This is a genomic window from Algoriphagus hitonicola, from assembly GCF_900113375.1.
Lineage (GTDB): Bacteria > Bacteroidota > Bacteroidia > Cytophagales > Cyclobacteriaceae > Algoriphagus > Algoriphagus hitonicola.
Genome location: NZ_FOPC01000007.1, coordinates 1 through 57,421, shown reverse-complemented (window position 1 = coordinate 57,421; position 57,421 = coordinate 1). Strand labels below are relative to the sequence as shown.

At 42.2% G+C, this 57,421-nt stretch carries 55 protein-coding genes and 1 pseudogene (1 of these 56 cut by a window edge); 35 read left to right on the top strand and 21 right to left on the bottom strand.

The genetic code is table 11. From position 1 onward, the window contains the following. The 3 genes from BM043_RS10750 to BM043_RS10740 form a co-directional block, all read left to right on the top strand. A protein-coding gene (locus BM043_RS10750) for a tetratricopeptide repeat-containing sensor histidine kinase (protein WP_092791525.1) crosses the window boundary here: on the top strand, positions 1-612 show its final stretch. It extends 1,380 nt beyond the left edge of the window; 612 of the gene's 1,992 nt are visible here — the last part of the coding sequence; its start codon lies beyond the left edge, outside the window; its stop codon occupies positions 610-612. Then, positions 605-1,243 (top strand): response regulator, encoded by a 639-nt coding sequence (locus BM043_RS10745; protein ID WP_092791524.1) that lies wholly within the window; start codon positions 605-607, stop codon positions 1,241-1,243. Before BM043_RS10750 ends, BM043_RS10745 begins: the two co-directional genes overlap by 8 nt. Positions 1,244-1,350: 107 nt before the next feature. After that, positions 1,351-1,626, top strand: coding sequence for a hypothetical protein (locus BM043_RS10740; protein WP_092791521.1), 276 nt, complete (start codon positions 1,351-1,353; stop codon positions 1,624-1,626). Positions 1,627-1,632: 6 nt separating this feature from the next. On the opposite strand, the gene BM043_RS10735 is transcribed toward BM043_RS10740, so the two are convergent. The 4 genes from BM043_RS10735 to BM043_RS10720 form a co-directional block, all read right to left on the bottom strand. Beyond that, positions 1,633-2,502: a nucleoside phosphorylase gene (locus BM043_RS10735; protein ID WP_092791519.1), complete on the bottom strand. Its 870-nt coding sequence runs from the start codon at positions 2,500-2,502 to the stop codon at positions 1,633-1,635. Continuing rightward, positions 2,474-3,478 (bottom strand): oxygen-dependent tRNA uridine(34) hydroxylase TrhO, encoded by a 1,005-nt coding sequence (trhO, locus tag BM043_RS10730; RefSeq protein WP_092791517.1) that lies wholly within the window; start codon positions 3,476-3,478, stop codon positions 2,474-2,476. The genes BM043_RS10735 and trhO overlap by 29 nt, the downstream gene beginning before the upstream one ends. 81 nt (positions 3,479-3,559) lie before the next feature. Beyond that, the gene (locus BM043_RS10725; protein WP_092791515.1) at positions 3,560-4,195 is read right to left on the bottom strand and encodes an acetyltransferase; all 636 of its coding nucleotides are present in this window, start codon (positions 4,193-4,195) and stop codon (positions 3,560-3,562) included. A 55-nt stretch (positions 4,196-4,250) separates the two neighbouring features. After that, a complete protein-coding gene (locus tag BM043_RS10720) occupies positions 4,251-5,546 on the bottom strand; it encodes a DUF2851 family protein (RefSeq protein WP_092791513.1) in 1,296 nt (431 codons plus the stop codon). 286 nt (positions 5,547-5,832) lie between these two features. Here BM043_RS10720 and BM043_RS10715 point away from each other — a divergent pair, with 286 nt between their 5' ends. Together BM043_RS10715 and BM043_RS10710 are read left to right on the top strand one after the other, a co-directional pair. Then, entirely contained in the window at positions 5,833-6,084 is a 252-nt protein-coding gene (locus tag BM043_RS10715) for a prevent-host-death protein (protein WP_092791511.1), read from the top strand. Then, positions 6,081-6,353, top strand: coding sequence for a Txe/YoeB family addiction module toxin (locus BM043_RS10710; RefSeq protein ID WP_092791509.1), 273 nt, complete (start codon positions 6,081-6,083; stop codon positions 6,351-6,353). The genes BM043_RS10715 and BM043_RS10710 overlap by 4 nt, the downstream gene beginning before the upstream one ends. A gap of 202 nt (positions 6,354-6,555) precedes the next feature. Here the strand turns inward: BM043_RS10710 and pyrF are convergent, their stop codons facing one another. Further along, positions 6,556-7,371 (bottom strand): orotidine-5'-phosphate decarboxylase, encoded by an 816-nt coding sequence (pyrF, locus tag BM043_RS10705; protein WP_092791507.1) that lies wholly within the window; start codon positions 7,369-7,371, stop codon positions 6,556-6,558. 221 nt (positions 7,372-7,592) lie between these two features. Between pyrF and BM043_RS10700 the strand changes: the two genes are divergently transcribed. Both BM043_RS10700 and BM043_RS10695 read left to right on the top strand, forming a co-directional pair. After that, complete coding sequence (locus BM043_RS10700; protein ID WP_092791505.1) at positions 7,593-7,823, top strand: hypothetical protein; 231 nt, start codon at positions 7,593-7,595, stop codon at positions 7,821-7,823. 52 nt (positions 7,824-7,875) lie between these two features. Then, the gene (locus BM043_RS10695; protein WP_092791504.1) at positions 7,876-9,042 is read left to right on the top strand and encodes a hypothetical protein; all 1,167 of its coding nucleotides are present in this window, start codon (positions 7,876-7,878) and stop codon (positions 9,040-9,042) included. Between the two features lie 177 nt (positions 9,043-9,219). Here the strand turns inward: BM043_RS10695 and BM043_RS10690 are convergent, their stop codons facing one another. Both BM043_RS10690 and BM043_RS10685 read right to left on the bottom strand, forming a co-directional pair. Continuing rightward, entirely contained in the window at positions 9,220-10,095 is an 876-nt protein-coding gene (locus BM043_RS10690; protein ID WP_092791503.1) for a lysylphosphatidylglycerol synthase transmembrane domain-containing protein, read from the bottom strand. Positions 10,096-10,294: 199 nt separating this feature from the next. Continuing rightward, complete coding sequence (locus tag BM043_RS10685; RefSeq protein ID WP_092791798.1) at positions 10,295-11,290, bottom strand: glycosyltransferase family 2 protein; 996 nt, start codon at positions 11,288-11,290, stop codon at positions 10,295-10,297. 119 nt (positions 11,291-11,409) lie between these two features. On the opposite strand from BM043_RS10685, the gene BM043_RS10680 reads away from it, so the two are divergent. Then, positions 11,410-13,092, top strand: a complete 1,683-nt coding sequence (locus BM043_RS10680; protein WP_092791501.1) for an ArnT family glycosyltransferase — start codon at positions 11,410-11,412, stop codon at positions 13,090-13,092. A 23-nt stretch (positions 13,093-13,115) separates the two neighbouring features. On the opposite strand, the gene hpf is transcribed toward BM043_RS10680, so the two are convergent. The 3 genes from hpf to rpsU form a co-directional block, all read right to left on the bottom strand. Then, on the bottom strand, positions 13,116-13,421 hold the full coding sequence (gene hpf, locus BM043_RS10675) for a ribosome hibernation-promoting factor, HPF/YfiA family (protein ID WP_092791796.1): 306 nt from the start codon (positions 13,419-13,421) through the stop codon (positions 13,116-13,118). Positions 13,422-13,456: 35 nt separating this feature from the next. Then, on the bottom strand, positions 13,457-14,341 hold the full coding sequence (locus BM043_RS10670; RefSeq protein ID WP_092791794.1) for a tyrosine-type recombinase/integrase: 885 nt from the start codon (positions 14,339-14,341) through the stop codon (positions 13,457-13,459). Positions 14,342-14,637: 296 nt separating this feature from the next. Next, positions 14,638-14,832: a 30S ribosomal protein S21 gene (gene rpsU / locus BM043_RS10665; protein WP_092791500.1), complete on the bottom strand. Its 195-nt coding sequence runs from the start codon at positions 14,830-14,832 to the stop codon at positions 14,638-14,640. Between the two features lie 267 nt (positions 14,833-15,099). On the opposite strand from rpsU, the gene BM043_RS10660 reads away from it, so the two are divergent. Both BM043_RS10660 and BM043_RS10655 read left to right on the top strand, forming a co-directional pair. Further along, positions 15,100-15,297: a hypothetical protein gene (locus BM043_RS10660; RefSeq protein WP_143189519.1), complete on the top strand. Its 198-nt coding sequence runs from the start codon at positions 15,100-15,102 to the stop codon at positions 15,295-15,297. A gap of 9 nt (positions 15,298-15,306) precedes the next feature. Continuing rightward, positions 15,307-16,437 carry a hypothetical protein gene (locus BM043_RS10655; protein ID WP_143189518.1) on the top strand — a complete coding sequence of 377 codons (1,131 nt, stop codon included), beginning with the start codon at positions 15,307-15,309 and terminating at the stop codon, positions 16,435-16,437. Between the two features lie 110 nt (positions 16,438-16,547). Here the strand turns inward: BM043_RS10655 and atpC are convergent, their stop codons facing one another. Both atpC and atpD read right to left on the bottom strand, forming a co-directional pair. Continuing rightward, a complete protein-coding gene (atpC, locus tag BM043_RS10650) occupies positions 16,548-16,793 on the bottom strand; it encodes an ATP synthase F1 subunit epsilon (protein WP_092791494.1) in 246 nt (81 codons plus the stop codon). Positions 16,794-16,858: 65 nt separating this feature from the next. Continuing rightward, complete coding sequence (gene atpD, locus BM043_RS10645; protein ID WP_092791492.1) at positions 16,859-18,361, bottom strand: F0F1 ATP synthase subunit beta; 1,503 nt, start codon at positions 18,359-18,361, stop codon at positions 16,859-16,861. Positions 18,362-18,673: 312 nt separating this feature from the next. On the opposite strand from atpD, the gene BM043_RS10640 reads away from it, so the two are divergent. From BM043_RS10640 to BM043_RS10615, 6 genes are read left to right on the top strand one after another with little or no spacing between them, the layout of a single operon-like run. Continuing rightward, the gene (locus BM043_RS10640) at positions 18,674-19,543 is read left to right on the top strand and encodes a heme/hemin ABC transporter substrate-binding protein (RefSeq protein ID WP_092791490.1); all 870 of its coding nucleotides are present in this window, start codon (positions 18,674-18,676) and stop codon (positions 19,541-19,543) included. Further along, positions 19,540-20,601 carry a FecCD family ABC transporter permease gene (locus BM043_RS10635; RefSeq protein WP_092791488.1) on the top strand — a complete coding sequence of 354 codons (1,062 nt, stop codon included), beginning with the start codon at positions 19,540-19,542 and terminating at the stop codon, positions 20,599-20,601. Before BM043_RS10640 ends, BM043_RS10635 begins: the two co-directional genes overlap by 4 nt. Beyond that, positions 20,601-21,404, top strand: a complete 804-nt coding sequence (locus BM043_RS10630; RefSeq protein ID WP_092791486.1) for a heme ABC transporter ATP-binding protein — start codon at positions 20,601-20,603, stop codon at positions 21,402-21,404. The genes BM043_RS10635 and BM043_RS10630 overlap by 1 nt, the downstream gene beginning before the upstream one ends. Position 21,405: 1 nt before the next feature. After that, positions 21,406-22,455 (top strand): hemin-degrading factor, encoded by a 1,050-nt coding sequence (locus BM043_RS10625; protein ID WP_092791484.1) that lies wholly within the window; start codon positions 21,406-21,408, stop codon positions 22,453-22,455. 43 nt (positions 22,456-22,498) lie between these two features. Next, positions 22,499-24,799 carry a TonB-dependent receptor gene (locus BM043_RS10620; protein ID WP_092791482.1) on the top strand — a complete coding sequence of 767 codons (2,301 nt, stop codon included), beginning with the start codon at positions 22,499-22,501 and terminating at the stop codon, positions 24,797-24,799. A 40-nt stretch (positions 24,800-24,839) separates the two neighbouring features. Further along, positions 24,840-25,448: an HmuY family protein gene (locus BM043_RS10615; RefSeq protein ID WP_092791480.1), complete on the top strand. Its 609-nt coding sequence runs from the start codon at positions 24,840-24,842 to the stop codon at positions 25,446-25,448. 55 nt (positions 25,449-25,503) lie between these two features. On the opposite strand, the gene BM043_RS10610 is transcribed toward BM043_RS10615, so the two are convergent. Continuing rightward, complete coding sequence (locus BM043_RS10610) at positions 25,504-26,007, bottom strand: C40 family peptidase (RefSeq protein WP_092791792.1); 504 nt, start codon at positions 26,005-26,007, stop codon at positions 25,504-25,506. A 180-nt stretch (positions 26,008-26,187) separates the two neighbouring features. Here BM043_RS10610 and BM043_RS10605 point away from each other — a divergent pair, with 180 nt between their 5' ends. Both BM043_RS10605 and BM043_RS10600 read left to right on the top strand, forming a co-directional pair. Beyond that, complete coding sequence (locus BM043_RS10605; protein WP_092791790.1) at positions 26,188-27,534, top strand: MBL fold metallo-hydrolase; 1,347 nt, start codon at positions 26,188-26,190, stop codon at positions 27,532-27,534. A 188-nt stretch (positions 27,535-27,722) separates the two neighbouring features. Further along, on the top strand, positions 27,723-27,965 hold the full coding sequence (locus tag BM043_RS10600) for a hypothetical protein (RefSeq protein WP_092791478.1): 243 nt from the start codon (positions 27,723-27,725) through the stop codon (positions 27,963-27,965). Positions 27,966-28,002: 37 nt separating this feature from the next. Here BM043_RS10600 and BM043_RS10595 read toward each other — a convergent pair whose 3' ends face one another. The 3 genes and pseudogenes from BM043_RS10595 to BM043_RS10585 all read right to left on the bottom strand — a co-directional run bounded on the left by BM043_RS10595 (position 28,003) and on the right by BM043_RS10585 (position 30,809). After that, complete coding sequence (locus BM043_RS10595) at positions 28,003-28,452, bottom strand: PIN domain-containing protein (protein ID WP_092791476.1); 450 nt, start codon at positions 28,450-28,452, stop codon at positions 28,003-28,005. Beyond that, on the bottom strand, positions 28,445-28,669 hold the full coding sequence (locus BM043_RS10590; RefSeq protein ID WP_092791474.1) for a UPF0175 family protein: 225 nt from the start codon (positions 28,667-28,669) through the stop codon (positions 28,445-28,447). Before BM043_RS10590 ends, BM043_RS10595 begins: the two co-directional genes overlap by 8 nt. A 107-nt stretch (positions 28,670-28,776) precedes the next feature. Beyond that, a pseudogene (locus BM043_RS10585) lies at positions 28,777-30,809 on the bottom strand (S9 family peptidase). Between the two features lie 1,359 nt (positions 30,810-32,168). Between BM043_RS10585 and BM043_RS10580 the strand changes: the two are divergent. The 8 genes from BM043_RS10580 to BM043_RS10545 all read left to right on the top strand — a co-directional run bounded on the left by BM043_RS10580 (position 32,169) and on the right by BM043_RS10545 (position 38,587). After that, positions 32,169-32,360 carry a hypothetical protein gene (locus BM043_RS10580; RefSeq protein ID WP_092791472.1) on the top strand — a complete coding sequence of 64 codons (192 nt, stop codon included), beginning with the start codon at positions 32,169-32,171 and terminating at the stop codon, positions 32,358-32,360. Positions 32,361-32,405: 45 nt separating this feature from the next. Continuing rightward, complete coding sequence (locus tag BM043_RS19370; RefSeq protein WP_143189517.1) at positions 32,406-32,600, top strand: hypothetical protein; 195 nt, start codon at positions 32,406-32,408, stop codon at positions 32,598-32,600. A 9-nt stretch (positions 32,601-32,609) separates the two neighbouring features. Further along, on the top strand, positions 32,610-33,581 hold the full coding sequence (locus tag BM043_RS10575; RefSeq protein ID WP_143189516.1) for a hypothetical protein: 972 nt from the start codon (positions 32,610-32,612) through the stop codon (positions 33,579-33,581). A gap of 108 nt (positions 33,582-33,689) precedes the next feature. Next, a complete protein-coding gene (locus BM043_RS10570; RefSeq protein WP_092791468.1) occupies positions 33,690-33,881 on the top strand; it encodes a hypothetical protein in 192 nt (63 codons plus the stop codon). A gap of 623 nt (positions 33,882-34,504) precedes the next feature. After that, on the top strand, positions 34,505-35,491 hold the full coding sequence (locus BM043_RS10560) for a D-alanine--D-alanine ligase (RefSeq protein WP_092791464.1): 987 nt from the start codon (positions 34,505-34,507) through the stop codon (positions 35,489-35,491). A gap of 169 nt (positions 35,492-35,660) precedes the next feature. Further along, a complete protein-coding gene (locus BM043_RS10555) occupies positions 35,661-36,824 on the top strand; it encodes an AIR synthase related protein (protein WP_092791463.1) in 1,164 nt (387 codons plus the stop codon). Positions 36,825-36,827: 3 nt separating this feature from the next. Further along, on the top strand, positions 36,828-38,177 hold the full coding sequence (locus tag BM043_RS10550) for a neutral/alkaline non-lysosomal ceramidase N-terminal domain-containing protein (protein WP_092791461.1): 1,350 nt from the start codon (positions 36,828-36,830) through the stop codon (positions 38,175-38,177). Positions 38,178-38,194: 17 nt separating this feature from the next. Further along, positions 38,195-38,587, top strand: a complete 393-nt coding sequence (locus BM043_RS10545; RefSeq protein WP_092791460.1) for a DUF983 domain-containing protein — start codon at positions 38,195-38,197, stop codon at positions 38,585-38,587. On the opposite strand, the gene BM043_RS10540 is transcribed toward BM043_RS10545, so the two are convergent. Beyond that, entirely contained in the window at positions 38,584-39,186 is a 603-nt protein-coding gene (locus tag BM043_RS10540) for a class I SAM-dependent methyltransferase (RefSeq protein ID WP_092791458.1), read from the bottom strand. The two genes, BM043_RS10545 and BM043_RS10540, sit on opposite strands and share 4 nt — an antisense overlap. A gap of 37 nt (positions 39,187-39,223) precedes the next feature. On the opposite strand from BM043_RS10540, the gene BM043_RS10535 reads away from it, so the two are divergent. Next, complete coding sequence (locus BM043_RS10535) at positions 39,224-40,582, top strand: acyl-CoA dehydrogenase family protein (protein WP_092791456.1); 1,359 nt, start codon at positions 39,224-39,226, stop codon at positions 40,580-40,582. A 143-nt stretch (positions 40,583-40,725) separates the two neighbouring features. Here the strand turns inward: BM043_RS10535 and BM043_RS10530 are convergent, their stop codons facing one another. Continuing rightward, on the bottom strand, positions 40,726-41,553 hold the full coding sequence (locus BM043_RS10530) for a UbiA prenyltransferase family protein (RefSeq protein WP_218144145.1): 828 nt from the start codon (positions 41,551-41,553) through the stop codon (positions 40,726-40,728). A 92-nt stretch (positions 41,554-41,645) separates the two neighbouring features. Here BM043_RS10530 and BM043_RS10525 point away from each other — a divergent pair, with 92 nt between their 5' ends. Continuing rightward, positions 41,646-42,281 carry a GDSL-type esterase/lipase family protein gene (locus tag BM043_RS10525; protein WP_092791789.1) on the top strand — a complete coding sequence of 212 codons (636 nt, stop codon included), beginning with the start codon at positions 41,646-41,648 and terminating at the stop codon, positions 42,279-42,281. A 168-nt stretch (positions 42,282-42,449) separates the two neighbouring features. Further along, the gene (locus BM043_RS10520) at positions 42,450-43,787 is read left to right on the top strand and encodes an ATP-binding protein (protein WP_092791452.1); all 1,338 of its coding nucleotides are present in this window, start codon (positions 42,450-42,452) and stop codon (positions 43,785-43,787) included. Between the two features lie 26 nt (positions 43,788-43,813). On the opposite strand, the gene BM043_RS10515 is transcribed toward BM043_RS10520, so the two are convergent. Then, positions 43,814-44,065, bottom strand: coding sequence for a hypothetical protein (locus BM043_RS10515; RefSeq protein ID WP_092791787.1), 252 nt, complete (start codon positions 44,063-44,065; stop codon positions 43,814-43,816). 104 nt (positions 44,066-44,169) lie between these two features. Here BM043_RS10515 and BM043_RS10510 point away from each other — a divergent pair, with 104 nt between their 5' ends. From BM043_RS10510 to BM043_RS10495, 4 genes are all read left to right on the top strand, one after another. Further along, entirely contained in the window at positions 44,170-44,766 is a 597-nt protein-coding gene (locus BM043_RS10510) for a Crp/Fnr family transcriptional regulator (RefSeq protein WP_092791450.1), read from the top strand. Between the two features lie 59 nt (positions 44,767-44,825). Next, the gene (locus BM043_RS10505; RefSeq protein ID WP_092791448.1) at positions 44,826-45,704 is read left to right on the top strand and encodes a pirin family protein; all 879 of its coding nucleotides are present in this window, start codon (positions 44,826-44,828) and stop codon (positions 45,702-45,704) included. A 273-nt stretch (positions 45,705-45,977) separates the two neighbouring features. Then, positions 45,978-46,274 carry a hypothetical protein gene (locus tag BM043_RS10500; RefSeq protein WP_143189514.1) on the top strand — a complete coding sequence of 99 codons (297 nt, stop codon included), beginning with the start codon at positions 45,978-45,980 and terminating at the stop codon, positions 46,272-46,274. Between the two features lie 83 nt (positions 46,275-46,357). Next, positions 46,358-48,028, top strand: coding sequence for a sodium-dependent transporter (locus BM043_RS10495; RefSeq protein ID WP_092791444.1), 1,671 nt, complete (start codon positions 46,358-46,360; stop codon positions 48,026-48,028). A gap of 252 nt (positions 48,029-48,280) precedes the next feature. Here the strand turns inward: BM043_RS10495 and BM043_RS10490 are convergent, their stop codons facing one another. Beyond that, positions 48,281-49,447, bottom strand: coding sequence for a PepSY-associated TM helix domain-containing protein (locus BM043_RS10490; protein WP_092791442.1), 1,167 nt, complete (start codon positions 49,445-49,447; stop codon positions 48,281-48,283). Then, positions 49,447-51,825 carry a TonB-dependent receptor gene (locus BM043_RS10485; RefSeq protein WP_092791439.1) on the bottom strand — a complete coding sequence of 793 codons (2,379 nt, stop codon included), beginning with the start codon at positions 51,823-51,825 and terminating at the stop codon, positions 49,447-49,449. The genes BM043_RS10490 and BM043_RS10485 overlap by 1 nt, the downstream gene beginning before the upstream one ends. Before the next feature lie 486 nt (positions 51,826-52,311). Between BM043_RS10485 and BM043_RS10480 the strand changes: the two genes are divergently transcribed. Beyond that, on the top strand, positions 52,312-54,756 hold the full coding sequence (locus BM043_RS10480; protein ID WP_092791437.1) for an FtsX-like permease family protein: 2,445 nt from the start codon (positions 52,312-52,314) through the stop codon (positions 54,754-54,756). Positions 54,757-54,991: 235 nt separating this feature from the next. Beyond that, positions 54,992-56,884, top strand: a complete 1,893-nt coding sequence (locus BM043_RS10475) for an outer membrane protein assembly factor BamB family protein (protein WP_092791435.1) — start codon at positions 54,992-54,994, stop codon at positions 56,882-56,884. The last annotated feature ends 537 nt before the right edge of the window (positions 56,885-57,421 follow it).

Below are 57,421 nucleotides of genomic sequence, written 5' to 3'. Positions count from 1 at the left end.
AAACTCCTCGAGCAGGAATATGCCCAGCAGCTGCTCAAAATCCAAGAAGAAGAACGGAAACGTATCTCCAAGGACCTCCACGATGGCTTGGGCCAAAGCCTACTTTTGATCAAAAACAAAGTTGCCCTGAATCAATCCCAAAATGCAGGTGAAATGCTCGATACTGCGATCAGTGAGCTTCGTGCCATCGCACGTTCCCTACATCCCATGCAGCTGGAGAAGTTGGGCCTAGCCAAAGCGCTGGAGCAAATGCTGGATCAGATCGACCGGGAAACCGATCTATTTGTGAGTTCGGAAATCGAAGATATTTCCAATGCCCTCAGCAAAGAAAAAGAGCTCCAACTCTATCGCATTGCACAGGAATCAATCAATAATATTCTAAAACATGCTCAAGCGGATGCCATCCGAATGATACTCCGAAAGGAAGGCAACCGTATCTTTATGAGTATTGAAGACAATGGGATTGGATTTGATTTTTCTGAGAAATACCAAGACTTCCAAAGTCTGGGACTGAAGACCTTAAAGGAACGAACAGCAGCTATTCAAGGCACAATGAAAGTAAGTAGTGAAAAAGGAAGTGGGGCAAAATTGAGCTTTATTGTAAATGTCTAAGCAAAAACCAACCGTAATTATTGCCGATGACCATCCCATTTTGCTGAAGGGTCTGGGAGACCTTTTGCGGGATATGGATCTAGATGTCATCGCAGAATGCCCCAACGGGGGAAAAGCCATCACGGCTATTCGAACTCATCTTCCCGAGTTGGCCATATTGGACCTGGAAATGCCAGAATTAACTGGGCTTGAAGTAGCCAAAATTTGCCAATCAGAAAATATTGCAACCAAGATTATCCTACTCACACTTCATAAGGAGCTCTACCTCTATCATCAAGCCAAAGAACTCAATCTATCCGGCTATATATTAAAGGAATTTGCCTTAAATGATCTCTCTATTGCTATCCATCAGGTACTCGGGGGGAAACAATTTTTTAGTGAAAAAATCTTTGATGAAGCTGGAGAAATATCTTCTCAACCATCCGATGAAAACTTGCTCACTCCCTCCGAAAAGAAGATTTTGAGACTGATAGCATCCGGCAAAGCCTCCAAAGATATCGCCAAAAAACTCTTCATATCCGAACGCACAGTAGAAAAACACCGCTCCAATATGATCGCAAAGCTGAAGCTCGAAAAGAAGCACAATGCGCTTTTGCTTTGGGCTCAAAAGAACCGAGACATTATCGATTGATTTCCATTTTTTTGAATTTGAAAGAGAAAAATACGTGTTTCTACGTATTGCCCAGTCTCCGATCTGTGGATACTTTTACCCTATAAATCATTCAAAAACTTTTTCTTATGAAAATATCAAGTGCAATAGGCGAATTTAAAATTATCCAAACGCTCAAAAACAGAGATGAACTGTTGATTTTGGGTAGCTGGAAAGACCTGGTCAAATTATTTGACAGCAGCAGGACTTTTTTGGTCAATAAAAGCGAAGGATTATTCGGAATCTACCTCTGCAAGCAAGAGTGCGCGGAGTTTTTGACCAATATCCTTAAAAACATTGACTACCACGAATGGGAGGACTTCCGAATGGAATCTGTCTTCAAAGAAAATCGATATTTAGCGTAAGGGTGATCAATTTTTAGCAACGAAACACTCCAAAGCTGCGCGGATCAGGCTATCCACGGTTTTTTCAGCTTTTTTATCAAACTTTTTCAAAGGTCGATTAGCCACAATCGCATTCAAGCTCAGCATTTGATGTCCGAGCAATTCCCCCAAAGCATAATATCCGGCCGTCTCCATTTCAAAATTGGTGAGCCTCCCCGATGGACTTTCAATGGCCGCCAAACGCTCGATCATTTGATCAAATTTTGGCTTTAGCCGTACTTCCCTACCCTGTGGTGCATAAAATCCCGGACAAGTCAGGGTATTTCCTTTCAAAAATCGCTCATCCAATTGACTCAATAATTCCCTAGAAGCGGCAGCCTGATACGGACCGAAAGTCAAACCCAGCTCTTTCTTCACCGCCTGGGCTAAATCGGACTCTCCCTCAAGCGAGGGATAAAACTCCATCAAGGTATCCAAACCGACCCCAACAGCCGATCCCAAAAATGATCCTACGGGAATATCTTCCTGCATACTACCAGAAGTTCCCAATCGGATAATTTTCAGACTGCTTTTATCTTTCTTGATTTGTCGAGTTTCCAGGTCCACATTGACCAAAGCATCGAGCTCGGTCATCAGGATTTCGATATTATCCGTGCCCATCCCTGTACTCATCACGGTGACTCGCTGTCCACGAAGCCATCCCGTGTGGGTGACAAACTCCCGCTTTTGCATCTTGATCTCTATCTCATCAAAATGGCGCGAAACCATGGCCACCCGATCTGGATCACCTACGGTAAAAACAAGTGAAGCCAGATGCTCTGGCTTCAGATGTAAATGATAAATACTACCATCGGAATTGATAATCAACTCAGACGCAGGAATGATTGGATTCTCCATGGAGTTTTTGGATCTGTTCTTTGTTTGGTTTTCGTTGCAAACCTTTGTAGGGATTGTATCCGTTGGTCTTCTTTTGGTAATACCCCGTGCCGTCGTAAGGTCTTTTTTCAGGGTTTTCCTTGCATTCTATGGAGCAGGCACCTTCCATTTCCCAACCGCATTTTTCGCAAATAGGGACATGAATGTTACACGTAGGATTGGCACAGTTGACCATTCGATCTGAAGGAGTGTCGCAAATATGACATCGAGAAACGATGGTCGGGTTTACTTTATTCACCTCGACCGCGATTCGATTGTCAAAGACGTAGCATTTACCTTCAAAATCTTCGCCTCCCGCTTCCATTCCGTATTTGATAATGCCGCCGTGAAGCTGATATACATCCTCAAAGCCTTGCTCCAATAAAAAAGCAGAGGCTTTTTCACATTTGATTCCGCCGGTGCAATAGGTGAGCACCTTCTTATTTTTCAAATGCTCCAGTTCTTTGACTTTCTCCGGAAAGTCTCTGAAATTATCAATATCCAGCGTCAATGCATTTTTGAACCGACCGAGTTCGTGCTCATAATTAGAGCGAACGTCAAGAATGACGACATCCTCTTGATCTTTTAGCTTTTTGAATTCCTCGGGTTCCAAATGCTTACCTGTTTTGACATTGGGGTCGAGATGTCTCAGTGAAGAATGCACGATCTCGGGCTTGTAACGCACATGAATTTTGGTGAAGGCATGAGCTTCATGCGAATCAATCTTAAACTCAGTCTTTGCAAATCGCGGATCGGCATGAATGTAGTCCATGTACTTTTGGCAGTCTTCCCTCAGACCGGAAACAGTTCCATTTAAGCCTTCGTCCGAAATGATGATTCTTCCCCGGATGTTGTTTTCCACACAGAAAAGATGGTGCTGCTCTCTGTACTCTTCGGGGTTATCGATTTTTGCGTAGCAATAGTACAGGAGGATTTGGTAATCTTTGTTTTGTTCCATAACTGAGGCCCTGTTTCGGCAGGGTGTTAGAGGATTTTCGATATTCGAATTTTGATTTACGCGTTTATTTTCAATACATCATTACTTTACTTTCGCAGCAGGATTTCCGAATACCGTTTCATTCGCTCCTACAGAGGAAATCACCACAGAACCGGCGCCGATTCGGGCATTCTTCCCAATGGTCAAGCCAGATACGATCGTAACTCCCGAACCGATAAAGGCTCCTTCCTCCACGGTCACTTCTGCATTGATTATCGTTCCTGCACCGACCTGTACAAAATCTCCCAACTTCGCTTTATGATCGACAATCGCTCCGGTATTTAGAATACAATGATGTCCGATCTCAGCAGCCGCTCCAATCGTGACTTGAGCATTGAGAAAATTACCATGTCCCAGGTGCGCATCGGTGGAGATGTATGCGGATTGATGAATCGCATTGATCGGCTGAACTTTTCTCCGTTCATTGAGCATCTCAACTAGAAACTTCCGGTATTTATTGTCATCAACGGCCACGAAGGCCTCGGTTTTTTTTCCGATCAACTTGAGAAATCCGTCGTCCTCGGGATGTCCCAACACTGAAATCGTATTGATTTCAGTTCCGTGAAGACTTTCATCCTCTTCCAAAAAGCCATAAACGATGACTTGGTTGCTATTGAAAATCTCCAAAGCGGGATGGGCAATTCCCTTTGCGCCCAAAATAATAACTGGTTTGTCCATAATGAATCTGAATTCAGTCCGCAAAATTACGGGAATTCACGGGCTTAGCCAAAAATCATTTGCTCTCGGACTTAATCAAACTTTGAGCGATTTTGCATTGCATGCATTTTTTGGGCTGGCAGTAGCTTTTAAACAAACCGATCATTCCCTGACTATCGAAACTGTTTTGCGCTTTCCAGCTGTGGTCAGAAAATTTCCGAATAATAAAATTATTCTCTGCATTGATCTCTTGAAGCAGGTCAAAACAGCGCTCCTGCCAATCTGGATTTTGGAAATAGCGTCCATAGGCAAACCAAATCGGGATGACAAAATTGATGATCAGTAACTGCAAAACTGTACTAGAAATGCCTTTAGAAGCCATTTTTGAGGAGTTTTGTCCAAAAGAATAATGGTACAGCCAGTAATCGGAAGGCTTGACTTGAAGAAGGTTTTTGAATCCCGAAAAATCACGATTATCCTCTAAAATTGCCTGCAATAAATTGGGTGCTTGAGCCAGAATAGCCGCAAGCTGTGCAATCCGAAGGGTGGGAAAATTACTCGGTCGCGCACCCATAAAATTCCAATGCTGTCGGGTCAAATCATTTTCCCAGGAGAATTTTCTCTGATAAAAATCATACTCCCGAATCAAATGTTGCACATAAGGTTCCTCTGAATTCATCGGTAATAATCCAGCTCTTCCAAAAAGGTTCGCCTCCAATACCGGCAGCTGATTTCGATGCTTTTGTAATATTTTGTAGGGAACTCGGCTCGCCAGTTCGGACATAGGAATGGCGTTGATTTTAAATCCAAAACATTGAAATAGCCAGCGATAAGCCGTCTCCTCCCAATCCCCCTTGGTCTCCTCGAGAATCTTCAAAATATGCTGCGATTTCTCCTGAAGCCGCTCTACCAGGGACTTTTCCAACGCAGAAAACCGAATGATCTCCGGCACCTTCTCCAATACATGTGCACAGGGCAAATCCTGATTAAAGTCTAGCGTCCGTTCGTAATTACGCCAGATTTCAAGGAAAATTTTCCCATCCAGCTCCAGTGTAGGCATGGCCGTGCCATCGTTTCTTTTCACCAGTTGGTCATTTTTCCAAACCACATGAAGAATCACCGAATTGTAGGCGGGATCGCCTCCATGAGCATGCTGTTTCCATTCTGAGGCCAATCGATGCACTTCTACATGACCATGAAACGTCACTCCATCTAGGGCAATCGTGGAGTCCTTAAAATCCGGCCCTTCGGTTTGATTATGAAACCCTACATTCAAAATCTGTATTTCCTGCCCATCGACAGTTTGGAGATTTTTGCGGTCAAAATATTGATACTTCCAGACGAGCTGTAAAAAGTCTTCTCTGAAATTCATCGGCTTTACGGTTTACTCCTTGACTACTAAAAGCTTATGAATTTAAGAAATTCTTTAAAAGAAGGCAAATGGATCTCCCTATGAGTTCAAAATTCTTTGTCTTTGGAAGAGTTTTTCCTTAAAAACGTTGAGAAAGAAACTCTCATCTGGATACTAGAAATTAGCACCAAATTGAGAACAGGTTTTTATCCTTTGTTTTCCTCCAAATTCCAAATGAATGGGATAGATGATATCTAAACTTTTTTCTTAATTTTGATGTACCAAAAAGGTACACAAATTCAAAATTATGTTAGTGATCAGCTCAAAGGAATTCAGAGATAATCAGAAAAAATATTTTGACCTAGTAGATCAGAATCAACAAGTTATTGTTCAAAGGGGAAAAAATAGATCTTATGCTTTAGTGCCTATCCATGAGCAAGATCGTTTTTTTCTGGATCCAAAAGTAATTGAAGAAGTACGTGAGGGAATTGAAGAATATAAATCAGGAAAGACGACAAAAGTAGAAAAAAATGATTTAGACCAACTGTTAGGATTATGACTTATGAGTTAGTTTTTACTCCAAAAGCGCTCAATGGAATAGAAAAACTAAAACAATCTGGAAGTAAACCACTGTTGAAGAAATTAAAGAGACTTTTGAGTGAATTAAGTGAACACCCCTTTTCCGGCACTGGCCAACCTGAACAATTGAAACATAATCTTGCTGGCTTTTGGTCAAGAAGATTGAATAGGGAACACCGAATAGTTTACGCTATTGATCAAGATATCGTCACGGTAACCGTGATATCCGTGATTGGACATTACAAATAAAACTAATCACTGGTTCCTGTGCCGCTGTGAGTTCTTGCCTTATCCGAAGAAAGGTCACCACTCACTGCCTATTATAAAGAATCGAAATTTAGGATTACGAATCATCCAGTCCGCTCCTTGAAAAACGTGAGTGATGACACTCACGTAGCCAAAAAAAAACCACTCCATGGGAACTTAGCCATTGGAGGATATGGGACATCATTTACAAATACTTCTCCAACAAGTCCTTCATTTCCAGTTGTAGTTTTTCTGCTTCCCGCCTTGCGGCCTGAGCAAAGTCCTTCTCCGAGGAGGCATAAATGATTCCACGGCTCGAATTGACCAAAAGTCCACAGGAGGAATTCATTCCAAACTGGGCTACTTCTGACAAACTGCCTCCCTGCACGCCAACCCCCGGCACCAAAAAGAAATGATCGGGAGCCAATACTCTCACCTTCCCAATAAGTTCTCCTCGAGTCGCGCCGACGACGTACATCAGATTTTCAGGACTGCCCCATTCTTGACTCTTTTCCAACACAGATTGATAAAGCGGCTTTCCGGCTTTGTCCTCGATCAATTGAAAATCCATTGAACCGGGATTGGAAGTCAGGGCCAGCAGAATAACCCATTTGTTATCGAATTCCAAAAAGGGAGAAACCGAATCCTTACCCATGTAAGGAGCCACTGTCACCGAGTCAAAATTCATGGACTCAAAAAATGCTTTTGCGTAGAGTTTGGAGGTATTTCCGATATCTCCTCGCTTGGCGTCTGCAATAGTGAAAATATCCTTGGGAATAAATTCAGCTACTTTCGCCAAGGTCTCCCAACCCTTTGCTCCCAAAGCTTCAAAAAAGGCTATGTTAGGTTTGTATGCTACTGCAAAATCTGCAGTTTCTTCAATAATGGCTTTGCAAAAGCTAAAAATCGGGTCCGGTTCGGAAAGCAGATGCCGAGGAATCTTCTCCAAATCCGGGTCAAGACCTACACAGAGAAAGGAAGATTTTTGCTGGATTTGGGAGAAAAGCTCGGATCGGGTCATGGGAAGTTTTGGGGGTTTTGGCAAAAATACAGAATCCAAGCGAGTTCGAAAACCCCTGAAAAATACCCAGTACTGGGTATTGTTTTTTAAAAATATTCTTTTTCTCAGAAAATAATTTTGCGAATAATAATAATATGTTGTGTTGTCTTTAGTTCTCAGGAAAGTCCTAAGGATGAGAGATAACCTTGGCCAGGGTTTTTTAACATTTATCTTAAAACAATATGAAGAAGCTAAGTTTAATTTTTGCGTTTGGATTTTTAGGTTCACTCGCAACCGTCTCAGGACAATCCTGCGACATTAGGCCAGAAACTGGTAAAACCTACGTCGCAGGATTCTGCTTCGAATTGACCAATACCTGCTTTGAACTTGGGCCCCCAGAACCTGGGGAACAGCCTTTAATTGGAGATTGTTTTGTGGCTAAGGCTGAGGAAACTGATCCAGGCATAGGTTAAATTCCTTGTCCCCTCCAAAATGGAGGGGACATTATTATTAAATCAAACCATTATGAAGCTAAAACTAAGAAGTTTACTTCCCTTTTTTCTACATTTCTTTTTGATATTATCCTGTAATGTAAAGAACTCAAAGAATCTAGAAAACGAATCAAAAACTTCAATAAGTCTCACATTTTCAAAAGAAATAAAAATTGATCTATCCGATGGTTTCCCAAAACTCCAAGGAAACCCGCTCTTTTTCTCGGACAAAAATGGATCTTATTTCTTCATTCAAAAACATAAAGGAATTGGAACTTTTGATTTGGAAAAAGGTGGAAATCCGATTTCAATTTTAAAATTAGAAGAAATCGAAAATTTTAGAGGAAATACTTCTACGGGCCAAAACCAATTTATTCCCTATTCAAAAGACGGCTTTATTTATTTCGATCGAAGAAATGACGAAATCTATCTTTTGGAAAACTCAAGAATCGTAGCAAGTCAAAAACTATCGAGGTTATTCGAAAACGAACCAAAACCATTATCAGGCTTTCTTAAGTCAGCCGTCAAAACCGAAAAATTGGTTACATCTTTAAATATGGCAGAAAAATACGGAGGACCGCCCTATACTTATGGAGCACTAGCTAATACTTTTGGAATTTTTGATCAAGATCTTCGTGAATTCCAATCGACCTTGCCTCTTCCAGATAAATACCTTGGTAAAAAGGTGAATATCTATGATCTACTCATTACTATGGATTATAATCAAAATACAAAAGAATACATTATCAATTTTCCTATTTTGGACAGTTTAATATTCACAAAAGACTTCAAGTATTACAATAAAATTTCAGCCTCCCCGAAGCAAAATTTTGTCAATTTGGAGAAACGGACTGGGGAAAATGTAGGGGAATGGAGTAAGGAATATTACACAGAAAACACTTTTTTCACAGTTTATTATGATCCTTATCGAGATCTATACATAAGACATTATCGCGAAGCAATTTCAGAAAGTGAATTTGAGTCTTTAAAATCAAATTCTTTTAAAATGCTGGACTCTAAAAACAAAAACTATCTTTTATTTCTTGACCGAAACGGAAAGCAGTTTCATACGATGGATGTATCGGAATTCAATCATCTATATGTCCACTTTGGAAAAGAAGGAATGTATATACTGAATGATACTGAACTTGAAAATGAAGATTCGCTTACCTTTAGCTTGTTCACCATTGAGAGAAAATAAGGTTTCTAAAAGCATTCCTTTTTTTGTAAAATTTCAGTCAGTCCAATAGCACTTGCTGGAAAATCCGCCATTAATTCTTCAAGTCTATGAAAAAGCAATCGTTTAATCATCCTTGTAGATTTAAAATCACATTTTAAATCTACAAGGATGATTTTTATAAAAGATATTGAAAAACAGCTACTTATGATTTTTTTCCATATCAACTTTGACAAAAGCCCCAACCAAAGAAACCCCTGCTGTAATCAGAAAAAAGATCAAGCTGAAAGCCACCGCAGCGGTCTCTTCAATTCCCGCGTATTGATGCGCATAGACAAAGACGAGTTCACGCGCTCCCACTCCCCCAATCGTCAGCGGAAGGACAGCCACAATTGAAGAAAGCAAAAATACCAGTTGATAGGCTAGGATTTTCTCATTGATCCCCAAAGCCATCAAAATAAACCAGGCACAAATCAGTTGTGTAATCTGCCCAGCAAAAGACCAAGCATTTGCCGACCAAAAGGAAGGCAAAAAGTCACGAAAAAGAAACTTTTGAATCAGCCAAAATACAGGAATCGTCAGCATCAATCCGAAAATCATCAGCATATTCCATAGGTTAGTCTCCAAAAAATCCAGTTCTACCTCCACGATCAGAAACAGGCCAAAAAGCAAAAACATAATTGCCACCAAGCCACCTAGCCGATCCAGCAACGCGGCTTGGAGTAACTTTTTGACTGTGGTTTTGAATTGCTTATTGAGCAAATACACTTTATATCCATCTCCTCCGATTCCTCCGGGCAGAAACAAATTGTAAAACATGCCGACCAAATACAGTCGAAGGTTTAGCTTTTCGGAAAGAATGAGTCCGATATTCTTAAAATACTGATTCAGCCGAACAGCCGTAGCCACTTTACTTAACATAAAAAACAAAACCGCAGGAATCAGCCAAACCCATTGAATGGTTTTTACCAGTTCAAAAAGTTGTTTGGTATCGATTTTCCGAAAAACCAGATACAATGCTAATCCTGTCAGGATCAGTTTAAGCAGGGTTTTGAGCTGGTTTTTGTATTGGGTCAAAAGAGGATGATTGGTTATTAGTTATTTCGGTCTTCAAAAGGGCTTCGACTCCAGTCACCCTGAGTCTTAAATATTCTTCGAACATACAAAAAGGAGATGACGAAAATTATGGTTTGAATCAAATTTTTGGTCAGGCTGAGCACTTGAGAGACGAGAGTCTCGAAATCGAAGGGTCAGGCTGACCTAAACTATACTTCAGTTATCCTGCTTCTCCAGAAGCAGGATTTGCACTATTTTCTTCCTTAGCTTCCTGCTTTTTCCCTTCAAAAACCGACCTGATCGTATATGTCTTCTTGTTCTGCGATTCGAAATATGTTCGAACGATGATCTCTGCAATAATCCCCGTGGTGATCAATTGAATCCCTCCCAAAATCAAAATAAAGCCCAAAATCATAATCGGCCTGCCCCAAATATCCTCTCCGAAAATTTTCAGAATCAGCAAATACACATTGATCAAAGCGCCCAAAAAGAACGAAATCAGACCCAATCCGCCGAACAAATGAATCGGGCGCTGAAAATATTTCTGAAAAAAAAGCATTAAGATCAAATCTGCCAGCACCTTGAAGGTTCGGCTCAATCCATACTTGGAAGTCCCATGAATCCGGGGATGATGCTTCACATCCACTTCTGTCATTTTTGCCCCTTGCTGCTTGGCCAACACCGGAATAAAACGGTGGAGCTCGCCATACAAGCCCATATTTTGTGCGATTTCAGCCTTGTATACCCGAAGCGTGCAACCATAATCATTCAGATAGACTTTGGTGGTATTTCGGATTACCCAATTGGCGATTTTGGAGGGGAATTTCCGAAGGACAAATCCATCCTTTCGCTTGGCCCGTCTTCCGGCGACTACATCCCATTCTTCAGTTTCAGCCTTCTTCAACATGGCGGGAATATCGGTGGGATCATTTTGTAAATCTCCGTCCATCGTGGCAATGTATTCACCCCTTGCCATATCAATTCCCGCGGCAAGAGCGGTAGTCTGTCCGTAGTTTTTATTAAAGATGATCAGCTTGGTACGCTCATTGGCGTATTTTTTCACCTCTGCTACTGTCGTATCTGTAGAGCCGTCCTCCACTAGAATAATTTCATAATCGATGGTCTCCAGTGCCGCATAGGTTTGTGCTAAAAGTGGCTGAATATTTTCTTCTTCATTGTAAACCGTGATGACGACGGAGATTTTTGGCTGGCTCATGGAATAAAATTTCGTCAAAAATACTTTAAAATCCATCGAGGGACAAAAAAGGATGTCAAAGCTCCTTAAATCGCTAGAATTTTAGTCCTTCAATTTTTAAGATCGGCTTATCTTTACGCATGCTTTTGTCCCAGTCTACCCCACTCAAAATCAATCCATGGATACTGATGGGTGTTTTTGTGCTTTTGGTAGGGCCTTTTACCTTGGATTTTCACATGCACTATCCCGATGAAATCTATTATCGGGATGCTGCCATCCGCATGCTCCAAAACGGGGATTACTTGACTACCTATCTGGGAAATGGCGAATTACGCTTCAAAAAACCCATTCTGACTTATTGGTCTGTACTAGCAGGTTTCAAACTTTTCGGGGTGAATGCCTTTGCCTCCCGAATTTTCTTTTTGCTGGCTGGTGCTATTACGGTAGGATTGACACATCGAATGGGTCGAATTTTATTCGAAGATCGAAAAGTTGCTGACATTTCGGCCTTGATTATGGCATCCAATCCGGTTTTGATTTTATCGGCAGGCAGGTCCATACCAGATGTACTTTTGGTCATGACCTTGGCGATCGCTTCCCTTGGCATTGTCGCATTGCTCAAGCATGGAGATTCTGCTCCAAAATGGGCCGTTTGGTCGCTTTATTTGGGTTTGGCATTGGCTTTCGAAGTCAAAGGTCTTCCCGCGGCAGCCTTGGGAATTTTGGCCATACTTTATCTCTTGTTGAATCCTTGGCAGCGGATTCATTGGAAAAAAATCCTTCATCTACCTGCTATTCTGGTCAGTTTATTCATCGCCCTCTTTTGGTTTGTTGCCATGTGGCAAATCCACGGACCGACCTATTTCGCAAGTTTCTTGGAGGATCAGGTCGGAGTTCGGGTGGCTTCCCGGGTTTGGTTGATCGTTCAAAACGGGATTTTAGCCACAGCGGTCTTGCTATTGATATTCATTCCCTGGATTATTTTCCCTTTGGGAAAGCTCAGAGAAGGAATCATAAGAATCAGCCGGGAAAATCCCCAATTTCTGGGTTTTATTATCCTTTGGGGATTAGCTATTTTAGGAATGAGTGCCATGACCAGTAAATTTTACGAGCGATATCTCCTGCCTGTAGCTCCGGTTTTGGCTATTGGTTTGGGTTGGTTTTTAGTTCGGATTGATCTAGAGCACAAAACCCGGGGACAAAAAATTGCCGCTTGGATTTTTGTTTTGTTGTCGGCGTTGATTTGGGGAGTTTCGATGTGGTTATTTTTCAAGAGTCCCGTAGAGGCAATGACTGGAATAAAGCTATTTCTGGGAGCTTTGATTCTGATTTATTTGGTTTCACTAATTCGTCGGCGGATCAAATTTCCAAAAGTGATCGCTTATGCATTTTTATCCATTTTTCTTTTGCTCAGTACGATTACAGATCATCTTTCCTTTCCACATCAGGGGGAGCAGTTTAGAAAATCTTCACGCGAAAAATCTATCAATTCGAATAGCCCGGTGGCTTTTTTCGGAAATCTCCATGTAGGAAGCAAAATTCGAATGAGTCTCTATCCTGAGGTAGATTTGATTGATTTGAAGCGGGAAGATTGGAAATCTGAATTGGAAAATTATGATCAAATCATTACAGAAGATCATTTTTTGCAAGAAATAGACCGGAATCAATTCGAGCTTATATCTGAATCTATCAACGGAAAATCCAGTGCAATCCCATCACTGCTGTTGACCTTGGGAACAGAGGATTATCAGAAGGTACTCGGGAAAAATGCCAAACGCTATATTTGGCTGAAACGAAAAAGCCCCCGATCTCTCGGAGGCTAAAAGACTTATAAAAGCTTTGGGGTTTACTGTTTGGCCAAAACCACTTTCTCTTTGTACTTTTTGATCTGTCGTCTCAATCCTTCTATAGCTTCGTCTGCTGCAGCTTCAAAAGAATCTGATTGACTCTTGGCAAAAAACTGCTTACCGGGAACGTTCAATTTGATCTCAAGAAGTTTGTTTTCATTCTTTTCGTTTTTATCCAGTCTCATAAAAACTTCCCCATCTATGATTTGATCGTAATAAGTCTCTAGTTTGTCGGCTTTTCTCTGAATGAAATCGATCAGCTTTTGGTCAGCGTCGAAATGGATTGAGTGCATCTGCAGTTTCATTTTCTTTTGCATTTAGTGGTTGAACAATCTATTAATTATGCTTTAGGATGTGCCTGTTCGAACACAGCCTTCAGTTTTTCCATGGAGTTATGCGTATAGACTTGGGTAGCTGCCAAACTGGCGTGACCAAGCAAATCTTTTACCGCATTGAGATCTGCTCCCTTATTCAGCAGATGGGTGGCAAAGGTATGCCGGAGGACGTGAGGGCTTCGCTTGCTGGTCTGAGCAAATCGATCTAAATACTTCCTCACAATCCGATAAATCATCATGGGATAGCTTTTCTTTCCCGTATTACTGACAATAAAATAGGAACTTTGCGGGGTATTTGAAAACCTTTCTTCATATACTTTTTGATAAGAAATAATATTCTGCAAGAGTCCTTTTGAAAGCGGAATTATTCGTTCTTTCTTTCGTTTTCCGAAGACTTTTACCTGATCTTGGTGCAGATCGAGGTCAGCCCATTTGAGTCCGATCAACTCTGACAATCGGATTCCTGTCAGGTATAAAAACTCCAAAATCATCCGATCCCGCTGGCCTTCAAAACCTACTTCGTAAACGTCTTCATTTAAAACGTCCTGAATGCTGCTTTCCTGTAAAAATTCGGGGAGTTTCTTCGGATTTTTAAGGGATTTTAACTTATAGGTGGGATCAGTTTTTACTAAGTCACTGCGCATTAGAAACTTATAATAAGAGCGCAAAGTGGCTAGTTTCCGATTGACAGAGGTAGTGCTCATACCCTGCTCGACCAGGTCAATAATCCAGGCCCGAATCTCAGCATGTTCGGCTTTTTCGGGTTGAGATTTTTCAAAGGAAAGCTCCAAAAACTCAGCAAATTGATTCAAATCCCGCTCATAAGCCTCCACGGTATGCGGGCTGCTTCGCTTTTCAAACTGTAAATAGCTGATAAATGAGGGGATCATTTTGTCTTGGTTTGTGAAATGAAGATACATCAAAAATCCCAAGTATTTTGATGACAAAAGTCACAAGAAGAGATGAAATCGAACATAGCTTATATTCGGTACACATGGGTATGATTAGTATCTGAGCGATTCCATCTGACCGATAAAGCAAAAACAACTGATCAATTAGAGTCGTTTCAAAAAAAGTAACGAAACTAAAAAAAGGCAATAGAGCTAAACGTAATTTTAATCCTCCTTAACGAAAAAAGCAGCTACTCTTTCGAATAGCTGCTGCTCTATTTTTATTCTAAACTGGATTACTTCGCGTCTTCAGTCTGAAGTTTTTGCTTGTAAGCCGCTTTGATTACCTGATCTCTTCTTTTGACGGAAGGTTTGGTGAAAGCCTGACGGGCTCTGAGTTCGCGAACCGCACCGGTTTTGTCAAACTTCTTTTTGAAGCGCTTTAGCGCTTTTTCGATGGATTCGTTCTCTTTTACGTTTACTATGATCATGTATATACACCCCCTTTCGTGGGGCAAAGGTAGGGAAATAATTTTATAATTATAATATTGGGAAATTAAAAGTGTGAATCCTCAGAATGATGTCAATAAGCTAATTTCTACGGTTTAAAGGGATAAAAACCAACTTCCTGCACTTAAAATAAATTTCTACCCAAAATTTTAACTGAATTATGTTGGATAGATAAGATACCTTTCCCACTTTTAGATCAAAGCTGGCTTTTTTAATTCTTTCTTTTCACTTCATAAACAACTAAAAAGATGAAGAAAACAATGATTTTAGCCCTTGCCGTATTAGGTATGGTATTGGGCAGCTTGGGAACTACTCAACAAGCTAGAGCGGCCGAAGATTGTGAATTTGTCGGCTCCGACCAATATGACTGCGAAACATATCTTTGTCCAAGCGGATGCATCATCGTGGTATGTCCTGAGCAGGAAGCCTCATTGGAATGTGAATAATAAAGGTATATGAAAATAGTTCAATATGCTTTTATTATAATTATGATCTGGGCTTGTGGAGAAAAAGCGGAACTTCAACTTAATTCTCCGCAAATCCTAGATCTGGTTATTTTAGATTCTTTAGAAATTAAAGAATCTAATGGTTTTCTTACAAGGCCTTCAAATGCCACACTTATCAACGATACCCTAATGGGAATTGAGAGTTTCAATAGTCAGGGGATTTGGGTAATAGACCTTCGAAGTGGAAAAGAAGTAGCTTCTGTATTAAGTGATAAAGAAAACGGAATCAATTTTAGACCGACTAAAACTGAATGGAGAGAATATCCTATCATTTATGTTTTCGACGGGTTCACAAAAAAAATACATCAGTTTGATGTATCAAAAACCAAGGGGTCTGGCTATCGGCATATTAATTCTATCACGCTGAATCCTCCTGAAAATATCAGATTCAAACCCTTGATGTTGGCCATATTTTTTAAAGAAAACAATAGGTTTTATCTAGAGCACTCAACAAATGAGGTTTCATTTACTTCGAATCAATACTATAAATTAACCAAGGATTTGATAGGGTCTTATGATCTGGAAGGAAAGCACATTAAGAGTTTTTTAAAATTTCCAGATGAATTATTGGAACAACAAAAATTCATATATCCTGGAAAAATTGTCAGCTCATCTTATCCTTTTCAAGATACGTTAACGGTAACATTTCCATTCACAAAAGAAATCAATACCATTTCACTCAATGACCTTACTAAAGCAAACCAAAAAATCAAATTTCCTGAAAGCCTACATTTTAACTATGATATTCCTTATTTGGAAAAAGAAGTTGACAACACAGTTGGGGCACCAAAAAATGAACCAAAGCCTGATTATTTCGGGGATGTAATTCAAGGGCAAGATGGATATATTTTACAATCATTTATCAAAAAAGAGCCCGAATCTATTGGCTATCAGACCCATATAATGAAATACAATCGATTAAAAAAATATTGGAGTGAGACCAAAAATACATTCGACTTTTTATCCATTGGTTTACTTTCTGGAATAAAAAATGACACGCTTTATTTTGTAGAGGCAAGTATGGTCAATAAAGATCAAAAATACATCAAACGCGCAGTGCTTAGAGCGGTAGATGATTAAGGCATTTTTACCTTTTCCAAAGTTTTGAACTTTGGAAAAGGTATCCTCAAAAACCCAAAAAGTCCAACCCGAACGAGTTGGACTTTTGTTTTATTTTCTATTTATCTGCTTTATCCGACCACCTTTTCGGCCAAAACTACGATAACATTATTTTTTACTTCCACTACTCCACCGTCTACGATCATGGATTGCTTTCCTTCCGGAGTAGTAAAGGAAACAGTTCCCTTTGCCAAAGCCGAAACAATGGGCGCGTGATTATTGAGAACCTGAAAGGCACCATTCGCTCCGGGAAAGCTGGCTTCCGAAACTTCTCCTTCAAACACCTTCTTGTCTGGTGTGACGATTTCTAATTGCATGCTCATTTGATTTTAATCGGCTACTCAATCGATATCAAGCAGCCTAAAGATTTAAGCTTCGCTGATTATTTGACGTCAGCCAACATTTTCTCTCCCTTGGCAATTGCATCTTCGATGCTTCCCACCAAGTTGAAGGCACCTTCAGGCAAGTGATCAAGCTCTCCATCCATGATCATGTTGAATCCTTTGATGGTATCCTTGATATCCACAAGTACCCCTTTCAAGCCGGTAAATTGCTCGGCTACGTGGAAAGGCTGAGAAAGGAATCGCTGCACTCGTCTAGCCCGGTGAACGACCATTTTATCTTCTTCAGAAAGTTCTTCCATACCCAGGATCGCAATGATATCCTGCAATTCTTTGTAGCGCTGAAGAATCTCCTTTACACGCTGCGCGCAGCCATAATGCTCTTCACCCAAAATATCCGGAGAAAGAATTCGAGAAGTTGAATCCAAAGGATCCACCGCTGGATAAATTCCCAATTCGGCGATTTTACGAGAAAGTACTGTAGTCGCATCCAAGTGGGCAAAAGTCGTGGCCGGAGCCGGGTCAGTCAAGTCATCGGCAGGCACGTAAACCGCCTGTACCGAGGTGATAGACCCATTTTTAGTCGAAGTAATTCGTTCTTGCATGGCACCCATTTCGGTCGCCAATGTAGGCTGGTATCCTACCGCAGACGGCATACGTCCAAGAAGTGCGGACACTTCAGATCCTGCTTGGGTAAATCGGAAGATGTTGTCAATAAAGAATAGAATATCCTTACCAGCACCGTCACCTTCCCCATCACGATAGTATTCTGCCAACGTCAATCCGGTTAAGGCCACTCGAGCACGTGCCCCAGGAGGCTCGTTCATCTGACCAAACACAAACGTCGCTTTAGACTCTTCTAATTTTTTCAAATCTACTTTAGAAAGATCCCATCCTCCTTCAGTTTCCAAACTGTGAATGAAATCTTCTCCATAAGTCACAATCCCGGATTCGATCATTTCACGAAGCAAGTCATTTCCCTCACGGGTACGCTCACCCACACCGGCAAATACAGACAGACCTGAATAAGCCTTTGCAATGTTGTTGATCAATTCCTGAATCAAAACGGTTTTTCCTACACCGGCACCACCGAACAATCCAATTTTACCCCCTTTTGCATAAGGTTCGATCAAATCGATTACCTTAATTCCGGTGTAAAGCACTTCGGTAGAAGTCGAAAGATCTTCGAATTTAGGAGCAGATCGGTGGATAGGAAGACGCTTTCCAGCAGGAACCTGCGGAAGCCCGTCAATTGCCTCACCTACTACATTGAAAAGACGTCCTTTGATCGCCTCCCCGGTAGGAACAGAAATAGGCTGACCTAGGTCTTTTACTTCCATGCCGCGAACCATCCCCTCGGATGAATCCATTGCAATAGTTCTTACTCGGTCTTCACCAAGGTGCTGCTGAACCTCCATCACGACTACTTGGCCGTTTTCTTTGGTTACTTCCAGCGCGTCAAGGATGTTGGGTAGTTTTCCGCCGTCGAAGGCAACGTCCACTACGGGCCCAATTACCTGGGTTATCTTTCCAATATTTGCCATTTGATTGTATGAAATGTAAAAAGGATGTCTTTTTGAATTCGAGCGCAAAATTAATCAATAAAGACTAATACCAAAGGATATTTGGAAAATTAAAGCTCGATTTCTATGGATTCCCCTTCTGACTATCAATTTCTAAGCCTCAAGCCAATTTCCTTTTAAACATTATAGTGGTCCTCCTATTGAGTAAGTCGATTTTTAGCCAAATCAATCAGAATTAATGATGATCTAAATCAGAAAATTTGATTAATTTTTATTTGGATTGATTCTAATTAGGTATAGATTTGCATCGTTATTTCAATTCAATCTAAATAAATGAAGCGACTTGTTTTTCTATTCTTCTTGATTTTATCTGCATCCTGTGGCACTTCCGAGGAAGCAAAATCCAAGGCTAGCCAAGAGCGGAGAATCATTACCGCAGGAGGAACGATCAGTGAAATCGTGGCTGCACTTGGCCTTCAGGATCAAATCACCGCAACTGACAGGACCTCTACTTTTCCAGCAGAATTGCAGGAACTTCCCAGTATAGGTTACCGGAATCAAATTAAAGCTGAAGGAATCCTTTCACTCAACCCCTCCCTGGTTCTAATCGAAGAAGGCTATCTTAATCAGGAAGTCATAGATCAACTCCAGTCTGCGAAAATCGAAATCCAACAGTTTCAAAAGCCTAGCTCTGCCGAGGAAACGCTGGTCATGATAGAGGCTGTCTCCAATTTTTTTGACCTAAAAGAAAAAGGTGACTCTATTATTTCTTCAGTAAAAAAAGATCTGCAAAAATTAGAGGAATATAAACAAGCATCTACCAATTCAGGCACTGCGCTTTTTGTAATGGCAAGAGGTCCGGAATCTCTTTTTATGGCCGGAAAAGGAAGTTTTGCCACGGCTATGTTTGATTTGGCAGGAGTCAATTCGGTAGCCGCCGATTTCGAAAACTTTGTTCCGCTCACGCCGGAAGCTCTGATCGCTATGAATCCTGATCACATCGTTCTCTTTGAGTCAGGGCTCGAAAGCCTGGGGGGAAAAGCGGGGTTAAATAAAATAGCTGGAATGACAGAAACTATCGCTTTCCAAAAAGATCAAATCCTAGCCTTGGATGGCCTCTATATTTCAGGGTTTGGCCCTCGGGTTGGAAATGCCGCGTTGGATTTGGCTAAGGCCATGCGAACTCCAAAGACTACTCCATGATCCTATCGAGTACCATAGCGAAAAGTAAATATAATGGAATCGTCCTGACCGGGATGAGTATGGGCTTGCTTATCATCGGCATCCTCTCCTTATCAGCTGGAGCCTATTCTATTTCATTTTCACAAACTATACAGATATTGTTGGATCAAGTCGGGCTTGCAAGCCAAGAAATCAATACGAGTGCCTCCAATGTCTTGCTCCAAATCAGATTACCACGTATTCTGATTGCTACGCTTATCGGCGGAGGATTGGGTATTTCAGGAGCAGCACTTCAGGGGATGTTTCGTAATCCTCTCGTGGAGCCAGGCCTCATTGGAGTCAGTAGCGGAAGTGCACTTTTCGCCGTGATTTTTATCGTTTTCTTCTCTCAGCTACTGAATAATTTCCCTTTAATCAATCAACTAGGACTTCCGCTTTTTGCATTCATCGGGGGATTGATAAATGTGTTGGCTGTTTACCGATTATCAAGAGGTCAGGGCAAAACCGATACGGCCACGCTGATCCTAGCCGGAGTGGCGATCAATGCACTAGCGGGTTCTTTGATAGGGCTATCCTTATTTTTTGCAGACGATTCTGCACTTCGCAGTTTTACATTCTGGAGTTTAGGGGACTTAGGATCATCGTCCTGGACCAAATTCCCAACGGCACTTCTATTAATCGGTCTTCCGGCCATTTTGCTTTTGACCGAGGCAAGAAACCTCAACGCCCTTTCACTTGGCGAGCGGGAAGCTTTCCACATGGGCATATCTATTCAGCGGGTCAAGCTTCGGCTTTTGATCCTATCAGCACTCATTGTAGGTATAGGGGTTTCTATCGCGGGTATGATTGGTTTTGTAGGTTTAGTGGTTCCTCATTTGATCCGGATTGGATTTGGTGCCAATCACCGGATCGTCTTACCGGCTTCATTTTTATTGGGGGCCATTTTGCTCAATCTTGCTGACTTGATCGCACGGACGGCCGTAGCTCCCGCCGAATTACCAATTGGCGTATTGACAGCACTTATCGGAACACCATTCTTTATTTGGCTCATCTTCAAACTTAACCTGTCAAAAAACTAATGCTACAAGCCACACATATTCACTTTTGTATTCGGCAGCGACCGATCGTCCGTGAAGCGAGCATGGAGGTGAAGCCTGGGGAAATCATGGCGATATTGGGCCCAAATGGAGCAGGAAAATCCACACTTTTCAGACTTTTGGCGGGAGAGCTCAAATGCACACGGGGGAAAATTAATTACAATGGAGCCTCGATTGAAGGCCTTAAACCCAAAGAACTTGCTACAGTCCGTGCCGTGATGCCACAGCATTCTACTGTTAATTTTCCTTTTACAGCCCAAGAAGTCATCGAATTGGGAAATAGCAGCCATCAAGCTTCACACCCGGAGAAAAATCTCCAAGAGGTGATGAAACTAACTCAAACCAGCTTTTTCAAAGATTCTCTCTATCAGAACCTTTCGGGAGGTGAAAAACAGCGCGTTCAACTGGCTCGGGTCCTCTTGCAGATCTGGGAGAAAAAACCCTTTCCGAGATATCTCCTGTTGGACGAACCAACCTCAAGCTTGGATATTTCCCAGCAGCATTTGGTATTGAATATTCTCCAAAAGCTCAAAAACCAAAACATCGGCATTTTGGTCATCCTGCATGATTTGAATCTAGCGGCTCATTATGCAGACCGGATTGCCCTGCTCAAAGACGGCCAAGTTGCTGCTATTGGTAAAGTCAAAGAGGTTTTCAAAGAATCCCTACTCAGTGATGTTTTTGACCATCCCATTCGATTGATTCATCATTTAGAAAGCGACCAAGTCCTTGTCAGCAGCAATGAATTCTACAATTACCCATTGAAAACTACAAAACAAGCTTAATATGAATTCGACAATTTCATCAGCCAATACGCTTAAGCTATCCTGGGAGCAGCTTAAAAATCACGAGCCCAAACTCCGAATCCGGGATGCTGCCAAAAAGCTTGGCGTATCAGAAGCCGAGCTTTTAGGCACCGGATTGGGAGAAAACGTGATTCGCCTTTCTACTGATTTTGCAGAGCAAGTACAGAAATTTCCCAACCTCGGCAGAGTGATGGCCCTCACCCGAAACGAGGGTTGCGTACTGGAGCACAAAGGCACATTCCAAAAAATCAATCTACACGGCAGCATCCCCAATCAAATCGCCACAGTCATCGGTCCTATCGAACAACGCGTGTTTTTTCGATCTTGGAAATTCGGATTTGCAGTCCTGAACGATACGCCTCAAGGACCGAGATTCAGCCTTCAATATTTTGATAAATCAGGTGAAGCAGTAATGAAAGTCTTTCTCCAAGAAGATTCTGATTTTGATTTCTCTGAAAAATTGGTGGAAGCGCATCGCCACAGCGATCAAATTTCGGCACTTGAAACAGAACCTTTTGAAGCAGTAGATTACAGCTCACGGGAGGATTTAGACTTCAAAAGTTTTCAAAGCGACTGGGAAAACATGCAGGACACGCATGATTTTTTTGGAATGCTACGCAAATACAATCTCAATCGCCTCAACGCCGTGGAGTGGATCGATGATCGGTGGGCTTATGAAGTCGATCGGCTTTCAACGAGGAAAATCTTAGCATCCGCTTCAGCGACCCAACTGCCGATAATGATTTTCGCTGGCAACAAGGGGAATATTCAAATCCATCAGGGAAAGGTAAAAACCATCCGTCAAATGGGGGACTGGCTCAATGTCATGGATCCAGAATTCAATATGCACCTCAACGAGGCCGAAGTAGACCGCGCCTTTGTCGTGCACAAAAACACCTCAGAAGGATTGGTTTCTTCACTGGAGTTATTTGACCTCAATGGGGAAATGGTGGCCCAGTTTTTCGGCTTGCGGAAACCCGGTATTCCTCAAAAAACAGAATGGAAGGACTTATTGGATAGCTTAAACTAAACTCCAAACGGCGGAGGTAATTCTCCGCTTAAATTTTATCTCCATGTTTAGATTCAATCTAATTAAACTTATACTTCTCCTCTCATTTACAATTTCTGCCGAGGCCCTTGCGGCCATTCAGGGAGATGAAAAAATGATTTTGGATCAGCAGGGCAAACCTATACCCTTTGCTTTAGTCAAAGTAGATCAGCAAAAACCGATGCCCGTGGACCAAAGCGGGCAGATCCAAACGACAGTCTCAGGAGATCAAGTGATCATTTTTGCCATGGGTTACGAGACCATTAAGCTTTCTTGGGAAGAATGGGTAGCACTAGATGAGATTATCTTGGAAGAAAAAACCGAAAATCTAGATCAGGTAGTCGTGTCGGCCACCCGAACGGAACGAAGTGTCGAGGATCTTCCCATGCCGGTCACGGTTTTAAACTCTCAAAAAATTCAGGAAACGGGGGGAATGAGGCTCTCGGAAATCCTTCGTGAACAAACCGGTTTGCAGATTGCCTCAGACCATGGGGCTGGGTTGCAAATGCAGGGATTGGACTCGGATTACATTCTGATTTTGCTCGATGGAGAACCCCTCATCGGCCGAACTGCTGGTACATTTGATTTGGATCGAATCTCGGTTTCCAATATCGAACGAATTGAAATTCTCAGAGGTCCATCAAGTGCCATTTACGGCAGTGAAGCGATGGCCGGTGTGGTCAATATCATTACCAAAAACAACAAAGAACAAAGTCAAGCCACTGTCGCACTTCGTCATCGCTCTTTCAACAGTTGGAATCCTTCTTTGGAGGCAGGCATTACCCAAAAAAACTGGAGTTCGGATATCTTTATTGATCACTTCCGTACTGATGGCTTTGATCTGACCCCGGAGACTGTAGGACAAACTCAAAACCCTTATCAAGCGACTACTGGTCAACTTAAAATAAGAGGAAAAATTTCTCCAAAATTGGATTTGAGCCTTTTTGGACGAGGATATCTCGAAAACTCAACTGGTCAGCTCCAAATTGGTAGAGATGAAAACACCGAACTTTTGGACCTGTCCAATAACCGGGAAGATTTCAATTTTAATCCCACGCTCCGATTCAAGCCACATGAAAATTGGCTTTTTACCCTCCGGGGAATGAGTTCTTGGTTTACAACCCAATCCTCTTCACGATATCAATCAGATGGTTTGCTTTTTGACCAGCAGGATTTCAGCCAATTCTATCACCGTACAGAATTTCAGACGGATTATCAAATCCGCCCAAATCAACTGCTCACGCTAGGACTTGGTCAGCTTGTAGAAACAGTCGAAGCTACCCGATACGAGGATAAAAACCGATTTGACGCCGGCTACTTATTTCTTCAGCATCAATGGGATCCGGGGCAAAAAATTAATATCGTCTCTGGGCTTCGGGCCGATTTACACAGCCAATACGGGAAGCGCCTGAGCCCAAAAATCTCTGGTCAATATCGGATTTCAGACAAATTTAGCTGGCAGGCTTCGATTGGTGCGGGATTCAAAGCACCGGATTTCAGGCAGCTCCTTCTCAATTTCAATAATGCAGCATCCGGATATTATGTCTTTGGTGCTAATCTCGCCGAAGAGGGAATTGCCAGATTGGAAGAACAAGGCTTGGTTGCCCAAATCCTTTTTGCTCCGGAAAACCTAGGACAACTCCAAGCCGAAACTTCCTGGGCTCTTAACAGCGGATTTCGTTGGCAAATCCAAGAAAAAACATCTCTCCAACTCAATGCCTTCCGAAACACCATAGACAATTTGATCGAAGCCGCCCCAATCGCTCAACTAGTAACCGGCCAAAACGCCTTTTCCTATTTCAATATCCGAAGCGTAGTCACTCAGGGGATAGAGCTTGACGCCTCTTTCCAATTAGCTCCAAAGGTCAGCCTTAGTGCCGGATATGCCTTCCTGGACACCCGAGATCAGGAGGTGTTGGAAGGTATTGACAGTGGAGAATTCTTCAAGCGAAACAGTCAAAACCAAACTCAACGGGTAGTCCGAAGTGACTATGGCGGACTGTTCAATCGCAGTCGCCATAGTGGGAATTTTAAAATCAACTACCAAGAAAACCTTACCGGAACAAACTGGGCTCTTCGAGCAATATACCGGGGTAAGTTTGGATTTGCTGACCGAAATGGAAACCTGATTCTGGACGATAAAGGTGAATATGCCGATGGATGGGTGAGTCTGAATCTGACCGTTTCCAAAACTTTAGGCAAAGGAATATTTATCGAAGCTGGAGGCACCAATCTGCTCAATACAGCCACACCAGCACAACCCAACAATCCCGGAAGGGTTCTTTTCGTGGGAATGAAAGTCCCTTTAATACATGCAAACAATTAATCCTATCTCATAAATCAACAATTCAAAAAATAGTACACAAATGAAAACTATCCAAAAACTCCTGCTCTCCACCGCTTTTGCGCCGCTTCTATTTGCTTGCGAAAGCAACAACAATCCCGATCCAGTTATCCCACTTGAAGCCACTCTTGTCGAGGACCTAGCCGCTCCAAATGACGATATCGACCGAAGCACCGGAGAGATCCTGGAAGAGCGGCCTTTTCAATTTTTTAGTCTGGAGCAAAATTCCTTAGTCACTGAACAACAGGATTGGGATATTGCCTTCAAAGGGACCACTATCCGAGTCAACAGTACCAAAAATGTACAAGCTGCTGTGGTAAATGGGATTTTTGAAGAGATCACCGAAGTTCCGGCTAATGCCACATTCGAAAGTGATACCGAAACCAGTTTTGCTATTCCTACCGGAAGCGGCAATGGCTGGTACAATTACAATTCGGCTACTTTCACCGTTACGCCAATACCAGGTAGAGTTTTATTGGTCCAAACGGCAGATGGAAACTACACCAAAATCGAGATTCTCAGCTACTATCAGGGAAATCCTCCTGTGGAGGAGATTGACCCCAGAACTACCCCAAGCGGTTATTACACCTTTCGGTATCTTCTGCAGCCGGATGGCAGCACCCGTTTCTAATCAAAATCCGGGTCTAGTTTAATGGAAAGGAGCGCTTCGGTGCTCTTTTTTTGTATTATTCCAAAATTCGCCTGCCAAAAAGGAATGCCTTATTCCAATAGCGATTGCTTAAAAAATCCTCAGTTACCCCTAGGGAAGTGGAAGCGTGAATAAACCGAACATCACCCTGATCTATTTCGGTTACAATTCCGGCATGGGTGACTCGGTTTTTTCTTCTTCCCGTAGCAAAAAACAGAATATCCCCCGGTCTAAATTCCCGAGGACTGACTTTCTTTCCCATACGGGCCTGATCAGCTGATATTCGAGGCATCGTGACTCCCACTGAATAGTAGGCATGAAAGATCAAAGCCGAACAGTCTATTCCTGCTCGCGTAGTCCCTCCATATTTATAGGGAGTTCCAGTATATGATTTTGCCGTGGAAATGACATTGAAAACCGGATCGTCTTTGGATATTTTTTTGGACTTACAGGCTCCAAGAAATAGGATCAATACTCCTATGAGAAGTATTTTTGATTTGAAAATGGAATAAACCCTCACACCTGTAGAAAAATCCAACATGGAACCAATTTTAATGGGAAGACCGTTCAAATCCAAAGATTATTTACTTTTAGAAGACAAAATTATTTTCTGTTTCATTGATCCCTGATCTCCTTTTTCTCCAAAAGTGATAAGTATCACTGAAACTGACTTTTACCAATATGTACCTTTGTTCTATCAAAAATGAAAATCCATAGAAAAATGAATATTCAACAATTTTATGACGAGGGTTTAGCCCATGCAAGCTATGCCATTCTTAGCGAAGGAAAAGTTGCTTTGGTAGATCCAGGAAGAAATCCACAGCCTTATTATGATTTTGCCGAAGCTAATGCCGCCAAAATCGTTGCGGTAATCGAAACGCACCCCCATGCAGACTTTGTAAGTTCGCATTTAGAATTTCACCAAAACGAAGGAGCGACTGTTTACATCTCCAAGCTAGTCGGAGCTGACTACCCGCATACCGGTTTTGATGAAGGACAGTCATTCCAAATGGGAAAAGTAAGCTTTCATGCCCTTCACACACCCGGACATTCTCCCGATTCGATCAGTATTTTGCTGAAAGATGAAAATGGAAAAGATCACGCACTTTTCTCCGGCGACACCTTGTTTATCGGTGATGTAGGTCGACCTGATTTACGAGAAAAAGCAGGAAATATGACTGCGCAGCGTGAGGAGCTGGCCAAAATGATGTACTTCACTGTGCAGGATAAATTGAAGCCTTTGGCGGATGATGTCATTGTCTATCCTGCTCATGGTGCGGGTTCACTCTGTGGCAAAAACCTCAGCGACGCCCGTCAATCCACTATCGGTGAGCAAAGGGCCAGCAATTGGGCTTTCGGAGATTTGGACGAAAAAACCTTTGTCAAAGGGCTCTTGGAAGGCCAACCCTATATCCCAAAATACTTTGGGTACGATGTGGATTTGAACAAAAAAGGCGCCCCAGCCTATCAGCGTTCGATCTCCCAGGTAAGTATTTGGCCGGAAGGCTCCAAACTACCTGAAGGTGCCTTGGTCATCGATAGCCGAGAGCAAGACAAATTCAGAAAAGGTCATCTCCCCGGTGCTATTAATATCATGAACGGCGGAAAATTCGAGACTTGGTTGGGCTCTATCGTTGGTCCGGAAGAGAAGTTTTTCTTAGTAGCGGACTCTGCTGCCGAACTTGAAATCTTGATATTCAAGGCTGCTAAAATCGGATATGAGCAATTGATCAAAGGTGCCGTGGTCAATCCGGCAGGAATGACCGAAACAGAAAACCGATTTGAGGTAGACAAATTCAAATCCAATCCAGACGCCTATACCATTGTGGATATCCGAAGCAAAGACGAGCATAAAAACTCGCCAATATTCGAACAGAGCTTGAATATTCCGTTACATGAACTTCGTGAACGAACAGGAGAGATCCCGACACAAAAACCAGTAGTGGTGCACTGTGCGGGTGGCTATCGCTCTGCGGCAGGTTCAAGCATTGTCGCTGGAGCTTTGCAGAATGTAGAAATACTGGATTTCAGCGAAGCAATAAAGGATTTCCAAGAAGAAGTGCATTAAGAAAATAGAAAAGTTGACCAATCACCACAAGCCCCTGAATTTTCGGGGGCTTTTTTTTTGATTTCTAGCCCAGAAGAACCTAAAAGTGCGTTCCACTTCGATCAATAATTTGGATTTCTTTATTCAAAGGCTGATCGAAAACCGAACCATTTTGGCTAATTTGTAGTCAATGTAGAAACGCTTCCCCCATGAGCCAAGAGGAATTTAAGAATATGCCCCTTCATCAAAAGATCAAAACCCTCTATGTAGAGGGCACTTTTGTCGTGGCTATTCGCTACTATCGGCACAAGGTAAATCTGTATCTTTTGGAAAATGAATACGTGGAAGTTTTTTACAATCACAAAGAGGATAAAATCGACAAAATCGACTTTTTACCTCGAGACCACAGTCGGATGAAATTCTACCTGGATCAGATAAAATTAGTGAATTGAGAAATGGAAAAAATGACGAGGATTGGCAATCCGCTAATCAAGGGTAATCTTTTCCCATTTCATAAATCACTGAAGGAGAGATTCTGATTCCTGCCTTGATCAATTTTTTAACAAAAGGTTTCAGTTCGGGAATAACTCCCATTCTCTTAGCTTTTACCAAAACACCTAATGTACCAGTAAATTTTAAATTAAGCTTGGCTGCTACTTTTCTTCCTTTCAAATCATCCAAAACACTTAAAAAATCTGGATTTTCCTTACCAAAACAAATTACGGAAGATTCTCCCGGATCAAGAATGTCCCTCAAATCTGAATATAACTTTTTATCTTGTGGACTGACAATAACAAATTCCTCTGGAAGAACCTTATTGTATTCTTTTAGGACAACTTCAGTGATGTAAACTTGGCCATATAACGTTTGTAATAAATTTAAGGCACCTATTTTATTCAGTAAAATCAAACAACTTGTATCTGGAATTACATTAGGCATTATTCAAATCATTCAAAAAATCTTCAGCAGACTCGCCAAAAACAGATATTTGATATTTGCCCAATAATTCAATAAACTCTTCTTTAGTGATATGAAGCACATCAGCACACTGACCTGCTGAAAAAATCTCATCTTGATACATCTTAGTCAAAAGATATTCGACTAAGTTCAATCCCTTTAACTCAGGCTTTTCCGGAAACTCCAAAGTTACTTTCATATCTTACAATTTTATTAAATATACGGATTCTCAACTTTAAGTTTCAAAAGTTTAAAATCAGCTTGAAATAAAAAAACCGCAGGACTTTCATCCTGCAGCTAATCAATCTACAGCTTTCTTTTTAAGAAATCCGTCATCTGCGTGTACAAATGCCAGGTGGTATTTCCACCGTAAATCCCATGGTTTCGATTGGGATAATAAAAGGTCTCAAACTGTTTGTCCGCAGCGATCAGGGCATTGACCAGATCTACGGTGTTTTGAAAGTGTACATTATCATCTCCCGTCCCGTGAATCAACAGGTAATTTCCTTTGAGCTTGTTGACATGGGTAATCGGACTATTGTCGTCATATCCGGCAGCATTGAGCTGGGGAGTTTGCAAATAACGCTCGGTATAAATCGTGTCGTAATACCGCCAGGTCGTCACCGGAGCTACTGCAATGGCGGTTTGAAGACATCGCTCCCGATCATTAAAGCAAGGGAAGACATGTATCCACCATAAGACCAGCCCCAAATTCCGATCCGCTCGGGATCTACAAAGGATTGCTTGGCAAAATACTTGGCGCCCTCGATCTGATCGACAGTTTCGATTTTGCCCAAATTAGCATAAGTCGAATGCTTGAAATCCCGGCCTCGTGCTCCAGTACCCCGATTGTCCACGCAGGCAACGATGATCCCTTCAGCCACCAAGGCCTGATGCCAAAAGTCACGCGTACCGCCCCAAGAATTCAACACATTTTGAGAACCCGGACCTCCATAGACATACATTAACACAGGATATTTTTTGTTGGGGTCAAAGTCAGCTGGCTTGATGAGGTAGCCATTGAGTTCGGTCCCATCCACCGTCGGAAACGTAAAAAACTCTTTCTGCCCTAAAGCAAAGCCCTTCATCCGCTCTTTCAATTCGGTATTTTCTTCCAAAACTTTAAGCGTCTTGCCAGTATCGTCATTTAGCGTAACCACTTGAGGATTTTCCGTGGTAGAATAATAATCGATGAAGAAGCTGAAATCCGGACTCATATTGATCCGATGCGTTCCGGCTAGAGGAGTAAGTTCTTTTTTGTTTTTTCCATTTAGATCAATCGCATAGAAATTCCTTTCCAAAGGAGAATTCTCGGTGGATACAAAATACACTTTCTTGGCTTTCTCATCCACACCCACCAACTCGGAAACTTCCCAATCCCCCGAAGTGATCTGACGGATCAAACTCCCATTCATCGCATGATGATAGATATGCTTAAATCCGTCTTGTTCGGAAGTACGGATAAAGCTCTTCCCATCACTGAGGTACTGCAAATTGTCATTGTAATTCATATCCACATAGGTCTCAGATTTTTCTGAAAGAATCAGCTTGCTCTCTCCCGTGCTGGCATTGGCATGAAAGAGGTCCAGTTGGTTTTGAAGGCGATTCAATCGGATAAAAGCCAGCTGATTGGCATCCTGGGTCCAATAGATTCTGGGAAGATAAATATCTGACTCCAATCCGGTATCTATTTTTTGTATTTCCTCAGTGGCAACATCAAACACGTGAATGCTTACTTGGGAATTTTTCTCTCCGGCCTTGGGGTATTTAAATCGGTTATCCTGGGGATAAAGTGATCCCCAAAGCTGCATATTAAACTCCGGTACTTCTGATTCATCAAATCGGATAAAAGCGATCTTTTTACCATCAGGAGACCATTTAAATGCTTGAGCCATGGAAAATTCCTCTTCATACACCCAGTCTGCCGAGCCATTAATGATTTTATTCCACTCCCCGTCTCTGGTAATTTGAGTCAAGACATTGCTCGCCAAATCCACCAAGTACAAGTTGTTTTCTTTGACAAAAGCCACTTTATCATTATCCGGAGAAAGGGTAGCATAGGAAATCTTCTCCCCCTCCATTAACTGTTGCTTTTCTCCTCTTGCCATATCGACCACGTAAAAGATACCTTTGCTGGATCGTCGATAGATCGACTCCACGTCAGTGGCAATCAGTGCTTTGGATTCATCGGCATTGAAAGAATAAGATGTAAAATTCACCCCAAGTTTTCGTCCATCTAAGAGCACCGCTTCTTCTTCACCCGTGGCTAAGTTGATTTTCACCACAGTAGGCGAACCCCCACGATTGACCAGAGAACTGTAATATTGTCCATCTTGCATCCAATTGATCCCATAGACTGACTTTTGGCTGAAGGTGTTTTTCTTAAAAACATCCTCTAGGGTAATCTTTTTCAACTCCTGAGCTTGCATCGTCTGCATACTCAAAGCCAGGATGAGTATCATCAAACCAGCTATTTTCCCACTTTTTATCATCAGTTACTCAATTTTTGGATTTTCAAATTTAAAGGGCGAATATAAGAAAATAAGGCACTGAGGACATTACCTTCCAAAAGCTTCTCTTCTCCGGATTGATTTTTTTGGTAAACTTTAAGAATTCAAGGCCTTTCCTTTTTCCAAACCCTCGAGGGATTTTGGAACCCTCGGAGAGTGAAGATCAGTATCCTAGGGAATTAGAAGAAAGGGGTTAATCCCCAATGTCTGGAGTATGGCTAATTACCAGCATGAATCAATCCTGACGGGATAGGCTTATCTGATTTTTTTGGGGAGTGCTAGAAACAGTTCCCAATCCTGTTCTCCTGTTGCTTTACCGAGCTTTTCCACAATAGGGCAATGATGTAAATCAACGGAAATAGCCCGAGTCTAAACAGGCCCCAATGTTGAAAAACAGTATAATGAAAGCTGGATGAACCGCTGTACCGGGTCAACCAATTCGAAAACTTTCCTTAAGATGTCACTGAAAATCCCCGTGATATCCATCTTATTCACTTCAAAAAGGCGATAGGCAGCCGCCAACCTTTAATAGTGCAACGTCCCATAAAGGAAAGCACTCCATTAATCCGAATTGCTGCTCTTTACCAAGTATAAAATCGCCTAATGCAGGATTGGAATTCTAAGTAAATTCTTTCCAATACTCACTTCCGACTCCTCCGGAAGATTTTCTTTAAGGTCTGAACCAGACTGATCACCATACTTTAAAACCAGTCTCTGGTGGTCGTAGATGATCTACTCCACTACCTCTTCCTGCTGGAATTCGATGTCCATGGCATCGGCAACAGGAAAATTGACAAACCATTCCTAATTTTTTGCTCTATTGATCAGCTAGACTTTAGTTGGATAACACATATCTTGAATTAAACATGAGAGGATGAAATTGCAAATTCCACTCAGCGCTAACCTTAATACTAGGACTACTAAAGAGACGCTACGTTCATAGGGGGCAATATGCCTTTCCGTATCACAAATGATCCATTTAAAAAAAATAGGTATCTTCTTAATTATCCGGCAAATAATTTTTTTTACAAAATAATTATCAAGAAAAATTAGATTCACATTTGGTCAAGAACAATAAATAATTTATTATTAAAACAATTAATCAATAGATATACCGGTATCCCTTAAATTAATTTTAAAAATGAAAGGTTCAGTTTTTTTACAGTCAAATCTTAATAAAATGCAATTATGAAAATCAAATTATTTTTATCCCTTTCATTAATTCTTCTTGGTTTTGGATCTATTGGAGTTAGAGCTGAAAAAGAAGTAGTGATTAAATGCCCGGATGGCGATAAGTATAAATGTTACGAAAAAGAAGGACTTGCCGTTTTTAAAGGTGAAGGAGTGACTGAAATCATAATCCCAGTAATTACTCCATAACCTTTTAACTACTGACTCTAAAAAATAGAAAAATATCGAAAAATTATGAAAAAAATATTGTGTATTATATTTATGGTCATTGCATTTGCTCCATATACATTCTCCGAAGAAGATACAAAAATCATTACAAGTTGTCCAGACGGTGACGAAAAAACTTGTATGACTCTTAAGACTAATGGTGTAGTTTATGGAGTGGTCTATATAGGTGACGGCCCAAATTCTGTAATTATCGCTGATTAACTTAAATTAATGAGAATATTTAATTTTGTGGCAGTAATTAGGTTATTGCTATTTACTGCCACAATATCATGTACAACTCTTGATGAAAATCCAGAAAGGATATTTTCAAAAATAACATTCATTGATAGTATAGAGCTCGAACTTCCACTTAGGAGGATTATGTATCACGAGGAAAATTTTTTTTCATATGATTATTATTCAAAAAGTCTTTTAAAGCAAGATAAAAACTTTGAAATAATCGATAGTTTAGGAAAATGGGGGAATGGTCCAAAAGAAAATCTCCTCGTAAGGAATTATCAACCAATTCAAAATAATAAAATAATGATATTTGATACCGAAAAACATTCTTTTAAGGTTCAGGATTTTTCAGATTCGGTATATTTGTATCATAAATTTACTAGCCCTGTGGAAAGAGGTGTCGCATTAAATGACTCATTATTAATTACAATAGCTTCCCGCCCAGATTTTAAACTAGGTTTTTCATATTACGATTTAGGTAAATCAGAATCACAATCAATCGATGAATTAAATATTCTATTTGATGAAGTTAATTCAGGATTGATTTATGAAGGAAAGTTACAAATAGAGGGTGATTTTGTTGTTCATACTTCATATTTTGCAAATCATTGGTTTGTATTTAATTATAACACTAATGATTTAAAGATTGGTTCTTACAGGTATGAATTTGAAAACCCCAAAGTTTTGGATTTTGGCGGTGGTATTATGTTAGATAATGCTCCAGAATTAATTAGTGATACTTTCCTACATGATTCAAAATTGTTTGTTATTTCCAATGTCGGTGAAAGAGACTTTCCTGAACAGCGTGTATTGGATATTTACGATCTTAAAACCGCCAGTTATATTAATTCCTATATTCTTCCAAAATTTCAAGATTCAGCTCCAAGTGAAGGATTCTATATACAGAATGATCGGATAGGATTACGCTATGAAGACTTTTTATACATTTTCCAACTCGAATAAACGATCTTATTAATTGATTAAGCCAAAGATTAAAGAACATATTTAAAATAAATTTCATCTTTACCGGATAACTTCAGTTATTTATTACGAATTTTAAATTAATTATTTATGAAAGCAAAGATAATTTTATCACTAATTTTAGTTTTGTTGGGATTTAGCTCAGTTAAAGTTAAAGCGATTGGAGATAAAGAAATAATCATTCAATGTCCTGATGGAGATAAGTATAAGTGCTATGAAATCCAAGGAGCAACTATTTACAAAGGTAGTGGAGAAACTAAAATCATTCAGGCTATAGGATAATTCATCCACCTAAATTAGTTATGAGCTTGGGAGGAAAAATATCTGTATGGAATTTCACCTGATTACTCATATAGCCTTTAACAATAAAACAAAGGAAGGCTTGCTGGTATTTAAATAATATGAATTGATTAGATTATTAGCATTACATGCTCAAATAATAAACTAAATTTCCATTTCATTGTAATTCTTAGATAAGGTGAGAATAGAATAACTAATTGTATCACAGGTCGATAAAAAAGGAAGACTTTTCATCTCAATTATCAAAAGAAAGAAATAGTAGGTGACTCGAATTTCTCCTGGTGTAATAGGTTTATTACTTGCATCTATCATAATCCAACTCATCATGGATTTAAAATAGATTTTCGTAATTGGCAATACAGTTCTCGGACAACAATCACCTCAAAAAAGCCAACAAAAATTGAAAGAGATGCAGTTTTAGCATGGTTTGGTGGATTATCAGGATTTCAAAAAGATCATGAATTGATGTCGGGAATAAATGAAGAACTGTTGTTTGGAAAATAAACATCAAACTCTTTCAGGAATTTTCGGACCTGCTGAAAGTGGATAAGACTTGCAGCATCCAAGGTTTTTCTTCTATTTTGCTTGAGAAATTTTTCCCCATCATGAAGAAAAAAATTGCCTTGGTTACCGGTGGATTTACCGGAGAATCTGTCATCTCCCTAAAAAGTGCTGCTGTCGTCGAAAAAACCATCGACCGAGACCGATACGATGTCTATAAGATCTTGATTTATCCGGGAGAATGGTACTTTGAAAGTGCCTCGGGCGAAAAAATACCAGTGGACTTAAATGATTTTTCTATCAGCATCGGAGATGAAAAGATCAATTTTGACGGCGTATTCAATATTCTTCACGGTTCCCCGGGAGAAGACGGAAAAATTGCCGGGTATTTCGATATGCTCGGGATTCCCTACACCACCTGTGATCAGTTGACCTCGGCCATAACCATGAACAAAGGCTACACTAAAGCCATCGTGGATGACATTCCAGAACTTCACATTGCCAAATCTCTCCAGCTTTTTGGAAACACCCCCTCAAATCTAGACCGAGTACAAAAAGAATTGAGTTTACCACTTTTCATCAAACCCAATAATGGTGGCAGCTCCATAGGAATGAGCAAGGCCAAAACGTGGAAAGAGTTACCCGAAGCCTTGGATAAGGCATTTGCCGAAGACAAACAGGTCCTTGTCGAAGAATTTGTATCCGGCAGGGAGTTTTCAATTGGGGTATTTCGGGGGAAAGGGGAAATTAAGGTCCTGCCTGCCACCGAAATTGTGAGCAGCAAGGAATACTTTGATTTTGAGGCCAAATACACCGCCGGGGTCACCGAAGAAATCACCCCGGGCCGAATGAACGAGGAGGAAGTTGCACGAGTTGCCCGAATTGTGGAAAAGGTCTATGAAAAACTGAACTGTAAAGGAGCCGTTCGGGTGGATTATTTTCTGGAAAAAGAAACTGGCAAATTTTTCTTCATCGAAATCAATACTGTCCCCGGACAAACCGAAACCAGTTTGATTTCCCAGCAAGTACGGGCCATGGGCATGGAAGTGAAAGACTTCTACACGCAGCTGATTGAGGAGATGTTTGAATGAGTGGGAAGACGGGAGACCGGAGAAGGAAGTTTTATTTCGCAAGATGAAGCTGAACTTATTTCACTAAGCGAATTGCAAAGAACGAAGTGAGTTATATTTCCCCCGGATTTCCTTCCTCAATGAAAGGGATTAATTAACTTTGTCCATTGGTAACCAATCCCAAAATCCCATGAACGAGCGCTACATGCAGCGCGGTGTCTCCGCCTCCAAAGAAGATGTCCATCAGGCCATCGCCAACCTTGATAAAGGACTTTTTCCCAAAGCTTTTTGCAAAATCGTCGAAGATACCCTAGGTAATGACCCGGACTTTTGCAATATCATGCATGCCGACGGAGCCGGGACCAAATCTTCTCTAGCTTACGTCTACTGGAAAGAAACCGGAGATCTCAGTGTATGGAAAGGAATCGCCCAAGACGCCATCATCATGAATATCGATGATCTGCTCTGCGTAGGTGCAATCAATAATATTTTGGTATCCTCCACCATCGGAAGGAATAAAAATCTAATCCCCGGCGAGGTGATTTCGGCGATTATTCAAGGTACCGAAGAAGTACTCCAAATGCTTCGGGACAATGGAGTCAATGCGATTTTGACTGGAGGAGAAACCGCCGATGTGGGAGACTTGGTTCGGACCGTCATCGTAGACAGCACGGTCACCTGCCGAATGCCCAGAGCAGAAGTCATCTCCAATGATAAAATTCAAGCGGGTGATGTGATCGTAGGATTGGCCTCCTTTGGCAAAGCCAACTACGAAACCGAATACAATGGCGGAATGGGTTCCAATGGCCTGACCTCCGCCCGACATGACGTTTTTAATAAGCTGTTGAAAAGTAAATACCCCGAGTCTTTTGATCCAGCTGTGCCAGAGGATTTGATCTATACCGGGAAATATCACTTAACCGACCCTGCCCCGGGATCTCCGGTGGATATGGGAAAATTAGTGCTTTCTCCAACCCGAACTTACGCCCCTATCATGGTCGATGTGCTAAATTACCTCAGACCCCATATCCACGGATTGGTGCATTGCTCCGGCGGAGCTCAGACCAAAGTCCTCCATTTTGTGGAAAATGTTCATGTGATAAAGGACAACCTTTTTGAAACGCCTCCCCTTTTCCGCATCATCCAAGAGGAAAGCGGAACGGACTGGAAGGAAATGTACAAAGTCTTCAATATGGGCCACCGAATGGAGGTTTATCTCGACGAGCGCTATGCCGAGGAAATCATCGACATCGCAGAATCTCATGGAGTAGAAGCTCAGATAATCGGACGGGTAGAGCCCTCAGATAGCAAGAAAGTAACCATTCAGAGTCCATACGGAACTTTTGAATATTAATCCATGAATTGGAAATCCACCTTTTTGACTTTTGGAAAGATCCTGCTCGGGATCTTTCTGTTTTTGGTCTTGGTGGTCATTTTTACCCTAACCAAAGTAGACCGAAGCCCAATAGATGAACAGGATTTTTATCGGGAGACATTCGAAAGACTAGAAAATCTATCGTTTGAAAGCGGAAAAGGCGAGGCGTGGCTGGCCGGTTGGGGAAAGGCAAACATGACCCCAGATGAACCTGCGGATTTGGTAGGCTATGCTCCCCGTGGCAAGTACGAATTTGTCGAGGACAGCAGCTTTGTCAAAAGTATCCTACTGGGAAATGGTCAGCAGACCATCGCTTGGTTGAATTTCGAGCTTTTGATCGTTCATCCGGTTTTGGCGCAAACCATCACCGAACGGGTTCAGGAAAAATTTCCGGAGATCAACCAATTGCATTTCACGGCAACCCATACCCATTCAGGAATGGGAGGATATATGCCTGGGCCCTTAGGCGAATTTGCTTTCGGAGGTTTTGATCAAAAAATCGTCGATTTGATCTCTGAAAAAAGTATTGCAGCGCTTCAAGACGCTCAATCCTCTATCGACACGGTTTCCCTCAGTTTTAGAAAGTCAGATGCGGGCTTGCTTGTTGCCAATCGCTTCGTTAAGGACGGGCCGGTTGACCCTTTTGTCCGGCAACTCATTTTTACCAAAAAATCCGGAAAAAAAGCCACCCTGCTCACTTTTTCAGCACATGCTACCTGCTTGAGTTCCAAATTTATGGGACTTTCAGGAGATTATCCGTACTACCTGATGCAGGAGATGGAGAGAAAGGACTATGATTTTAGCATGTTTGCCTCAGGAACTGTCGGCTCCCATAGGCCCATCCCACAGGGTAATACTCCCGAGCATATTAGAGCTTATTCCCAATCCCTTGACTCTTTAGCTCGTCTCAAGATGACCCAATTTGCTACGGTCAAAAATCCGAGAATAAAAACGGGAACTTTGGAAATAGACTTACGCGAACCACATTTGAGAATTTCGGATAATATACGCATTCGACCTTGGCTTTTTGACAAGCTACTCGGGGAAACCAATCCACATTTCGACATCACCCTGCTTGGCAATACGTTGATTATTTCTTCCAGTGGAGAGATCTCCGGTGTGTTTTATGAAAAATGGGAGGAATTAGCCGAAGAAAAAGGACTCAATCTTTTGATTACCACGTTCAATGGAGGCTATATCGGATATATCACCCCTGACGAGCTCTATGATGAGCATTATCATGAAGTGAGGGAAATGAACTGGTACGGCCCTGGAAATGGTTACTATTTTGACCAGATGATCCAAGAAATCATCAAACGAATCAGTCCCTAACCCACCAAAAATCCAATATGAGTAATTCTGCGAAAGGATTCATATTAAAAAGTATTTTCGGATTTAAATATCCCCGATGTCAATCCGGTCCACTTTTCAAAGAAGGCTCTTTGCTCAAACCTGCCAGCTTGCTTCAAATGTACAAGCACTGTCCAAAATGTAATCAATCCTACGAGCCAGAACCCGGATTTTATTTTGGGGCGATGTTTGTCAGTTATGCGATTAATACCGCACTATTTATTGCTGCTTGGGTCGCCCTGACTGTTATTTATCCCGATTATTCGCTAGGGCTATTATTGGGGATTTTAGTGCTGGTCGTGATCTTGGGTTTACCTTTGACCTATCGATTGAGTCGTTCGATTTGGCTTGCCATTTTTGTTCGTTTTGATCCCAATGCTGGGAAAACCTAATCCTTTCTAGTATAAACTTGGGCTTTGATCCAGCCTTTTTTCCAGGATTTTTCCTCCAAAAGCTGAAAACCACATTCGTTCATCAGCTCCTCCATCTGAGGCAAATCTCCTCTGGAATGACTGGTGAGTAATTGGAAAAATGTGATCATTAGCCTTTGAATCAGCTTGTGCTTTACGGATTGGCTTTGATAAAAATCAGAAACAAGTACCTGTCCGTCGGTACTTATTTTCATTTTTAATGAATTCAAAAACTGAATGATTTGCCCATCTGTCATCGTATCCAACACAAAAGGAAGGATGGCCAATTGAAACTTTTGACTATCCTCGGTCGAAAAATCCCCCAATCGAAACTTCAAGTCACTTTTTGACAAATTCACCCTTGCTCGGCTTAGCATACTCGACGACAGCTCCCAATATTCCCCGTTCAACTCTTTTTGATAGGGGACAAAATCCATCCCCTTGCCTCCTCCGATGATAATTACCGATTTGTTTGGTATCTTGGAGAGATAACAAGTTGTCGCCTGATGGATTAAATCTCCAAAAACCAATCGGGAAATCGTTGTATAAACTGGTGCCAAAAGGCGATAGCGATCTTTCACTTTATCAAGCGTTCAATAATTAACCCCTAGATACGACATGAAAAATCTTTTTAAAAACATCGCAGGAATTAGACAGCTTTTAAAATCGGTGGATCTGGATCAAATCTCCAAACTTTCGGAGAAAGTCGATCTTTCTAAAATGGTCGGTTTGGTTTCCCAAATGAGTGAAGAAGACCTATCCAAAATGATGGGCATGCTCAAAGGAGGTGGAAAACCCAAAGAAATCCCAGCGATCAACGGGGATTTTTATGAACTGGGAAAAAGCCTTCCCAAACACGAGCGGGAAATCCAATTGCGTGTCCGAGAATTTATGGAGCGAGAGATCAAACCCATCGCAAATCACTACTGGAACCGAGCCGAATTCCCCATGCAAATCATCCCTAAAATGGCGGAACTTGACATTGCCGGCTTGACTTATCAAGGCTACGGCTGTCCCGGACATTCCTTTTTACTTGAGGGATTTATTGCCATGGAAATGGCACGGATTGACACGTCGATCTCCACATTTTTTGGCGTGCAAAGCGGTCTTGCCATGGGTTCCATTTATCTCTGTGGATCAGAAGAGCAGAAACTAGAATGGCTTCCCAAAATGCAGAAACTAGAAAAAATCGGTGCTTTTGGCTTGACCGAACCTGAGGTGGGCTCCGGAGTAGCCGGTGGATTGACTACTACCTGCAAGCGGGAGGGTGATACCTGGATATTGAACGGGCAAAAGAAGTGGATTGGAAACGCTACTTTCTCGGATATCACCATTATTTGGGCTCGGGATCTGGATGATCAGCAAGTCAAAGGCTTCATCGTACGGAAAGAGAATCCCGGTTTCAAAGCCGATAAAATGGAGGATAAAATGGCCCTTCGAACCGTTCAAAATGCAATAATAACGCTAAGCAATTGTGAAATCCCTGAAGCAGACCGACTGCAGGAAGCCAACTCATTCCGAGACACTGCCAAAGTTCTGAGAATGACTCGGGCCGGAGTTGCCTGGCAGGCGGTAGGTTGCGCACGGGGGGCCTATGAGCTGGCCTTGGCCTACACCAATGAGCGGAAACAATTCGGAAGACAAATTGCCTCATTTCAACTCGTACAAGACCTGCTCGTGACTATGTTGGGAGATTTAACTGCCATGCAGACCATGGTTTTCCGGCTATCGCAGATGCAGGATGAAGGCGAGCTGAAAGACGAACATGCTTCTTTGGCCAAAGTTTTTTGTACACTCAGAATGCGCTCTATCGTGGATCAGGCAAGAGAATTATTCGGTGGAAACGGAATATTGCTCGAGCATGATATCGCTCGGTTTGTGGCCGATGCCGAAGCCGTCTATAGCTATGAAGGCACCAAAGAAATCAACTCCCTGATCGTGGGAAGAGCGATTACAGGACACAGTGCTTTTGTGTAATTTGGAAAAAAGGTCATTGTGAGTGTCATCACTCACAACTATGCTTATCCTATGTCTGCTTTTATCACCGCTAAGGATCAAGGCCTTTCCAAACGGAAATTCAGCATTCATAAACCTAGTTTTATGAGAATGCATATTCCCCACTAAAACAAAAGCAACACCCATGGAAACACAAAAGCCCATTCCATCCGGATTCGCTTTTGCACCGGATCAAGGTCTTTTTTCATAAAAACCATCACATGAACCAAAGTCATAAGCAAAAGTATCAATCCAAAAATCTTAAAGTAGGAGGATAAGAACACGAATAAAGCGAGTTGAAAAACCAGCAAGGAAAAACCCAGATTTCTCACCCATTGGTGAAGTTTCTGAGGAGAGATATTTTTTGTTGCCGAAAAAAAACCGGCTTTCTGATCCTCTTCCGCATCGAGTTGGGAGAGCATCAGCAAATTAAGCAAGGCCAGCATCAGGTACAATCCCAGAAACAAAACCAACTCCATCGATCGATCCAAAGCATGAGCTCTCAAGATAGGAATCAAAGAGATCCCAATGACATAAAACAGGGCGATTGAAAATTCTTTCATCCAGCCTCTTCCAAACTTCAAGACAACAAGCCTAATCCCGACAATCAGAATCCCCAGTCCCAGTGTCAGCTGCAATTCCAGCCCCCAACCAAGCCACCAAAACCCTCCGATCAGACCCAGAATTCCAAAAAATACAATGAAGACCGGAATTACTTGGTTGGTATTTTGATGAAATATTCGACGAGGGGACTGAAGCTCCACTTTTCGAGCATCCAAGTAATGGTCCAGATTATAAATACACCATACCGCCAAACCTAAAAGTACGAAAGGTGGCCAAGGTAGATCGACATGGAGTAATTTGGAAAAAAACAACATTCCCGCCATTGCTCCTAGCACCACGTCCAGTGCTAGCCAAGAGATCCAGCAAATTGATTTTTCGAAGAAATGCATTTCGTAAAAATAGATTCCCAAAAGCGGGAAACAAGGGCTTTTTCTCAAACAAAATTTCCTATTTTCCCAAAATCAATCAACCCATCATTCCAATGAAAAGACAGCTGCTTTCTTTCGCCTTAGTTTTATATAGCTTTTCCGTTTTTGCTCAAAACCCGATCAAAATCGCCTGCGTGGGTAATTCAATCACCCAGGGCCCCGGTCGGGAGCATCCCGATAGCTATCCGCTTCAACTGCAGGAAATTCTGGGTGATGCTTACGAAGTCAAAAATTTTGGAGTCAGTGGTCGAACCCTGTTGAAAAAAGGAGATTTTCCCTTTTGGAATGAGCCGCAGTTTGGAGAAGTAAAGGAATTTGCCCCGGATATTTTGGTCATTATGCTGGGTACTAATGACTCCAAGCCACAAAACTGGGCTTATAAAGCTGATTTTCGTACAGATTACTTGGATATGATTGCTGAGTTTCGGGAATCTATGCCTGCCGATGGCAAAGTGTATGTCGTCATGCCAGTCCCGGTGACTAAGGATAATTTTGGAATTACCGCTGAGGTAATGAACAATGAGCAGCGGATGATGATCATTGATATCGCCCAATCAAGCGGCTCCGAATTAATCGATCTCTATACTCCTCTGATGGATAAGGCTGAGCTCCTTCCGGATGGAGTCCATCCCAATACCGAGGGACTGGGAATTATGGCAGCTACGGTGGCAAGGGTGATTAGATTGTAATGATCATAAATTCAGTATCAGAAAGTTAATTTCAAAAGAATTTGCCACCGCTTTATTACAAATAGGTTGATATTTTACCTCATCTTTGTTACAAATAACTAGATATTTTACCCCCTCTTCATTACATTTGAATAATCATTTTATTCAAAATATATAATCACAAACACCATGCTCCCTAGATTAGCTTTTGAAAAGCTTTTGAAATGGAAGGACCTTAAAAACAGAAAACCTCTTGTGATTAGAGGGGCAAGACAAGTGGGTAAAACTACCCTCGTTAGGGAATTTGGTAAAGAATTCGATAATTTTATCGAACTTAATTTAGAACGGCCTGAAAACACCCGGCTTTTTGAACTAGAAAACACTGAAAAAATTCTTAATGCAATTTATCTCCAAAAAAACATCAAAATCAAATCGGGAAACACCTTACTTTTTATTGATGAAATCCAGGAAAACCCTAAAGCAATTCAGCACCTTCGATATTTCTTTGAGGACCGTCCGGATCTATTTGTTGTGGCAGCCGGCTCGCTGTTAGAATTTGCATTAGCAAAGATTCCGAATTTCCCTGTTGGGAGAGTTGACTATTTATTTTTACATCCCATAAACTTTGAGGAATATTTGTCGGCACTCCAACTGGAAAACTTACTAGATGCTATTAAACAAATCCCTGTCCCAGATTATGCTCATCAAATAATCAAAAACCATTTTCATGATTATGCTTTGATTGGAGGCATGCCGGCATTATTGAATGAATATCTTGAAAAACAAGGGGTGATTTCTCTACATTCCGCATACTTAAAACTCTGGCAAGCTTATAAAGATGATGCTGAAAAATATGCAAGAAATAAAACAGAAAGACGAATAATCCGACATGTAATTGAAACAGCACCATTCGAATTTGATCGAATAAAATTTGAAAGATTTGGCAACTCCAATTATAGAAGCAGGGAAGTGGGAGAGGCATTAAGGGCACTGGACCAAGCAAGAGTTATTCGAATTATTTACCCAAGCACGAGCGTTAAACTCCCCCTATCTATTGATTTTAAAAAAAGACCAAGACTTCAATTTTTGGATACTGGACTTTGGAATCACGCGATTGGGATTCAAGCGGAAATGATTCATGTTTCTGACCTCGACCAGATCCACCGAGGTAGAATTATTCAACATCTAGTAGCACAAGAAATCGAATCAAAATTCCTTGATTCTCAGTTTAAAACCCATTTTTGGGTGAGGCAAGAAAAAGATAGCAATTCCGAGGTGGACATTCTCTATCCATTTGAAAAGTATCTTATTCCCATTGAAGTAAAATCTGGAAGTTCTGGGACTTTACGTTCACTTCATCAGTTTATTGACCGCTGTGAGCATTCATTTGCAGTTAGGTTTTATTCAGGTCCTTTTAAAATTGAACAAACTAAAACAACTACTAAAAAGCTGTTTACCTTAATTAATATTCCTTACTATCTCGCCACTCAACTCGATCATTATTTAACCAAATACATTCCTGCCTAATTATTAAGGCAATTACACACGAATCATCACATCACCCTCGATTCTGAGTATAAATCATAGGCGGCTACGAGCATCTGCCGTTCAGGGGTAGTTCCATAGCGGGGGTAGCTTTGGATTTCTGAGCGGCTTTGGACAAAAACCGGTAAATATTCTCCCTCAAATTCATCCCAAATCACCAAAAGGTAAGCATACGAAATCTTGCTTTCCCGACCTTTTTCGAGCCAGGTTTCAAAAAGTGATTCTTCAAGTGACAAGGGGAAATCGGGACTGTCAAACATCATAGAAACTAGAATTTGCTCAAAGATAAAACAGAAAACGGGATAGCCCGTTCCCCATTTTATCCAATGAAACGTTCCTTGATTTTTTTGTAATTTTAATTCCAATGAACAACTTCCGATTTACCCATTTTCTGACATCAAATGCCCAGCTGGATCAAGAGCTTACCGACAAAATCCTATCGCATTGCAGCCGAAAAAAAATCAAAAAGGGATCATTTTTACTTCTTGCCGGAGAAAAAATCCAGCATTCCTTTTTTGTAGAAAAGGGATTACTCAAGCAATATTCGGTTGATAAAAAAGGGAAGGAACATATTTTGCAATTTGCCCCCGAAAACTGGCTGATGGCCGACCGGGAAAGCGAATATTTTGACAAGGCTTCTTCGTATTTTATCGAGGCAGTCGAAGACAGCGAAGTCTTTTTCATCAATAAAGACCTGATTATACAGCTTTCCAAAACCGATGAGCGGTTTATTGCTTTTAACAATCTCCTCCTTCACCGCCATATCCGGAGTCTGCAAAAACGCATCACGCAGCTGCAGAGTGCAAGTGCCGAGGAACGCTACCTCGACTTTATTCAGACCTATCCTGATCTCACGTTGAGAGTTCCTCAGACCCACATTGCTTCTTTTCTGGGCATCACGCCTGAAAGCCTCAGCCGCGTCCGAAAAGAACTCGCAGATCGGCATCGAGGCCGTTCTTAACCTACATCAATGTACGGGATTTTGTCAGGATCTAACTTTGGAGAAAAATAGGAGAAACTATGACAACCAAACGAATTGAACTGATCGCCAAACCCAATCCACCCCATTTCGTCGGAGATGGATTTCGGGTGCACAATTTCATCCCCAGCTATCCCGGATTGGATATGAAGCGGATGGATCCTTTCATCATGCTGGACTACAATTCCAACCATAATTTCCCGCCCAGCCAAATCCCAAAAGGAGTCGGTGTACATCCGCATCGCGGATTTGAGACGGTGACCATTGCCTACAAGGGAAAAGTCGAACATCACGATTCGTCTGGCGGTGGCGGAGTCATCGGAGAAGGCGGAGTCCAATGGATGACCGCAGCAAGTGGAGTCTTGCACAAGGAATATCATGAGCGGGAATGGAGCAAAACCGGAGGAGAATTTCAGATGGTCCAACTCTGGGTGAACCTTCCCGCCAAAGACAAAATGAGTCCGCCCAAATACCAGGCTTTGGAAAATGAAAATATCGCCAAAGTGACACTGCCCAACCAAGCGGGAATCGTCGAGGTGATCGCAGGAGAATATAATGGGACCCAAGGAAGTGCCAGCACCTTTAGCCCACTGAATATGCTTAATGCCAAACTGGAAAAAAACGGCGAAGTGGAATTTACCATTCCCGCGGCCCACAATACGGCAATCCTGGTTTTGGAAGGAAGTGTACAAGTCAATGGAACTGAAAAAGTCCCTACCGATCATTTGGCCTTATTTGAAAACAAAGGGGAGAAGTTTACCCTAAAAGCCCTGGAAAAATCGGTAATCCTGATTCTAAGCGGTGAACCTTTGAATGAACCCATCGCCGCCCACGGTCCCTTTGTGATGAATACCCGCGCTGAACTGATGGACGCTTTCCGGGATTTTAACGAAGGGAAATTCGGGTACTTGGAAGATTAAGAACCGAAAAACATCATTTGATCAAAAAGGCGGAACCCAGTTTTCCGCCTTTTATTTTGTTAAAAACAAACCTTAGAATATTATTCAAGCGACTCATTTTTAAGACCTTAAGACTAGTGAAAAAAAATCTTCACCTCTCAAAAAATCAATCAGAATTTTAGAATAGCTTTGGCGGAAATTCGACCGATGATAAAGAAATTCTTTTCTTTTTATCCGCTCTTTTGTGAAAGGTGTTCAGCATCTTCGATCCCAGGATTGGTAATTATTTTTGCCATGGGGGTGAGCCTTTTTTCAAATCCTATTCGGGAAGTTTTTGAAACTCAAAAAACCGATGCCACGCTCATCTTTTCGGATTTAAGCCATTCGGATGTTGGGTATTTGCCCGGATCCAATCCACAATCTTCCCTGACCAAAAATCAGGAAACTCAGCCCTTTGAAAAAATCTTTTTCGGGCAGAGTTTTGAGCATTTAAGTATTGAAATGAGTATCGGCTTGGTTTCTGATATTGATCTTAACCGCCATTTTGATACGATTCTGTCCCATATCCACCCTTCTCATTTCTATTTCTAAAAACTCACTTTTTATTCCTTTCGGCTCTATTCGATTAGCCAACCAACACACGTTTTTCAATTTCTGAATACCACAATTAATTTATGGAAAAAACATCTCTGCCCAAAGAAGCCTGGGGCTCTAGGCTTGGACTTATTCTAGCCATGGCCGGCAACGCGGTCGGTTTGGGAAACTTCCTTCGATTTCCTGTTCAAGCCGTCCAAAATGGCGGTGGCGCATTTATCATTCCTTACTTGGTATGCTTCTTTCTTTTGGGAATTCCCCTACTCTTTATCGAATGGTCATCCGGTAGATTTGGAGGAAAATTCGGAAACCACAGCACGCCCTTTATTCTCGACAGTATGGGTAAGCGGGCCGCTTGGAAATACATTGGGGTTTTTGGAATTTTCACCAATATCGGCGTAGTCGCCTATTATACTTACATCGAATCCTGGAGCTTTTCCTATGTGCTTCACGCCTTGATAGGAACTTTCGAGGGAATGTCCCAATCTCAAGTTGCCCAGTTTTTTGACGAATATATTTCATTGGGAAGTAGCACTTTGGGGATTCCCTTGGAGCCACTGTTTTTTTACGTTTTGGTGCTTTTCCTCAATGTGTATATCCTTTCGAAAGGACTGGGAGGTATCGAAAAAGTCGCCAAAATCGGGATGCCACTTTTGATATTATTTGGGATCCTCCTGGCAGTCACAGCCTACCAATTGGGCGATTCGGGGAGATCTGCCGAATTTCCCGACGCCAACGCCTGGGACGGTTTTAATTTTCTATGGACTCCCCAGTTTGATTCCCTGCTCAATCCGAAAGTTTGGCTGGCTGCGGCTGGGCAGATTTTCTTTACCCTTTCTGTAGGTATGGGCACCATTCAATGCTACGCCGCCTACCTCGATTCAAAAGACGATATCGCTTTGAATTCGGTATCGGCTGGATTTATGAATGAATTTGTCGAAGTGGTTTTGGGTAGTGCCATTGTCATCCCAATCGCAGCGGGATATTTGGGGATCGATTGGGTTTTGGAAAATGCCGGATTCGGTATGGCCTTTCAAACCATGCCTTTTCTCTTTCAGCAATGGGGAGAATTTTTCGCCGCCATTGCCGGAGTCTCCTGGTTTGGTTTGTTGTTTTTTGCGGGGATCACTTCCTCACTAGCCATGGGCACCCCTTGGATGGGATTTATGAAGGACGAGTTTGGCTGGGGAAAGAAAAAAGGAGCCTATTCTTTTGGACTTTTAGCCTTGATTATGGGTCTTCCTACGGTGCTTTTCTATCATCAAGGAGTCTTTGAGGAATATGATTATTGGGCCGGAACAGTCAGTTTGGTGGTTTTTGCCCTCTTGGAATCCATCCTATTCGCCTGGGTATTCGGGATGAACAAGGGCTGGAACGAAATCACCACAGGAGCAGATATCAAGGTGCCTCAAGTCTATAAATTTATCATCAAATACATTACTCCTTTACTTTTGATCTTCGTGTTTTTGGGAGCTTTGATTACTCCGGAGGGAAACCAATGGGCATCAACTATCCAATCGCTATTCAGTGGTCAAGGATGGAATCTCGATCCCGGTTCTATTATCGAAAAACTCTCCCATGCGGACATTAAAATTGAGCTGGCGGCAAGCCAAAGTCAGGAAGAGATTCGGCTTTTAGAAGAAAAAATCCGCTATTCCAATTTTGCCCGAATTCTATTAGGCACGCTGTTTCTCCTCATCTGTTTGCTGGTATTCTATGCCAATCACAAACGCAAAACCAAAATCTCATGAATCCATTAGCCCTTATGCTACTTATTCTCACCCAAGCTTTTGTCACGGGTGCTACAGTTTACTTTCTGATTAGAGTCTTGAAATCTCCTGAAAAGTCGGAAAAATCCTAGAAATCAACGATTGACATGCGGGTTATCCAAAATGATTATCCCATTAAGCCATTCAAATAGCTTAATGGGAAATCTTATTTAACTTAATTCATCCATTGCGATTGCCTGCATGTCTGCTAAAATTCATTTTTGATAAATCTCACTAAACCGGAACTGCCTCTGAAATCGATCTCTTTACCTTGGTTTTCTCTTTCTTGCTTTTCTTTTTCCTTCCCCACCAAATCAAAAATCCAGTTACCGGCAAGGACGCAATGATCGCACTTAGAAAAAATGCCAGTACTTTCCCAGGTAAGCCGGCAATCGCCCCGACATGGATGTCATAATTCATTCGCTGGAGTTTATCCCCTACGCTGGCTTCGTCAAAACGGTTCCACACATGATCGACCGGGAGTTCCTCTAGGGTATACTGGTCAAAATAGCGATAGTCCATTTTCCAATAAGTCGAGGCATCGGGATTGGCATTGGCAGCATAGGAACCGTGCTCATAGTCAGGGGGATGAACCTCAATCCACTCTGCATGGGGATATTCGGAGCGCATTTTCAGCCAAACCTGATCAATACCCGGAATATCTCCGGTGTACTGCTGGGTCGAATCAGAGGCTGGGGCATAATATTCGACAAAATCTTTCCCACCGGTAGTTGCGGCATAATAAGCATCCCTAAACCAAGTAAAGCCCCAAACCAAACCGGTCAGGGTGAATACTAAGGCAAAAATCATCACATAAAATCCCAATACCTGATGGAGATCGTAATTTTTCCTTCTCCATCGGGCATCCCAGCGGATTTTAAAGCTTTTACTGCTTCCTTTCTTCTTTTTGGGCCACCAAAGGACCAAACCCGAAATCACCATTACTAAAAAAACCAAGGTGAACGAAGCTACTACCGGCTGCCCGATCTCAGGAGGTAACCAAAGATAAAAATGCCCATCCAGAACTACTCGGAAAAAATCCGCATACTCGTCATTCAGCTTGAGAATCTCGCCGGTATAGGGATTGACGTAGGCAATTTTATAATGATCATTGCCTTCTCCGTAGCTAAAAAATATCGCTTGAGCTGAGCGCTCCGCAGTTGGATAAAGAATCCCGTGCAAGTGCCCTTCGGGAAAAGCATCTTGCGCAATTTCACTAATTTGACTGGGTGGAAGGACTGCTTTTTCCTTTGGCTCCACAAACAAAAAAGAATAAGTCAAATCCTTGATTTCGGTCTGAAATGCATAAATGCAACCCGTCACCGCCACAATAAACACCACTAGCCCGGACGAAAGCCCGAGCCAGAGATGAATTTTTCCTATCCAGTGTTTAAGCTTCATTAAAATCGATAGTTAAAACTTAGGGCAATGTTTCGCAAAGACTGAGGGGTCACTGTGGACCAACCTGAGAAATAGCGTTCGTTGCTCAGATTATTGACTTTCAAAGCCAACAAGTATTGACTGCTGGTGTAACTAACGGCGGCATTGAATACCTGATAGGCCGGAATCGCAAAGCTACCATTGGCACGATTAAGGGTCAGGTGCTCGGAGGCTGCATTTCCGCCAAATCCCAAACCAAATCCCTTTAGGCTGCCAGTGGGGATGGAATAGCTCAACCAGAAATTAACCAATTCCTCCGGACCTGCCTCTTCCGGTCTCAATCCCAAGTAGCCATTGACCGGATTGTCCTCGGTTACTTCAGCGGTATTGTTGGAATAGCCGGCGATAATGCTCATCCCTTCAAAGGGAGAAGCGACCAGGGAAAACTCAACTCCTTTGCTTTCCACCTCGCCTGCCTGTAGCGTATTGTTGATATTATCCGGATCGTTGATCAAGCGGTTTTTAACTCGTATATCGTAATAGCTCAAGGTGGCAGCTAATTTATCCTCCAGCAAATTGGTTTTGACTCCAAATTCCATTTGATTGGCTTGCTCCGGATCAAAAGCCTGCAATCTTGGATTGCTGCCATCAGCATTGGCCACGGTACGCGGTGCCACATTAACGAATCCATTCATGTAATTGGCAAAAAGGGAAACTTTGTCCTGAACTGGTTGATAAACTACACCAAGCTTGGGTGAAAGAGCTGTTTGACTTTCCACCTCTTCCTCAATCCAGTAATCCGTCTTTCCCTCAAATCGATCAGCTCGCAAACTCGCCATTACGGAGAGGTTGGACCTCAGATTGATGACATCAGAAATGTAGGCACTTAATACGGTGCTTTTTCCGGTAGAATTGCCTTCAAAAGAATCGCGAAGCAATTCATTTACTCCTGCCTGAGTGAGCACTCCGGTGTCACTTCCGTCAGATAGTTTGACCGATCCGTTGGCTACCCACCCTGTGCTTCCATTGAAAATACTCTGATCGTAATAATCCAACCCTACCACCATTCGGTTTCGGAATTGTCCGATATTAAAATCACCTATGAAATTCTGCTGAATATCCGTGGTGATTGTTTGTCCGCTTCGGTCGGAAATAAAGCGGGTAAATGAATCTCCATCGCCCGCATCAAATAGGTAGTGATAATATCCACTAGTCTCCGTGGCACTTCTGGAAATCACGGTTTGAGAGGTCCAGTTTGGAGAAAGCTCATACAAAGCCTGGGCTTGAATGCCATAGCTCGGATTTTGTATACTAAGGTCATTTCCGGTAAAGCTATTTTCATAATTGGCTAAAAATGGATCGATGCGATCAAATTTCAATTCAGCATTTCGGTTCAGAAAGAGCATCGGGGCATTGACCGACTGAGATTGCAAAAACTCAGTGTTGATGATAAATATCAAGCGCTCAGAGGCTTTGAATTTAAAAGAGGGTGCGATGAAAAAGGAGCTTCTGTTTCCAGCATCTTGAAAGGTATTTTGCGATTGATAAGCCGAATTGACCCGAATGGCAGTAGTCTCACTGATAGGCACATTGACATCGGCAGTCAGTCGGTTCATCCCGAAACTTCCGGTAATAAATCCAACCTCTCCTTTAAAGAGGTCAAATGGTTTCTTGGTGGTGATATTAATCAAGCCTCCATAAGAGATGACTGCACTTCCGAAAAGTGTCCCGGATGGACCTTTGACCACATCGATGGTTTCGATATTTGCCGGATCCAATGCCCCGTTATTGACGTTAGGCATCCCATTTACCAAAGTCGGTTGGATAGAAAACCCACGCATTGCGTAGTACTCCGCGCCATCTCCACCTCTTCCAGTAGATTCCCAAAGGCGGGTAACTCCAGTGGCATTTTTCATGGCATCGTTCATCGTGGTTACGACTTGCTCGCGCAATAGACGACCGGAAATCGAATTGTACACCTGTGGGTTTTCAATATCCTTAAGCGGAAGTTTACCCACAGTGAAGCTTGAATCGGAATAAAATCGGTTGGACGAAAAATCAGTCACCACAACTTCAGAAAGTTCGGTAGAGCTTTCCTTCACAGAAAAATTCAAGGTAAGCGTTTGATTGGCTGCGATGCTGATACTTTGCTCCTGTTTTTCCAATCCTACAAAAGACGCAAAAACGGTATAAGTACCAGGTTCGATATTTTTGATTTCATAATTTCCAAAGCGGTCTGTGGTAGATCCTTTGGAAAGGCCTTGGATTCCCACGTTGACAAATTCCAGGGGCTGATTATCGGAGGTAGTGACTTGTCCTTTAAGGGTAGCTGATTGGGCAAGGACTACGAAATGAAGCATCCCAAACGCCAGGGTGAAGAGTAGAGATTTGATATTCATAAATCGGATTGATTTGACGCTGTAAACTTATTAACTGGATTAATTCTAAACAAACAATTTAGAATTAATCTCGATAAATAAATTTATTCTTCAAGTCATGGCTTAATTAATGTTCTATTAATCAAGATCCTGTTAAAACTCTCAATAACTTGAAAATTTCAGAGTTCAAATCTTTGGATAAAGTTCATTTAATAAGCATTATCCCTAAGACAATTTAGAGACTAGGAATAAATTCATTCTTCGGTAAGATTTTCTTGAAAATCCTATGATGATTATCCACTTTTTTTACAAATCAAATCCCCTTTGCACTTTATCAGATCAGAAGACTGAAATCCACCTATTGGACCAAATCCCGTCTATTGCCCGCCAATGAACAATTTTGTCCGATTCATGCGGCAAAGGACTCATTAAAAGGCCTCTTTTTGCAGTCTCTGATACTTTTTCTTTGGCATTATACTGGATAAAAAGTTAAGAAATCGACGAACCATGATTAAGAACTATTTTAAAATAGCCATTCGTAATCTTTTCAAAAACAAACTCCATACGGCCATCAATCTCATCGGGCTGTCCATAGGATTAGGTGTGGGGATTTTGATTTTTTTCTTTATTCAGTTCGAACTTAGCTTTGACCGCTTTCATTCGGACAGTGAAAAAATCCATCGGGTCAAAAGCCACGAGGTCGTGGATGGGGAGATGAACGAATCTTTTTCATCGCCCATGATAGTAGAGGAAGCATTTCGGGAAGAATTCCCACAAATCGAACACATTTCCGGCTTAGTCACCTCCAACGTTCAAGCCAAACTCCCCGACGGCACCAAGCAAATCCAGAGTTTTCTGCTCGTCAATGCGGATTTTCTCCAGCTCTTTTCTTTTCCCTTGGTCCAGGGCGATCGCTCCTCCCAGCTCAAAGACAAATTTTCCATTTTGGTCACGGAAAAAACTGCCCAGCGCTATTTTGGAGATGAAGATCCAATCGGAAAAAGTATTCAATTGGAAATGGGTGAAGAAGCACAGGATTATTTGGTCACTGGTGTACTACGGAATATTCCGGCCAATTCCTCCATTCAATTTGAAATGCTGATGCCTATGGACAATATGGATTTTTTTGCTAATGAGCAAAGAATGAACTCCTGGTACAATGTCTGGGGCCAAAATATTGTCAAACTCCGAAATCCGGAGGATGCCGCAACCATGGAAAGTCAGATGGAAACTTTCATGCAAAAAGTCCTCGGGGAAGATTATGCCCCGGGCCAATTTTACTTTACTTTCCATCCAATCTCGGAAATGCACTTTTCAGAGGGAGCAGGAAATGGCGGACTCCAAACAACCCGAAAATCATTGCTTTGGATCCTAGGAGGCATTGCCTTTTTGGTTGTCCTGATCGCCTGCATCAACTTTACCACGATGGCCATCGGAAGGGCTACCATGCGAGCCAAGGAAGTAGGCGTGCGGAAAACCATGGGTGCAAATTTCAGACAGCTCATTTTCCAGTTTCTGACCGAAGCATTTTTAATCACGCTTTTCTCCACCTTATTGGGCGTGTTGATTGCAGAGCTCCTGCTTCCGACATTCAATTCACTCTTTGAAAAGGAACTGGGCTTAGCCTATGGTCCGATCCAAATCGGAATACTCATCACGCTCATGCTGCTCATTACCCTTTTGGCCGGAGCTTATCCCGCATTTTTCCTCTCTGGACTCAAGCCTATCCGCGTGCTCAAAGGCAACTTATCCATCCACTTTGGGAAACAGGGACTGCGAAAGGGACTGGTAGGCTTTCAGTTTTTTATCTCCTTCCTACTTCTGGCCGCCACACTGATTATGGTCAACCAAATGAATGCGATTCGCAATTTCAATTTAGGTTTTGATCAGGATCAGGTGCTGGTCATCGAGATTCCGGACGTCCCGTCCAACAGTTTTGTCAAATCCCTCAAGGAGAGTTTTGCCAAAGCCGAAACCTACCGTCAGGCTATTGAGGGGAGATCAGAAATTGCTACCTCAGGAATCACCGTGGGAACTTACGGAGATGATGCCTATTGGGAACTGGGTTTTCCGCTCGAGGACGGAACTCAGTTTGACTTTTATGTCAATTTTATCGGAGGAGAATACCTCAATACACTGGGATTGGAACTGGTCGAGGGACGCGGCCTCAGTCCGGAAATCGGTTCGGACAGCAGTGCTCTTCTGATCAATGAAGCCTTTGCAGAAGCCTTTCAATGGGATGATCCCACAGGGGAATTGCTGCCCGGGACCGAGTTTAATCCCCATCAGATTGTGGGTGTGGTAAAAGATTTTCATCACGAATCTCTTTACCGGCCGATTGCTCCGATCGTATTTGCGAAATCACCGGAGACTATCTTTAGCGGAATCAACAATCTTATGATTCGCTCCAATACCAACCCGAGGATTTTGGTGAAAAATGCTACTTCCAATTTCGATGCTTTCCTATCTGTGCTGGAAGATGAATACCTGAAGGTATTTCCAGGAGAAAATTTTGAATTTAGCTTTCTCGATGAAAGTATAGAAGCCCAATATCGGGCAGATGATCGTTTGGGAAAAATGGTACTAGCCGCTTCCTTGATTGCGATTTTGATCGCTTCTATGGGGTTGTTTGCTTTGGTTGCGCTTTCGATTGCGGGACGAACCAAAGAAATCGGCATCCGAAAAGTACTTGGCGCAACGAGTTGGAGTATTTCGTGGATGTTTGGAAAGGAATACATTTTATTAACCCTTTCCGGGATTCTGATTGCCTTCCCGCTGAGCATTTATGTGATGCAAAACTGGATCTCCCAATTTGCTATTCGGGAATGGCCGTCTTGGCTCAGTTTTATCATTTTGGTACTGGGAGTCCTGATTTTCACCATTCTGATCGTTTCTTCTCAATCTTTCCGAGCCTCCAAACTCAACCCGGTGAAAACCCTAAAGGATGAGTGACAACCTCTAATCCACTACTAGTCTCATTTCTAGATTTTTCACCGCGACAAAGTTCAATTTTTATTGAACACTGGATTTACCTATACAAAAAAATCTAGTCTAAGCGGTTGGCCAGTTTTTAGTAATTTAACCCCTAAACCTCATTTTTTAATCCAAAAAATACGGCAAACAGCGTATGGAATCCCGAGCTCATTCCTCCGTCCTTTAGCCTTGGAATTCAACCATACGCAAAACCATGAAAAAGTATTTATCCTTAGCCTTTGCCGCATTATTTGCAGGCAGCGTCTGGGCTCAAACACCCCCCACCTATTCCTACGATATCGGCGGTAAAATCGAAAAAATGACGTTGACCGATGCCGGTGTTCTCCTAGTTAATGGAAGTGACGGACTGTTCGGCATCCGGCCCGGTGCAGCTAGCCCTCACTTTAGCTTTGCCGAATACGGCAAAATCAAAGAAGAGGAAATGGAATTCGTTCCCCTTAGTCCGTATGTCATTTTGACCCAGGGCGGAAAATCCCAAATCCCAGGAACCATCTTTGCCAACTCCAAGCGCACAGTCATCGATGTGATTACCGGAGAAAAGGTCTTTGTCACCGAAGAAAACGGTTGGAAACAAATCGCCCAACTCAAAATTTTTCTTCCCGAAAACAAACTTGTAGTAGTGGGAAATCGGGAAAAGAGCGAAGGTGAAATCCTGGCAGTAGGCATCTACGATATGGCTACAGGCAAGCAGGAGGGTTTTGCTAACCTGGACCCCAATGCCGGCAAAGTCCGAAGTGCCGCCGCCATTCCCATGAGTTCGGGTGCCCCATTCCTGCTCAATGACCGGGTTTTTGTCCCCACCACCAAAGGCGTTGTATGTGCTAATGTGAAAGACGGAAACATTCTCTGGGAAAATGAAGTGAAAAACCTAACCAGCATGGTCGCCGATGAGACAGGAAACGATATTTATGGTTTTGAGCAGCGCAGCAACGGGGATACCCGGATTTTTAAATTTGGAAAAGACGGGCAGGACCTTTGGGAGGATGAGCGCAAAATCAAGGGAAGTATCACCCGATTCCAGATTCTTCCCGGCGGTTTGGCAGTTGTCAGTGATGTGTTCAAAGGAGGCAGCAGTCTGGTGAGTCAGCTTAGTGGTCCCGGTGAATCGAAAATTGCTTTCTTAAATGCTTCCAACGGAGAAGATCTTTGGGAAAAAGCCCCCAAAACCAAGGGATACGTGCAGCATTTTTACGTAATGGAGGATGGAATTCTATTTGGCCTGCAGGAAGGTGGGATCAATAAAATCAAATTTGACGGCACTCCCCTTTTCAAAAAACCGATTGATACCGGTGCCAATATTCACACCATGGCCACCACGCCTCAGGGGATGATTTACATCACCGATACCGACGCCAATATCATCAATCTCAGTACCGGAGATGCGAAGTGGAAGAAAGGAATTCAATACAAAAAAGCCACTGCTGTATCAAGTGCTTACGACAAAGCCAATGGGCGCTACTTGATCAGCACTGGGGAGGAAATCATGGCTATCGATGAAAATACGGGGGATGTGAGCACCTTTGCGAAGCTTAAATTTGAGGGAAAAGAAAGCCCTTATGAGATTGGAACCCGTGCCTCGGGCATCTTTTTGGCCTCAGATCAAAACATGATGATGCTAGACGGTGGCGGAAAACAAAGTTACCATGTATTCCATAAGGCGCCTGGTCAAAGCACCTTTGCGAAAGTTGCCTTGGGCGCACTAACGTTGGCCTCTGCCACCGTTTCCGCTGCCGCAGCTTCCCAGTCTACCTATAGCTATCGAATTGGCGAATACAACAGTGCCGACGCCCGTCGAGCCAATGATAATGCACGAGCCGCAGAATCCTTTGCCAATATTGCCTCTGTCTCCTATGGGGAAATGACCAAGCGATTCAAAGCCACCATGGCTACGGAAAATGCACGCTTTATTTTGACTGATCTCAGTGATGGTGTGGGTCTGGTGAAAGTCAACAAGGATACCGGAAAAACCGAAAAGGAAATTGTCCTTAAAGACAAAAAGCCGGTTTATGAAGTGGATGATATTGAGGGCTACCTCTATTATTTAGCCGGTTCAGGTCAAATCAACTCATATGATTTGAAGAATTAAATCAGTTTTGAATGTGAAAAGAGCTCCTTTGGTTTTGGCCGAAGGAGCTTTTCTATTTTAAGGCTGATCCTAAGAACCAATGGTTGGTGTTTAGATCAAAAAGCCTGAAGGCCTGCCCGACGCAGGCGGGGCTTTAACCTTGAATAGCCCCGTATGAAGCAGCGACTGAAAAGAGCTGCTAAATGCGGGGTTTGGTGAATTGGAAAGACCCACATCTCGGCCCGGGGATCCGCCGGAAACCAGCAGCGTCATGCCGAGGAGGTAGACAAAAATTGATAGGTAGAAACCAATTCTTGAAAAAATCATTTCTGAATGCACCCTCCGAGGGATTTGGCCTGATAATGTATTGTTTTAATTGAAAATCATACTTTGGATTACGGAGAACCCTCGGAGGGTTTGGATTTTCCAAAACCTTGGAGGTCTGATCTCAACCAATATGGATAATTTGGATCTGCTACATTTGATTGGACAGTAAGTTAAGCCCCTTAACTTAGAACCAATGAAAGAAGGAACAAGAAGAAGTTTTGACAAGGAATT

Excerpts from the sequence above, each read along its gene's own strand:
- BM043_RS10745 (WP_092791524.1), top strand. The coding sequence starts at position 605 with ATGTCTAAGCAAAAACCAACCGTAATTATTGCCGATGACCATCCCATT.
- BM043_RS10740 (WP_092791521.1), top strand. The coding sequence starts at position 1,351 with ATGAAAATATCAAGTGCAATAGGCGAATTTAAAATTATCCAAACGCTC.
- BM043_RS10735 (WP_092791519.1), bottom strand. The coding sequence starts at position 2,502 with ATGGAGAATCCAATCATTCCTGCGTCTGAGTTGATTATCAATTCCGAT.
- trhO (WP_092791517.1), bottom strand. The coding sequence starts at position 3,478 with ATGGAACAAAACAAAGATTACCAAATCCTCCTGTACTATTGCTACGCA.
- BM043_RS10725 (WP_092791515.1), bottom strand. The coding sequence starts at position 4,195 with ATGGACAAACCAGTTATTATTTTGGGCGCAAAGGGAATTGCCCATCCC.
- BM043_RS10720 (WP_092791513.1), bottom strand. The coding sequence starts at position 5,546 with ATGAATTTCAGAGAAGACTTTTTACAGCTCGTCTGGAAGTATCAATAT.
- BM043_RS10715 (WP_092791511.1), top strand. The coding sequence starts at position 5,833 with ATGTTAGTGATCAGCTCAAAGGAATTCAGAGATAATCAGAAAAAATAT.
- BM043_RS10710 (WP_092791509.1), top strand. The coding sequence starts at position 6,081 with ATGACTTATGAGTTAGTTTTTACTCCAAAAGCGCTCAATGGAATAGAA.
- pyrF (WP_092791507.1), bottom strand. The coding sequence starts at position 7,371 with ATGACCCGATCCGAGCTTTTCTCCCAAATCCAGCAAAAATCTTCCTTT.
- BM043_RS10700 (WP_092791505.1), top strand. The coding sequence starts at position 7,593 with ATGAAGAAGCTAAGTTTAATTTTTGCGTTTGGATTTTTAGGTTCACTC.
- BM043_RS10695 (WP_092791504.1), top strand. The coding sequence starts at position 7,876 with ATGAAGCTAAAACTAAGAAGTTTACTTCCCTTTTTTCTACATTTCTTT.
- BM043_RS10685 (WP_092791798.1), bottom strand. The coding sequence starts at position 11,290 with ATGAGCCAGCCAAAAATCTCCGTCGTCATCACGGTTTACAATGAAGAA.
- BM043_RS10680 (WP_092791501.1), top strand. The coding sequence starts at position 11,410 with ATGCTTTTGTCCCAGTCTACCCCACTCAAAATCAATCCATGGATACTG.
- hpf (WP_092791796.1), bottom strand. The coding sequence starts at position 13,421 with ATGAAACTGCAGATGCACTCAATCCATTTCGACGCTGACCAAAAGCTG.
- BM043_RS10670 (WP_092791794.1), bottom strand. The coding sequence starts at position 14,341 with ATGATCCCCTCATTTATCAGCTATTTACAGTTTGAAAAGCGAAGCAGC.
- rpsU (WP_092791500.1), bottom strand. The coding sequence starts at position 14,832 with ATGATCATAGTAAACGTAAAAGAGAACGAATCCATCGAAAAAGCGCTA.
- BM043_RS10660 (WP_143189519.1), top strand. The coding sequence starts at position 15,100 with ATGAAGAAAACAATGATTTTAGCCCTTGCCGTATTAGGTATGGTATTG.
- BM043_RS10655 (WP_143189518.1), top strand. The coding sequence starts at position 15,307 with ATGAAAATAGTTCAATATGCTTTTATTATAATTATGATCTGGGCTTGT.
- atpC (WP_092791494.1), bottom strand. The coding sequence starts at position 16,793 with ATGCAATTAGAAATCGTCACACCAGACAAGAAGGTGTTTGAAGGAGAA.
- atpD (WP_092791492.1), bottom strand. The coding sequence starts at position 18,361 with ATGGCAAATATTGGAAAGATAACCCAGGTAATTGGGCCCGTAGTGGAC.
- BM043_RS10640 (WP_092791490.1), top strand. The coding sequence starts at position 18,674 with ATGAAGCGACTTGTTTTTCTATTCTTCTTGATTTTATCTGCATCCTGT.
- BM043_RS10635 (WP_092791488.1), top strand. The coding sequence starts at position 19,540 with ATGATCCTATCGAGTACCATAGCGAAAAGTAAATATAATGGAATCGTC.
- BM043_RS10630 (WP_092791486.1), top strand. The coding sequence starts at position 20,601 with ATGCTACAAGCCACACATATTCACTTTTGTATTCGGCAGCGACCGATC.
- BM043_RS10625 (WP_092791484.1), top strand. The coding sequence starts at position 21,406 with ATGAATTCGACAATTTCATCAGCCAATACGCTTAAGCTATCCTGGGAG.
- BM043_RS10620 (WP_092791482.1), top strand. The coding sequence starts at position 22,499 with ATGTTTAGATTCAATCTAATTAAACTTATACTTCTCCTCTCATTTACA.
- BM043_RS10615 (WP_092791480.1), top strand. The coding sequence starts at position 24,840 with ATGAAAACTATCCAAAAACTCCTGCTCTCCACCGCTTTTGCGCCGCTT.
- BM043_RS10610 (WP_092791792.1), bottom strand. The coding sequence starts at position 26,007 with ATGTTGGATTTTTCTACAGGTGTGAGGGTTTATTCCATTTTCAAATCA.
- BM043_RS10605 (WP_092791790.1), top strand. The coding sequence starts at position 26,188 with ATGAATATTCAACAATTTTATGACGAGGGTTTAGCCCATGCAAGCTAT.
- BM043_RS10600 (WP_092791478.1), top strand. The coding sequence starts at position 27,723 with ATGAGCCAAGAGGAATTTAAGAATATGCCCCTTCATCAAAAGATCAAA.
- BM043_RS10595 (WP_092791476.1), bottom strand. The coding sequence starts at position 28,452 with ATGCCTAATGTAATTCCAGATACAAGTTGTTTGATTTTACTGAATAAA.
- BM043_RS10590 (WP_092791474.1), bottom strand. The coding sequence starts at position 28,669 with ATGAAAGTAACTTTGGAGTTTCCGGAAAAGCCTGAGTTAAAGGGATTG.
- BM043_RS10580 (WP_092791472.1), top strand. The coding sequence starts at position 32,169 with ATGAAAATCAAATTATTTTTATCCCTTTCATTAATTCTTCTTGGTTTT.
- BM043_RS19370 (WP_143189517.1), top strand. The coding sequence starts at position 32,406 with ATGAAAAAAATATTGTGTATTATATTTATGGTCATTGCATTTGCTCCA.
- BM043_RS10575 (WP_143189516.1), top strand. The coding sequence starts at position 32,610 with ATGAGAATATTTAATTTTGTGGCAGTAATTAGGTTATTGCTATTTACT.
- BM043_RS10570 (WP_092791468.1), top strand. The coding sequence starts at position 33,690 with ATGAAAGCAAAGATAATTTTATCACTAATTTTAGTTTTGTTGGGATTT.
- BM043_RS10560 (WP_092791464.1), top strand. The coding sequence starts at position 34,505 with ATGAAGAAAAAAATTGCCTTGGTTACCGGTGGATTTACCGGAGAATCT.
- BM043_RS10555 (WP_092791463.1), top strand. The coding sequence starts at position 35,661 with ATGAACGAGCGCTACATGCAGCGCGGTGTCTCCGCCTCCAAAGAAGAT.
- BM043_RS10550 (WP_092791461.1), top strand. The coding sequence starts at position 36,828 with ATGAATTGGAAATCCACCTTTTTGACTTTTGGAAAGATCCTGCTCGGG.
- BM043_RS10545 (WP_092791460.1), top strand. The coding sequence starts at position 38,195 with ATGAGTAATTCTGCGAAAGGATTCATATTAAAAAGTATTTTCGGATTT.
- BM043_RS10535 (WP_092791456.1), top strand. The coding sequence starts at position 39,224 with ATGAAAAATCTTTTTAAAAACATCGCAGGAATTAGACAGCTTTTAAAA.
- BM043_RS10530 (WP_218144145.1), bottom strand. The coding sequence starts at position 41,553 with ATGCATTTCTTCGAAAAATCAATTTGCTGGATCTCTTGGCTAGCACTG.
- BM043_RS10525 (WP_092791789.1), top strand. The coding sequence starts at position 41,646 with ATGAAAAGACAGCTGCTTTCTTTCGCCTTAGTTTTATATAGCTTTTCC.
- BM043_RS10520 (WP_092791452.1), top strand. The coding sequence starts at position 42,450 with ATGCTCCCTAGATTAGCTTTTGAAAAGCTTTTGAAATGGAAGGACCTT.
- BM043_RS10515 (WP_092791787.1), bottom strand. The coding sequence starts at position 44,065 with ATGTTTGACAGTCCCGATTTCCCCTTGTCACTTGAAGAATCACTTTTT.
- BM043_RS10510 (WP_092791450.1), top strand. The coding sequence starts at position 44,170 with ATGAACAACTTCCGATTTACCCATTTTCTGACATCAAATGCCCAGCTG.
- BM043_RS10505 (WP_092791448.1), top strand. The coding sequence starts at position 44,826 with ATGACAACCAAACGAATTGAACTGATCGCCAAACCCAATCCACCCCAT.
- BM043_RS10500 (WP_143189514.1), top strand. The coding sequence starts at position 45,978 with ATGGGGGTGAGCCTTTTTTCAAATCCTATTCGGGAAGTTTTTGAAACT.
- BM043_RS10495 (WP_092791444.1), top strand. The coding sequence starts at position 46,358 with ATGGAAAAAACATCTCTGCCCAAAGAAGCCTGGGGCTCTAGGCTTGGA.
- BM043_RS10490 (WP_092791442.1), bottom strand. The coding sequence starts at position 49,447 with ATGAAGCTTAAACACTGGATAGGAAAAATTCATCTCTGGCTCGGGCTT.
- BM043_RS10485 (WP_092791439.1), bottom strand. The coding sequence starts at position 51,825 with ATGAATATCAAATCTCTACTCTTCACCCTGGCGTTTGGGATGCTTCAT.
- BM043_RS10480 (WP_092791437.1), top strand. The coding sequence starts at position 52,312 with ATGATTAAGAACTATTTTAAAATAGCCATTCGTAATCTTTTCAAAAAC.
- BM043_RS10475 (WP_092791435.1), top strand. The coding sequence starts at position 54,992 with ATGAAAAAGTATTTATCCTTAGCCTTTGCCGCATTATTTGCAGGCAGC.